The sequence below is a fragment of the Prosthecobacter fusiformis genome, from assembly GCF_004364345.1.
Lineage (GTDB): Bacteria > Verrucomicrobiota > Verrucomicrobiia > Verrucomicrobiales > Verrucomicrobiaceae > Prosthecobacter > Prosthecobacter fusiformis.
In genome coordinates, this window is record NZ_SOCA01000013.1 from 1 (window position 1) to 57671 (window position 57671).

General features: G+C 57.6%; 19 protein-coding genes (1 of these 19 running past the window's edge). 5 read left to right on the forward strand and 14 right to left on the reverse strand.

The window, feature by feature from the left end:
* From EI77_RS21230 to EI77_RS21245, 4 genes are all read right to left on the reverse strand, one after another.
* The coding region (locus tag EI77_RS21230; protein WP_133795664.1) for a transposase at positions 1-287 on the reverse strand (287 nt) is incomplete at its 3' end.
* 182 nt (positions 288-469) lie between these two features.
* Positions 470-15958, reverse strand: coding sequence for a beta strand repeat-containing protein (locus tag EI77_RS21235; RefSeq protein ID WP_133797327.1), 15489 nt, complete (start codon positions 15956-15958; stop codon positions 470-472).
* A gap of 767 nt (positions 15959-16725) precedes the next feature.
* Positions 16726-34137, reverse strand: coding sequence for an autotransporter-associated beta strand repeat-containing protein (locus EI77_RS21240; protein ID WP_133797328.1), 17412 nt, complete (start codon positions 34135-34137; stop codon positions 16726-16728).
* A gap of 652 nt (positions 34138-34789) precedes the next feature.
* Positions 34790-35620 (reverse strand): aminotransferase class IV, encoded by an 831-nt coding sequence (locus tag EI77_RS21245; protein ID WP_133797329.1) that lies wholly within the window; start codon positions 35618-35620, stop codon positions 34790-34792.
* 157 nt (positions 35621-35777) lie between these two features.
* Between EI77_RS21245 and EI77_RS21250 the strand changes: the two genes are divergently transcribed.
* The 3 genes from EI77_RS21250 to mscL are packed head-to-tail and all read left to right on the forward strand — an operon-like array spanning position 35778 to position 37717.
* Positions 35778-36365 (forward strand): GNAT family N-acetyltransferase, encoded by a 588-nt coding sequence (locus EI77_RS21250; RefSeq protein WP_133797351.1) that lies wholly within the window; start codon positions 35778-35780, stop codon positions 36363-36365.
* Positions 36366-36416: 51 nt separating this feature from the next.
* Entirely contained in the window at positions 36417-37292 is an 876-nt protein-coding gene (locus EI77_RS21255; RefSeq protein WP_133797330.1) for a nitrilase-related carbon-nitrogen hydrolase, read from the forward strand.
* 26 nt (positions 37293-37318) lie between these two features.
* A complete protein-coding gene (gene mscL / locus EI77_RS21260) occupies positions 37319-37717 on the forward strand; it encodes a large conductance mechanosensitive channel protein MscL (RefSeq protein WP_133797331.1) in 399 nt (132 codons plus the stop codon).
* 581 nt (positions 37718-38298) lie between these two features.
* Here the strand turns inward: mscL and EI77_RS21265 are convergent.
* The 8 genes from EI77_RS21265 to EI77_RS21300 form a co-directional block, all read right to left on the reverse strand.
* A complete protein-coding gene (locus EI77_RS21265; RefSeq protein ID WP_133797332.1) occupies positions 38299-39174 on the reverse strand; it encodes a hypothetical protein in 876 nt (291 codons plus the stop codon).
* Positions 39175-39714: 540 nt separating this feature from the next.
* Positions 39715-40134: a hypothetical protein gene (locus tag EI77_RS21270; protein ID WP_133797333.1), complete on the reverse strand. Its 420-nt coding sequence runs from the start codon at positions 40132-40134 to the stop codon at positions 39715-39717.
* A 228-nt stretch (positions 40135-40362) separates the two neighbouring features.
* Positions 40363-42816, reverse strand: a complete 2454-nt coding sequence (locus tag EI77_RS21275; RefSeq protein ID WP_208300438.1) for an ATP-binding protein — start codon at positions 42814-42816, stop codon at positions 40363-40365.
* 127 nt (positions 42817-42943) lie between these two features.
* The gene (locus EI77_RS21280) at positions 42944-44833 is read right to left on the reverse strand and encodes a response regulator (protein ID WP_133797335.1); all 1890 of its coding nucleotides are present in this window, start codon (positions 44831-44833) and stop codon (positions 42944-42946) included.
* Positions 44834-44840: 7 nt separating this feature from the next.
* Positions 44841-46889, reverse strand: a complete 2049-nt coding sequence (locus EI77_RS21285) for a sensor histidine kinase (RefSeq protein WP_133797336.1) — start codon at positions 46887-46889, stop codon at positions 44841-44843.
* Between the two features lie 438 nt (positions 46890-47327).
* Complete coding sequence (locus EI77_RS21290; protein WP_166647426.1) at positions 47328-50585, reverse strand: PSD1 and planctomycete cytochrome C domain-containing protein; 3258 nt, start codon at positions 50583-50585, stop codon at positions 47328-47330.
* A gap of 331 nt (positions 50586-50916) precedes the next feature.
* Positions 50917-52188: an MFS transporter gene (locus EI77_RS21295; protein ID WP_133797338.1), complete on the reverse strand. Its 1272-nt coding sequence runs from the start codon at positions 52186-52188 to the stop codon at positions 50917-50919.
* A 76-nt stretch (positions 52189-52264) separates the two neighbouring features.
* A complete protein-coding gene (locus tag EI77_RS21300; protein WP_166647427.1) occupies positions 52265-54145 on the reverse strand; it encodes an ABC transporter ATP-binding protein in 1881 nt (626 codons plus the stop codon).
* Between the two features lie 151 nt (positions 54146-54296).
* Between EI77_RS21300 and araD the strand changes: the two genes are divergently transcribed.
* Positions 54297-54995: an L-ribulose-5-phosphate 4-epimerase AraD gene (gene araD, locus EI77_RS21305; protein WP_133797340.1), complete on the forward strand. Its 699-nt coding sequence runs from the start codon at positions 54297-54299 to the stop codon at positions 54993-54995.
* Positions 54996-55002: 7 nt separating this feature from the next.
* On the opposite strand, the gene EI77_RS21310 is transcribed toward araD, so the two are convergent.
* Positions 55003-56391: a right-handed parallel beta-helix repeat-containing protein gene (locus tag EI77_RS21310; protein WP_133797341.1), complete on the reverse strand. Its 1389-nt coding sequence runs from the start codon at positions 56389-56391 to the stop codon at positions 55003-55005.
* Positions 56392-56539: 148 nt separating this feature from the next.
* Here EI77_RS21310 and EI77_RS21315 point away from each other — a divergent pair, with 148 nt between their 5' ends.
* Positions 56540-57373, forward strand: coding sequence for an LOG family protein (locus EI77_RS21315; RefSeq protein ID WP_208300439.1), 834 nt, complete (start codon positions 56540-56542; stop codon positions 57371-57373).
* A gap of 276 nt (positions 57374-57649) precedes the next feature.
* Here EI77_RS21315 and EI77_RS21320 read toward each other — a convergent pair whose 3' ends face one another.
* Positions 57650-57671, reverse strand: the 3' portion of a protein-coding gene (locus tag EI77_RS21320; RefSeq protein ID WP_133797342.1) for a polyprenyl synthetase family protein. Its footprint extends 989 nt past the window's final position; 22 of the gene's 1011 nt are visible here — the last part of the coding sequence; its start codon lies off the right edge, out of view — the gene reads right to left on this strand; its stop codon occupies positions 57650-57652.

A 57671-nucleotide genomic window follows, 5' to 3' on the forward strand; every position in this document is an offset into this window, starting at 1 on the left:
TTGAGCAGCCAGATGACTTCGAGGTTGCGGTGAGTCAGGCGTTCCAGTTCGCGGCTGGAACGCACGCGGTTGAGGTAGCCGTAGAGGTAAAGCTTGAGCAGGTCTCCCGGTGCATAGCCTGGCCGACCGGTGGCCGCCGCCTCCACAGGAAGCTTCGCCTGCCGGAAGTCCAGTTCATCAACGAAGGCGTCGATGAAGCGCACGGGGTTGTCTTCGCTGAGGTAGTCCTCAAGGCTTTGCGGCAGCATCCAGGCCTGACTGCGGTCATCTCCTTGAAGGTAGCTCATGACAACTGTTGCCCCATCAAAAATGCCCCTTCAAGGGTTTTGACACAGTCTCTGGCGCGAGCAGCCACAGGGAACCCCACTCGCTGGCGCGAGCAACCACACCGAAAAAAAAATCAGCCCGGATCTGGTGGATCCGGGCTGAGTCCCCTGCCCCATGAGGGAGCAGGCGTGAGCGATTTAAATCAACGACGACGGCGGAAGAAGAGGCCGAACAATCCGAAGAACAGGAGGAACATGCGGCTCGGCTCTGGGATGACGAAGACAATGCCGTGGGAGCTGAAGTAACTCGTATTCCAGCTCCGGCCGACGCCGAGGTCAGGCAGATTCAGGAAACCGTGCGTTCCGGCCAGGGTACCGGCGGCACCACTGTCATCAATGGAAGCCCAGTCCACCAGGTGGAAGACGGCACCATAGTCTGGCACGTAGCCATTCAGGAAATCGCCCGAGATGGTGAGGGTGGCGTTGATGGTCTGCACCCCAGTACCAGTGATGTTGATCTGGTCATGCTTGGTGGTGGAGTCGTAGCTGTCAGTCCAGTCTGAGGGAATGACAAAAGTGCCAGGATTGGCCTGATAGGCGGCGACAGCATCCGTATCGATGACCGTTGCGCCACCGATCTGGAAGAACAGCTCGGAACCGGTGTTGGCCGTGAGCGTGCCCACCGTCAGCTGGCCGATGGTGCTGACGCCCAGGGCATCCATGGAGCCTGGAGTGATGCGCCCCGTGGTGGTGACACCGCCAGAGATCCGTCCCGTGCCGCCCAGGAAGGCCCCGGCAGACACGGTGACATTGCCTGAGCCGGTGGCGGAGGCGAAGCTGCTGGGGTTATTGGCCAGGAGACCTCCTGCACTGACTGCGGTATTGCCAGTGTAGAAATTGTCCGAAGTCAAAACCAGCAACCCAGAGCCGGTTTTTGACAGACTGCCTACAGCACTTCCATTGGTGATCTGGTTGTTGATCACCACTTTCGCACCCGTGCCGACTGCAAGCCCTAGGGTGCGTACCGTGGTGGAGGCATTGGCGATGGAGAGTATATCACCATCAAAGGTGGTCACCCCGGTGTTCGTCACGGTCAGCGTGCGGCTGCCGGTGGACTGATTGAAGTTACCGGTGAAGAGCAAGTCTGCCGATCCTGTAATGGTGGCGCTGCCAGTGAATTCAAGATTGCCCAAGACTGTATCGAAGCTGCCGATGTTCAAAATGCCTCCCGCAAGGGTGAGATCCGTGCCGGATGGCAGAGCATTGGCCACACCGTAGGTCAGGGTACCGGCGGTGATGGAGGCTGGCCCAGTGAAATCCCCTGCAGCATTGAGGGTCAAAGTACCGTTGCCCAGCTTGGACAGTCCGCCAGCCCCCCCACTGCCAAAAGCATTGGCAAAGGTGACGTTGTTACCATTGGTATCAAAAACACCACCGCCAAGGCCCAGCATCATGTCACGGACTGTCGGGTCAAAGGTGGAGCCTGTGGCCCAGCGCAGACCGCCGCTGAAGAAGTTCAGCCCGCCGCTGCCCAGACGGTCCAGTGCAGAGACTTCAATGAAGCCTTGGTTGAACCAGGTGCCGCCGGTATAGGTGCTGGCATTGGAAAGTATCAGCAAGCCAGCACCCGACTTGGTCAGGGAAGCATTACTGGTGGTGAGGGAGGGCGTCACCGTCAGGCTGCTGGTGGCATTGGTGACATACATGATGTATTCATCCGTGGCAGTGCGCAGCTCGGAGAAGCCGTTCAAGGTCATGCCATTGGCAGCAGTGGTGGTGGCAGCCAGCAAGGCACCGCTGCTGAGGGTGAGCACATCCGCCGCTCCACCGGTGACGGTGACTGCAGCCGTGCTGGAATCCAGCACCAGGGAATTGATGGTCTTGCTGCCGCCAGTCAGTGCAGCCAGCGTGCTGGCGGAGAACCGGACGTTGTTCTGCGTGGAAGCGGCGAGCGCGTTATAACCGGCTTCATTTTGAATGTATTCAGTGGTCAGCAGCGGACGCAGACTGGAACTGCCCGTATCATAGGTGACAAAACTGTTCCCCAGGGCCGTGGAGCTGCTGGCATCCCCAACCATGTAGGGGTAAATGCTGCGGTCCGTGCCACCTGCACCGGTGCCGCCGATGGCACCGGAGGGAAGTGTGCCGAAGGTGACGAGACCGCGCCTGCCGGATGCGGCACCAAGGCTTAAACCGCGCACGAGCACCGTGGCCTTGTTGTTGCGGACGAGGTCTGCGGCCGTGAGGCGTGCCGCAGTATTCGCGGCCGCATTATTCGCCTCCACCATGATGACGTTATGCCCGGCCCCGAGGACGAGGCTGCCGATGGTTTCGTTACGGATTTCTCCCTCATCATTGTCATTGCGAATACGCAGCCCGTTGCTACCAGCCGTATAGTTCAGGGTCACGCTGGCAGAATTGCCGATGCGGTCGGTGTCATTGTCACCCTCCTGGTCACTGAGCACGGTGCCCGCACCATTGATGGTGAAGCTGGCGGCATTGACCAGGATGCCAGATGTGGAATCCAGGTGCAGAAGCCCCTGGTTAACGATGACGTTACCCGTAAACAAAGTGCTGTTCCCTTCCATCTCCTGGGTGTTAGCTCCATTTTTAATGAAGGTGCCTGAGCCTTCCAGAGTGCCTGTAAAGACGGGCGTGGTACCTGAGTTGTTCAGCAGCGTCAGAGTACCCGTGCCGATGTTCACCCGGCCGCCGTCCGCACCGCCGCCAGCCAAACCGGCGATGGTTTCAGAACTGTTATTGAGATCCAGCAACGCCCCTGTCCGGTTGCGCAGGGTGACGATGGAGCGGTCACCAATGGCCTTGCCGCCAGAGATGCTGAGGACACCCTCATTGATCGTCGTCTGCCCCGTGTATAAATTGTCCCCATTCAGGATCATGGTGCCCGCACCGCTCTTGGTCAGAGCCAGGTTGCCATTTACAAGAGAGGCGAGGGTGAAGCCATTGCTGCTGTGCTGGTGCACGATCAGTTCTGTCAGGATGGTGGAGTCAGTCACCGGCAGGCCACTGCTGATGACACCGCCGGAGATGCTGGCGCTGGCGGCACCTTCTGCAATGAGGATGCCCCCGCTGGTAAGGGTGAGATTGGCATCACTACCCAGGACCAGATTCGAAGCGTTGGCCGAATTGAAGACTAGGCTGTTGATGCTGCCAGTTTCGACGATTCCGGTATAACCGGAAGCATCGCTGACATTGTCTCCGGCCAGCCAGGTGCTGACGTCATCCTTCAGCACGGTGGTCGCGGCCACAATGTTACCGTTGACATCCACGGAGGCAAAAGCTCTGCGGCTGTATGAAGCCCAGCCCCCCAGGGAGGTAAAGCCGTCCGGGTTCTCGGAGGTCGTCACGAAAATGGCATTGGCCGAAGAGGCCTCAAAGCTCATCGTGGTGCCCAGCACCAGACGCGTGACCGCTCCCATGTCGAAGGTCAGCTGCTGGCTGCCAACGTTGTTGATCTGAATGGAGGCTGCCCCGGCGGTTGACCCCAGGGTGACACCATTCACCGTTTCCGTAAAGGACAGGGTCTCATGACCGTCCATGATCAGGGTGCCGCCATTGAACGTCAGCAGTCCACTGCCGATCTTCTGCGTATTGCTGTCCGTATAGTCCAGGCGCAGGAGCCCGTTGGTAAGGGTGGTGGTGCCGCTAAGGCCAGTGTTGTTGCTTTTCAGGATCACTTCACCCGCGCCGTTTTTAACGGTGTTGGCCGTGCCGGTGAGGTTGATGCCTTCGATCGTGCCGCGATACAGATTGAGGCTGGTATTCACCGTGATGGTACCGCCATTGCCGGTGATGAGGCCTTCCAGGCCGGCCCCAGTCTGGCCCAAGTCCACACGCGGGACCGTAATGTTAAACGTGTTCATGTTCAGGATGCCTGCGACACCGGCAGTTTCATAACCGATCAGCAGGCCATCGATGCCCTGCGCGGTGCTGGTGACATCATCGGTCAGGAAGTTCACCTGGCCACCGTTGCGGGCGTAGATGTAATTGCTGCTGCCGGAAGTGAATGAAAGGCTGCCCGTGGTGCCCAGATTCAGCACAGAGCCGGTGTTGGTCACACGCAGGTCATCCGCCAGTGTGCTGAGCGCACCGCTGAGGGTCCAGGTGCCGGAATTCACATCCACGTCCGCCGAGGTTCCTGTCTGGGTGATGCCGCCCGAGATGACGCCGGAGCTGGTGGCATTACCCGTGAGGTTCAGCGCAAAAGCGGCAGTGCCGTTGATCGCTCCGCTGTAGGTGATGACGGCATCATTCGTCCCGAAGCTGCTCATGCTGGAAGTACCCGTAAAGGAGATGGGACGGTTTGTGGACTGGCTGGCGGCTCCGATGAACTGGAGATTGCCCCCGCTCAAAGTGATGGTGCCCTGTCCCAGGTTGCTGGCGGCTCCGCTCACATCCGTGACAGTGCTGAACTGCAAGATGCCAGTAGTCACTCTGACATTGCTGAAAGTATTCGCCCCGGAAAGCTCCAGTATGCCGTTGCCAGTTTTTGTCAGGCTGCCATTGCTGATCACGCCGGAGATCACGGCCTTATCTGTCGTGGCGGTGGTGTTGTCCGTCACAGTGACCGTGCGGGTGCCGCCATTGAGATCAATGTTGTTCTGGAAATTCACCACGTCATTGGCCGTGAGGGAGCCAAAGATGAGCGGTGCACCGTCACTGACAAAATATTGCGTGCTGCCCCAGACCAGGGTGCTGGGCGGCAGGTCTGGCACGCCGTCCGTGTTTGTGCCGCCGATGTTGACGTACAAGGTGTCGCCCTGTGCGGCGAAACCGCCCCCAGCCGTACCTGCGGCCCACTGCACCTGATTGTTCCCTGTACCGAGGCTGCGGGTGAAATCACCAGAGCCCTCAAAGACCCCGCCATTGAGGATCAAATTACCCGTTGTGTCCAGGCCCAGGATGGCCCCGGCATTGATCTGGTAAGTGCCGTTGAAGTTGTAATTGGTCACGCCACGGATGTCGAGCGTGCCTGTGCCAGCCTTCGTGAAGAGGCCGCTGCCGATGACGGTGTCCATCTCCCAGGACATGTCCACTTCCGCCGCAGAGCTGTTGCCGATGTTGACGGTGATGCCGGAGGTGCCCAGATCCAGCGTGCCATCTCCATCAATGATCGTGGTCAGATTGCTGCCGGTGGATGAAAAGGTGATGGCGGTCGGGGCGAGGGTGACCCCATCGCCGATGCGGATCAGTGTCGAGCCGCCAGCAGGCCCCCCACCTGTCGTCAGGGTCGTCACTGCATGCCTGGACACGGTCCCTTCCAGCAGCAGGGTGCCGTTGCTGACCGTCAGCGTTCCGGCACCCAGCGTGGCAGCACCGCTGAGTTTCAGAGTGCCTCCCAGATTGGTGCTGTTGCCCAGGGAGGTGTTTCCGGTATAGAAATTACGCTGGGTCAGTTCCAGGCTGCCATTGCCGAATTTGGCCAGGGAACTCGTGGACGGAGTGCCGTTAAGGAATGACCCGTTCAGCACGACGCTGCCGCTGTCATTGACGGCGATGTTCAGCGTGCGGCCGGAAGTTGAATCCGTAATAAGCGCGTTCCCATTGATGGTGACGTTACCGCCGCCATTGACAGTCAGGGTACGGGACGCGGCGGAAGTGGAGGTCGTGAGCATGCCGTCGAAAATCACATCCCCTTCCGCATACAGGGTGGCATTGGCCGTCAGTGTGAGACCGCCCAGGGTTGCGTCAAAGCTGCCCATGTCCAGCGTGCTCAGGTTCAGCACTACATTGGAACTCGTCGGCAGGGCATTGTCCACGCCATAGCGCAGGGTGCCACCTGTGATCGTGGTGGTGCCGCCATAGCTGGCTGCGGCATTCAATGTCAGGATGCCATTGCCTGTCTTGGTGAAACTGCCGGCCCCGCCATTACCGATGCTGTTGGCCAGCGCCAGATCATGGCCGTTGGTATCAAGGGTGGCAACACCGGAGAGGAATGCGATGCTGCGGGCGGAGAGATCATCGCCAGAATACGCGGCATCCAGCAGAAGAGTACCGTTAGCAAACAGGAGATCGCCACCATTACCGCCGATGTTGTCCAGATCCGAAATCTGTAGCACACCTTCATTGATAGCAACACTGTCCAGGCCCAAGTTGCTGGCCGTCAGGATCAGAGTGCCAGGACCAGATTTGGTAAGGTTTGCCCCGGTCGTGGTGAGCGCGGAGTCAATGGAGGCGGAAGAGCCCATCACGTGGAAAACGTATTCACCCGCCGTCGGACTGACATTGATGCCTGTGAATCCGCTCAGCGTTGAGGAGCCTGTGCCGCTGAAAAGGAAACCGCCGCTCTCCACTGTGAGGGGGCCGGTGCCGTCACCCGTCAGATCCACGATGCCGGTGCCTGTTGATATAAGCAACGCACGCAGAGCCTTGTTACCGGCAGCGGCGGTGGTGCTGGCACTGACCAGCACGTTTTGAGTATTCGTCACCGCATCCCAAGTCACCGCATTCGTCACGTTGAGGTATTCGGTGCTGAGATTCAAAGGCCGCCAGGTTGCATTGGCCCCACCGGTGGTCGTGAGGAAGCTGTCTGCCGCTACCGTCCCCCCCGCAGATGAGCCGATGGCCCACGGAATGACCGGCAGGCTGGTGGTGGTGCCAGTGCCATAGCCGGTGAAGGCGGCCGCAGACTGGAACTGGCCGCGCCTGCCTGTGGTGTTTTGAGTGCCCAGACCACGCAAGACCATGGTAGCTTGGTTTTGACGCACAATGGAGGACGCACGCAGGACGGAAAGGGCGGCAGCGTCAGAGCTTGTAGCATCCACACGCACGGAACTCACACCGGAGCCAAAGGTTACCACGCCAATCTGTTCAATGTGGTCATCCGCCTGGTCATGACGGTAGAAAAGGGAATCCGTGGTGGAACCACCGCTGTTGAGGAAGAACGGCACATCATTGGCCACACGTCCAGGTGTGCCCGTATTCACCGTGATACCGTGGTGCTCAATAAAGAAGCTGCCTCCATCGCTGACGTTCACCGTTGTGCCGGATGGCACCTGGGTGAGCTGGTTGTTGTTTCCATTGATATCAATGGTCAGGCGACCACCGCTGACGTTGACCACACCCTGCGGCCCCAGGTTCAAGAAACCGTCCGTGATCACCAGCGTGCTGGCACCGATGCGGGTGAGCGTGGCCGAGCCGGAGGTGGCGTTGATATTGCCATAGAAAGTCCCGCCAGCGATCTGGTTGATGGTCAGCGTCTCGCCATTGGCTATGTTGACCTGCATGTTTTTGTAGTTGGTCGAACTGCCGCCGGAGAGGGCGCCGATGGTTTCAGAATCCACCACGTCCAGGACCACACCGGTCGTCGCCTCCATAATCACCGCTGCCCGGTCACCCAGGGCATTGCCGCCTTGCAACCGCACGGTGCCGCCGGAAAGACGCAGCGTGCCGTTAGAGGTGTTGGTGGCGCTGTCCAGCACCAGGGTGCCGGAGCCCGCCTTTGTCAGCGCCAGCGTTCCGTTCATCCGGGAGGTGAGATTAAAATCAGCCGTGCCGTCATGCGTGATGATCAGCTCGTTCGTGCCGCTGCTGATGAACCCGCCGCTGATGCCTGCCGTGCCGCTCACGTTGCTGGTGATGAGGATACCACCGCTAGCGATGTTCAGCGTTTCATCCGCTCCAACAGTGACCGTGCTGCCGGAGGCGGCATCAAAACGCAGACTGTTGATGCTGAGGCTGCTGGCCAAGGTGCCGGTAAAGCCGGTGCTTTCCGTGATATCGGCCCCGGCTGTCCACATGGCTACATCATTGATCACAGTGCTGTCAAATCCGGTGATCTTATCGTCGATGATAGTGGCAAAAACAGCACTGCCATTGCCTAACTGGTAAGTGGCCCAGCCGCCCAGGATATCCCCTGCCCCGTTCTCGGCCGTGGTGACCAGACTCCCCAAAGTGGTGGAGGGATTGAAACGTAGGGTGGCACCCAGATTCCGCGTGATGCTGCCCACCTGCAGGGTGGCCGCCGCACCGGCGGTATTGATGCGCACGACGGCAGGCGCGGGATCTGTGGAAGAACCCAGGGTGAGGTTTCCTGCATTCGTTGTCACCGCCGTGCTGGCATGGCCGTCGATCTGGAGGGTGCCACCATTCATGGTTAGGCCCGCCGCGCTGATCTTGGCACCCGTGTTGTCGGTGTAGTCCAGCACCAGGATGCCGTTATTGATTGTGGAAATGCCAGCACCGGTCACGGTGTTATCGCCGGAGAGCGTGACCGTATTGACCGAGTTCTTGGTCAGCGTGCTGCCGCTGCCAAAGGTGATGTCTCCTGAAATGCTGCCATTGTTGAGCACCAGACTGCCACCCTGGCTCAGCGAGCCGGTGATGCTGCCGCTGCCATAGTTTAAGCCGCCATTGTCTGCACTGATGGTCGCCCCCAGATTGGTCGTGCCGCTGATGGCGATATCCACTTCCACGACACCATTGCGTATGCTCATGGTCGTGGCACCAAATGACCCGCCCCCCACACTGTCAATGATGCTGCCGGAAAGATCCGGAGAGGACACATTGTTTGCAGCTGTACGGCCGATCAGGATTTCTGTCACCGTGGAGCCTGTAGTTCCATGGATGTCCAGGATACCGCCGCTGGCTGTCTCTGTGGAAATGTTAAAATCATCCACATCGGTGGTTAGCGCACCATTCACCGTCAGCGTGAGGAGGGCATCCCGGATGAAGAGATCATCGCCTGTGAAGGCATTGGCCACATTGAAGATCAGTTCACCGCTGGTGATGACCAGATTGTCCACAATGGTCGTAGCACTATCCATCCTCCAGGTGCCGGTGCCGTTCTTGTTCAGGTCTCCCGTGTTGCTGGTCTGCACGAACTCACCGGCGAAAATGCCGTAGCCTGTACCTTCCAGATTCAGACTGTTGACCCCCGGATTAAACACACCCGTGTAGGTGATGGTGGCCCCGCCCGTGCCGGAGGCATCCAGAATGCCGGTGGTTGTGAAAGTAATGCCCCGGTCCGTTTCCTGGTCCGCACCGCCGATGAACTGCAAGCGCCCACCGCTGAGAGTAATGCCATTGGTGCCCTGGCCCAAGTTGCTCGGGCCGCCGCCATTGTCACTGACGGTGCTGAATTGAAGAGTACCAGCCGAGACGGTGATGGCCCCTTCAAAGGTATTGTCCCCGGCCAGTTCCAAAGCGCCGTTGCCCGTTTTGGTAATGCCGCCGTTGCTGAGCACCCCGGAGATCACAGCTTTGTCCGCCGTGGAGGAGGTATTGTCCGCCACACTGAAGGTGCGCTCGGCACCGGCTAGATTGATGTCATTGGTGAAGGTCACCACATCGTTGGCCGTCACGGAGCCAAAGATCAAAGGGGCCCCGCTCTGAACAAAAAATTGTTCACCCCAGGTCAGGGAAAGCGGTGTCGCCACCCCGCCCAGCGTCACGGTCAAGGGACCACCCGCAGCAGCAAACCCGCCGCCCGCCGTGGTCGTGGTCCACTGCACTTGATTATCCCCGGCTCCAAGGCTGCGGGTGAAGGTGCCGCTGCTCTGATACACACCACCATTGAGCAATAGATTGTTATCCAGTGCGCCCAATCCCATGATCGCGCCCGCACTCACCGTGAAGGTGCCGTCAAAATCGTTGTTGGCGATGCCGCTGAGATCCAGGGTGCCATTGCCCGTTTTTGTAAACACACCGCTGCCGATGAGGTTATCTATGCTCCAGATCATGTCCGCATCCAAAGCCGCATTGTCAGCGACACTGACGGTGATGCCACTGGTGCCCAGATCCAGCGTGCCATCTCCCGTGATGGTGGCGGCCAGGGTGGTGGTGCCGCTGTAGGTGATGGCGGTGGCCTTCAGGGTGCGGCCTGCACCCACATCAATCAGCGCCGAGGTGCCCGCTGAGTTACCCATGGTCAGGGTAGCCACGGACTGATCCGCGCCTTCAATGAACAGGCTGCCCGCAGTCACCGTCAGGTTGCCCGTGCTCAGCTTGCCTGCGCCCGTCAGCCGCAGGGTACCATTGTTGTTGTTCAGCGTCGTTGTGCCGGTATAAGTATTGGCAGCAGTCAAAGTCAGCGTGCCGCTACCGGAATAGGCGAGTGCACTCGCACCTGAGCTCAGGCCATTGGTAACGAGACCTGAAATGAGCACATCCCCTGTGCCGTTGAGGGTCAGCGTGCGGGCCGTCGTAGTCGTACTTTCAGAAAGGCGCACTTCCCCAGCCAGCACCACTCCCTCCCCGGTGGTATTCACCGTCAGCGTGCGGCTGGCTGCGCTGTTCAGCCACATGCCGTTGAAGGTGATCTTGTCATCCCCGGCGATGATGAAAGTGCCGCCATGGGTCACGTTATTGGCGATGGTGCGGTCGGTGCCGTTGGAAAACAGAGTGCCTGTGGTCAGCAATGCAGTGCCCGTTCCAAAGGCGCTGTCCGTCCCCAGGATCACCTTGGCAGCGGCATTGCTGATGGTGGTATTGCCTGAGTGCGTATTTACGCCGTTGAGCGTCAACGTGCCTGTGCCTGTATAGCTGAAGGCGCTGTTGCCGGTTCCGGTGCCGTTGGAAATAACGCCTGAAATGAGCACATCCCCCGTTCCGTTGAGCGTCAGCGTGCGCGCCGTCGTCCCCGTACTTTCAGAAAGACGCACCTCGCCAGCCAGCTCCACGCCGCCAGTGGTATTTACCGTGAGGGTGCGGTTGCCGCCACTGTTCAGCCACATGCCATTGAAGGTGAACTTATCCTCCCCGTCGATGGCGAAAGTGCCACCGTGGGTCACGTTATTGGCGATGGTGCGGTCGGTACCGTTGGAAAACAGAGTGCCTGTGGTCAGTATGGCATTTCCCGTCCCAAATGCGCTATCCGTACCCAGGATCACCTTCGCCGCTGCATTGCTGATGGTCGTGGGGCCGGAGTGGCTGTTGTTACCATTCAGTTCCAACGTGCCAGTCCCAGAATAAGTGATGTTGGAGGCGCGGACCGTGGAGCTGGGATTGTCCGTGATGTTGGCATTGACGATAGTATAACCGGAACCGTTGAAGGTCATCGTGCGGGCGGACCCACTGTCATTGTTGCGCATGACTGGAGCGTCAAGCGTCAGCTTTTCACCCTCAATCAGGTTGTTGGTAATGGTGGAACTGCCGCTGCTGCTGCCAAAAAGGATGGACGTTGTCGCATCAATACTGATGGAATGCTCACCGATAAAGGATGCCACCGTATTCCCGGCCACGGTGAAGATGGCAGTGTTTGTCAGCATCCGGTCACCGCCTTGGGCGAAAAGATAACTGTTGGAAACCGTCAGGTTTCCAGAGCCCATCGCATTGTCATGGCCGATCCCCAAAGCACCTGCGCTGACGCTGACCGTGCCGGTCATTCCGATGTTGTTCCCAGACAGGATCCAGGTCCCGCCGCCTGTCTTGGTGACGGCTAAAGGACCGTCGAAATTGGCCAGGTTGCTACTAATCTCATTGGCATCCGTGTTCTGGCCCTGCAACGTCAGCGTCTTGGTGCGTGCGGCGATGTAGTTGCCCGAGTTCACCACATTACGGAGGATGAGTGCCCCCGTACCACTGGACTCGATGGTGGTCCCACCAGGACTGGTCGTGCTGGAGGCCGTGCCAGCCATGTTAATCAACCGGTCCGAAGTCTCTCCGCTGCCGACATAAATGAGTGTGCCTGCGGTAGTGCCACTGCCAATGCTCAGCGCCCCAGTGCCTGCCCCCAGGCTGCTGGAGGCCATCCCACTACCACCGACAGAGGTGACGACCAGGGCACCTGCGCTGATGGAGGTATTGCCCTCATAGGTATTCGCCCCCAGCAATTGCAGGCGCCCGTTGCCGGACTTGGTGATGCCGCTGGTCCCAGTGCCACTGATGTCGCCAGACAGGGTGGCGAAGTCAAAGGCGGTGCTGGTGTTGTCGCTGACGGAGATCGTTCGAACGGCACCATTGAGATTGATGTTATTCACCATTTCAACATCGAAAAGAGCGGTGGTGGAGCTAAGGACCAAGCTGCCGGAGGTCATGAAACCGCCGCTGCCCCAGGTCAAGTCCGTCGGGCTGGCTGTGCCGCCAATGGCCACCAAGAGCCGGTCCGTGGAGGCAGCAAATCCGCCCCCTGCACTCCAATGCACACTCCCAGCGGTGGCTGAAGAAGCCAGCGCGCGGTCAAAAGTACCGTGAGTCTCCAGCACGCCCCCGCCTAAAACAAGGGCGCTAGTGGTTGGCAGGCTGCCCCCATCAATAGCGCGCAACGCACCACCGCTGATGGTCGTGGAGCCGCTGTAACTGTTGGACTGGTTACCCAAAATCCAAAGGCCCGCATCCGCCTTGGTCACACTGGTAGCTGCACCACCGTTAGTATTATTGATGATCCGTAGATCAAACTGGTTATCACCAATGGATGCCCCGCCCAGAGTCAGGAGCTGAGCGGCCGTGATGCCTGTGCCAAAGGTCAGGGCCGAGGTGCTGTTCCAGATCAGGGTGGCATTATTTTGGCCGTTGGATTGAATGCGCGCACCGGTACCTCCCAGGGTGAATTCACGGTCGATGCTGATAGATTCCAGTCCCGTGTAGCTAAGCCCGCCCGTGGAGCCAGTAAAGATCAGGCTCTGCGCGTTGTTATCGGCATCACCCATGCCGATACCACTGGCCTCTCCAATATCCGCCAAGTATGCCACGGAGACTACCCCGGTGGAGGCGATGGTGGTGCTGCCGGTATAAGTATTCAGCCCGCTCCACGTCTGAGATCCAGACCCCGTTTTGAATACGGAAATTTTGCCCGCGCCGTCCTCAATCAAGCCCGTAAAATTACCAATGCCATTGCCATTCCCTACTGTCAGGATCGCCGTGGTGGTGGCAGCGGAGTTCGTGACCGTACCCGCCCCGTTAAAGATGCCGATGGCTGTACCGGAATTGACTCCATTGAGATCCAGGGTTGCTCCCTGGCGGATATTCAATGCCGCACTGGCTCCGCTAATGCGGCTGCTGCTGCCCGAAAGCTGGAGAGTCCCTTCATTGATGTGTGTGTCACCTGTCTGGGCATTGACTGCGCTCAGGACCAGAGTACCCAGGCCGTTTTTCGTCAGGCCACCGCTCGTACCACTGGTCAGGATGGAAGCGATGGTCAATTTGTCCACTTCCCCATCCACCCGCACCACCAGGGCACCTGCACCACCGGTGGTGATGCCTGTGCCACCCGTGATGGTGGAGTTGCCGCCCGTGGCCAGGATGCCCCCGGCTGTGTTTGCTCCGCCAACATTTATCGTGAGGGTCTGGGAGGCATTCAAAGTCAGCGTGTGGGCTCCATTGATACGCAGCGTGCTGATCGTAACGGCATCCGCATTGAAGCTGCCGGTGATCTCGTTGTTCACGCCTGTGGTCAGAGCGGTGGCGGATGTCACAAAGTTTGCATCCGTCCCATAAACTGGCGCACGCAGCACGCCGCCATCCGAATACGCGAAGTGGGAGCTATCGAAGTAAACGTTAGGACTCACCAGCCCGGTAGCCACGCCCGTCAATGTCACTTTATTCGAAGCATCTGAACCGACAATATTCAGTCCATAGCCGGCGCCGTTAGTGGCCCCGGCATAGGAGGAGAAGACCAGGGAAGCCGTGCCGCCAGCACCCGGCGTCAGCAGGATCGTACCAGCTCCGGCAGTCGGCGTCAGCGCGCCCAGGGTCTCGATGTTGTTCTGAGCATCCCGGCCCACAAACTCCAGCGTGCCGCCAGCGGCCTGGGTCAGCGTATCCACATTGAAAAGAATGGCGGAGGCATCCTGAATGATGGTGGATGATGCCGCATTTGCCCGCACCTTCAGCACACCATCGGTGATCGTCGTCGTACCCGTATAGGTATTCGTTCCAGACAAATTCCAGGTACCCACGCCCGACTTTTGGAGGGAAGTGGTAAAACCGGTGGAATTCGGGATAGCCCCACGGATTTCGTTATCCAGCTTATTGGTCCCGCCCAAAGTCAGGATCTTGTTGCCCAAACCGGTAGCGGTGAAATTTGAAGTGAAGATGAGTGCCGAAGGTGCGGTGCCCGCCTGGTCGGCATTGAGGGTGACAGCGGCCGAGGTGCCATTTAAGTTGATGGTGCGTGTGGTCGTCTCCCCTGCTCCGGTGCCAGGTTGGCCCAGGTAGGTCAGGATCCCAGCCGTGGTGGTGGTGCTGCCTATATTTACCGCTGCGGTGCTAGAGCCAGGATTTGCCCCCAGGGAGCCAAAGCCGGAGATGAGCAAGGCACCGCCACTGGTGTTGGTGGCACCCGTATAGTTTGAATTCCCCAGGATGGTCAGCGTGCCAGTGCCGCCCTTGGTCAAGACATGCGCCCCACCCGTAGCGAGGATCCCCCCGGTGACGATGGTATTCCCCGTTCCGGTGAGCGTCAGCACGCGGGCGGTGCTGTCACTGTTCTTCCAAAGGTTCGCATCCAGCGTAGCCAAACGGGCATTATTGGTCAGTGTGGTCTGATTCCCACCACCTCCGCCCATCTCACCATCCAGACCCGTTAAATGCACGGTATAACCGTTGCGCCCGCCTAGGGTCAGGTTGCGGTTGCTGCCGCCAAAGGAAAAATTACCCATGTCCACTTCCACATTCAGGCCGCTGCCATTGATAGCCCGGTCCACAAACACAGTGCTGCTACTGCCTGCAAGCTGGATGTTTTTATTCTGAAAATCAGGAGCATCGGAACGGATTTCAAAGATGCCTCCGTTGAGGCCGATGGAGGCGACCGCCGTGCTGGTGCCAATGACGGCTGAGGATGAAACGCGCAGGGAACCAGTATCCACCCGGACCGTGCCGGTGAAGTCGTTATTTACATTCGTCAGCGTCATCCCGCCGATACCCGTTTTGGTGATACCCCCTATTCCTGTCACCAATCCGTCCACCATGATGTTACCCGCCCCCTGAGTGGTCAAACTGCGTGTGGTCCCCTGGCTGATGGTGAGGGTGCCGGAGATCTGAAGATTGCCAAAATTGGAGGCAATACGCGTATCCTGCCCCCCTGAAGCACTCGTCTGGATATCACCCGTCAGGTGTACATTGCCTACCGTCGTCAAAGCCGAACCAAAATTGTTTGAGCCGCCGCCGCTGATGTTCAGATCCCGCTCAAATTCGAGGGTGGAATCCCACCCGCTGAGCAGCAGAAGATTTCCCCCCCCATTGCCCACGGACGTATTGCCTGTGATGATTACGGCATCCGTAGAGGCTCCCAACTGGGCCTCGTCGCTGATGATCAGGGTGCCATTGCTGACGGTGGTCACTCCTGTATAGTTATTGCTGGCATTCGTCAGCCAAAGGGTCCCCCGTCCTGCTTTATTGAACCCTGCCGTCCCGGTGAGTAAACTGTCCACAGACACCGTATCCAGGAAATTCACATCCATGAGCCCACTGCCCAGCTCCACACTGCCCCCCGAGAGCAGGTAGCTGTCATTGAAGGTGATCTGGTTGGCCAGGCTGCCGTTCGCCAGCACAATAATCTCCGGATTAAGCAGCGGAGCTGTATTTGGAATCGGTGAAACAAAGAACACATCATCCACCAAAGTGGGTGCCACCAGCGTGTCCCAATTGCTGCCATCAGCCCAGTTGTTGTTATCATCGCTTCCCGCCGTCCAGGTCGTCGGTGCCGCAAACGGATGCGTCAGGGCGAGGAGGTGAAAACACATCATGCTCGCGGTCACTGTGACTCGAAACAGGGGACGTTTAAGGTGGCTCATGGGTGGGGGTTGGGGGTCGGGGAAGACACCGAATCCTCCAATTCGTAGGTGAATCGGAATTTTCGTGAATTTCCCCGGCTTTTAACGAGATCCTGGAGCGAGGTTCGAGATTAAATTTCGTTCCAAAAAAAGAGCGGTTTCAGCATGCTAAACCTTATTCTTATGCAGATACAAAGTATTGACACCTCCCCGCGACGCCTGCCCCAAAGGCTCTGTGCCGAATGCCCAGCCCCTGCTTTCCGAGACCTAAAGAACCGACCTTTTGCCAATTCCTGCCCAGGTGATTCTAGCCCCGCAAGGCAATACACAATCACTTGAACCCCATGCCTAAAGCTCCCCTTCCCGCATCGTCTTGAAGATTCCACAGACCTCCAGGCATGTTACAGGATCTTTCAAAAAATCTGCTTCCCTCACCTCAAAACAAAGAAACACCTTATTTATGATATGCCTCAACTTTATCCATTTCAGGCCGGAAAGCAGCCTCAAGCCACCATCATTTACCTAAAATAAGCATGCGCAAAACCATCATTTAAAGATTTATTCCCCCATTTCCAAAGGCATGCTTTGCAGGGCAAAAAGAAACGGCCACCCCAAGAAAGCCATCACCCTAGACCCAGAAAAGGGAATCTACAGTCCCCCTTTTCCCCTGCCCCATAGCAGCTCAAGCCCCGGACCTATCGCCCGTCATCCCGGTGCCATACCCCGCCTAAAAAAAGGGGGAGCCGTGAAGCTCCCCCTTTTGAATGCAGAACCAGCGCCGGATACGATTAACGACGGCGGCGGCGGAAGAACAGACCCATGAGACCGAAGAACAGCAGCATCATGCGGCTTGGCTCAGGCGTCACAAAGAGAATACCGTGCGTGGCGAAGTAGTTGGTGTTCCAGCTCAGCCCGGCAGCCAGTGCAGGGAGATTGAAAAACTCAGTTCCCACCAGGTTGTCGGAAGGATTGCTCTCATTCAGAGAAGCCCAGTCCACCAGGTGGAAGACTTCACCATCCTGCGGGCTGTAGCCGCCCGTGAAGCTGACCGTAACCGTCCCACGCACCGTCTCCACACTGGTATTTTCGATGACCAACTGGTCATGCGTACCAGCAGCCCAGGCCGTTTCAGTCCATGTCGTAGGAACCGCGAAGCCACCAGGATTCGACTGGTAAGCCTTGGTGGAGGAGAGGTCCAACACCGTATTGCCACCGATCTGGAAGAACAGAGTGGAATCCGTATTCGCCGTGAGCGTACCCACCGTCAACCGACCGATTTCGCTGACGCCCGCAGTCATCGTGCCGGGGGAAAGGATACCGCTATCAGCCACAGTCACCGCACCGCTGATGCGGCCCGTGCCACCCAGGGTGGAAAGGGAGGTCACAAAGACATCCCCCGTGCCCGTGCCGGAGCCAGTGATGTTATTCACCAGCATCGTGCCCGCCATGATCCGGGTTTCCCCAGCGTAGGTATTGGCGACCATCTGGATGAAGGTGCCCGCGCCCGTCTTCCGGACACTGCCCGTGCCAGAGATGACATTGGAGGAAGTCCAAGTCGTCGCCGCCGTGGTATCGATTTCCAGCTTGGAATTGTTCTCGATGCTGCTGGCGAAGGCCGTCGTATCCGTCAGGCGCAGCGTACCACCCGTGACCGTCGTCTGGCCAGTATAAGTAATACGGCTGCCCACCAGCGTCTGCGTTCCCGTGCCCTGCTTCTCGAACTCGAGACGCGTGGTATTGCTGCCGCCTGAACCCTTGTTGCGCATGTAGCCTCTGTAGCTGTAATCCTGGCTGCTATTGACGATGAGCTTGCCATTGGTAAGGACACCGGTCTCGGCGCTTTCCAAGTTTTCGATCACCCCTTCATTGGTCGTGCCAATGATACCTGCTAGCGTTTCCGTGAAGCCCATGAGCTTGAAGTAGGAGTTCTCACCGCTGGCACCGCGCATGGTAAGCGTGGCGGTGTTCACGATCTGCTCACTCTTGCCTAGTGCCATCACCACATCAAAATCGTTGGGGTTATTGGTCACATCACCGATCTCCAGATTGCCGTTGATAACGGCATTGGTATCACCATTTAGAACAACAGAATTTGTGCCACCACCGTTGACGCCTCCGTGGTTGAACAAATAGGTGCCCGTGAATGTGCTGCTGCCCTGGATGGTCAGCAGGCCAGTCGAAGAGGAAGACCGAGTCTCAAAGATCAGCACGTCATTGGAGCCAGCAGTGAAATCATCGACCCCGTTGGCCAGCGTCGTGCCCGTGGTCACCTGGGAGACATCAACCACACCGCCACCCGTGCCGATGTTCCAGGTCTTGGAAGAAAGGTCACCTGTAAAGCCTCCAGTAACACGGATACCACCGCCATGGAAGTAGAGCGTCCCTGTTCCGAGCTTGTTGAGGTTATCCACCGACACCAGGCCCTGGTTCAGGTAAACATCGGTGAACGCATTGGATGCACTCCCCAGAGTGAGGATTCCGGCGCCAGACTTCACCAGAGGCACTACAGAGAGCAGCGGCGAATTGATGGTGAGGTTGTGCGCAGCAGCACCCGTGACATAAATATTGTAGTCACGTCCGCCGCCAGTGGTAATACCACCGGTGGCGAATGCCGACAGTGTGTGGCCAGCGGGCGTTGTCCCAGTGGTCGTGGACAAGATGGCTCCCGAGGTAATCTCGATGCTGTTTGTCGGACCCGTGATAGCAGCGGCACTATTGCTGCTGCCAGCATCAATGACCAGGGAATTGATGGCTGAGGCCGTGCCGGTCAAAGCAACAGTAGCCGTCAAACGGACGTTGTTCGTCGAAGGTGTGGCTGCTGTGAGAGCATCAAATTCGGTGGCCGTGTTATACTCCGTGGAAAGCAGAGGGCGAAGGTTTTTAGTGGCCGCATCATAGGTCACAAAAGAATTGCCCCATGTAGTGCTGTTGGCCATAGTACCAATAATCCACGGCACGATGGCGATGTTGACCTGACCAGCAGTGCCTGTCCCGCCAACAGTAGCGATGGCAGCATCGGAACGAATCAGACCTTTGCGGATCGTCGTGGTGTTACCAAGGTTCAAACCACGCACCAGCAAGGTGCTGCGATTGCTGCCCTGGCTGATGCTGGCTGCCACTAATTCCGCCGAAATGGCAGAATTGTCAGTTGTCGGAGTGGCGGTGATGACGTTGGCACCATAGCCCAGGGTGATAGCACCCACGCTTTCCGAACGGGGTCCATAGCTAGAAGAGGTAGTGTGACTGTTGTCCACGATAAGCCCACTCGTGCCGCCGGTGTTATTCATCGTGATGGTACTCGTATTGCGAATACGGTCCACGTTGCTCGCCTGATCCTGGGCGCTATGCAACTCACCACCATTGAGGATATAGGCTGTGACATCATTAATCGATCCGGCAGAGCCGCTCATCGTGATGCGGCCTCCGTTGATGGTGAGCGTCCCTGAGAGGGAATTGTCACCATTGATGGTCAGTGTGGCCGTACCATTTTTCACAAGATTACTGCCAGTGCCGCTCATGACGCCCGCGAAGGTTCCTGCTGCGGTTTGATTTAGAGTCAACGTGGCAGCAGCTGCGATGACAACCGTGCTGGAGGTGCCACCACTCAGGGAACCAATGGTTTCCGAATTGGTCAGTTCAAGGCGTGCACCAGAAATGTTACGGATATTGACCGCAGAGGTATCGCTAATGGCATTGCCGCCACTGACGCGGAGGATGCCTTCGTCAATGTTGATGGTGCCTGTGACATTGGTACCGGAGAGAAGCATGGTGCCAGTGCCATTTTTGGTGAGGTTGGATCCGCCGATCAAATTGGAGGCCACGGTGAGAAGACCGGTGGAGTTTTGATGGAAGAAGAAGCCATCAGCCCCAGCCTGCAAGTTGCCACCCGTGATGGTGGTGGCATTTCCCGCAACCGTGGAGGTTAGTAATACCCCGCCAGAAGCAATGGTGAGTGTGTCAGCCACAGTCACCGTGGAGACGGCCGCCGCATTAAAGCGAAGGCTGTTGATGGTGTGGCGGATTGTATCCGTGGTCCCGGTCATCGCGGCACTGCTAGTGATGTTGCCGTTGACGCCCCACGCATTGGCTGAGTTTTCCGTCGTGTAAGTAGCTGCCACGATCTGAGTGCCAGAGAGCTTCGCAAAGTCATTGGTATTAACGTTCATCCAGGCCGCGAGCATACCGTTCACATTAGTCGCAGACCCTGTATATTTGATCTGGGTCTGGGCGCTCGGCAGGTTGAAGTTCACCGTGCCGTTGGTGCGGCTGAGAGCACCGGTGATGTGCAGCACAGTGTCCTGACCACCGTTGGAGATAAGCTGGATCTCAGAAGGACCGCCAGCGCTGACCAGGTCCGTCACAGTCTGAGTGGAAGGACCCGTGGCGTTGCCGGTGAGGCGAAGGATGGCACTCGTTTCGCCACTGCTGAGGATGCCCATCGTCAGAACACCATTACCGATCTTGCTGTCCGCAAGATTATTTGTGGTGAAGTCCAGGTTCAGGATGCCTTCGCGGACAGTCGTGCTGCCAGTGCCCAGGGTGTTATTCCCGCTCACGTTCATCGTGGTGGTGTGATCCTTGATGACATTTCCGGCAGCACTGCTGAGAGCGGCCGAGATCGTACCTGTATTGAGGTTAAGGGTGGCCAAGCCGCTGAGCGTTCCGCTGCCTGTGATAAAACCAGCTTCAGTGGTGTTATCAAATCCGACCGTCAGCGTGCCGTTAGTCATGGAATTGTTAAAATTCATCACTAAGTTGCCGATTCCATTGCTGTTATCGCCCAGAATCAACTGCTCGATGGAAGCACCAATGGCATTTTCGGCATTGATCAGGATCGTAGATCCATCACGAATGAAGATGCGGTTGGTGCCGGTGCTGCCCACAATGGCATCAGCCGTCTTAAGATCAAGCGTGGGTGCTGCCGTTGTATCCACTAACAAATCTTGCGAAGTGGAGCCTGCTGCAGCCCAGGTCAGGCGACCACCGGTTTCGATAGTGAGCGTACCTGCATTGATGAGGTGATCATCAACGACGGTGACAACACTGTTGATTGTCCAGGAACCACTCCCGTTCTTCGTGAGGTCAGCTGTGCCTCCATCTGTAGTTCCAGCGACCAAGGTGATCCCGCCGCTGATGAGACCGCTGCCCGTGCCATCTAGCGTGATGCCAACTCCATTGGCACCCACTGCCCCAACAGTCGTGCTGATAGCCCCGGAAACCGTGAGGCCCGTGGTGGCGCTTGTAGACGCATTGGCCGTGAAAGTGCGTGCAGCAGCCCCCAGATTTACCGCAGCGGAAAGGGTAGCACCAAGAGGATTGTTAATCCCGTCATAAAGAACGTTACCGCCCAGGGTGATTGTGCCGGTGTTGGCACTGTCAATGACCTGGGAGGTGGAGGTGGCATCAGCTCCACTAAAAGTAATGCCATTCAAAGTAAGCGCCCGGCCATTGATATCTAAAATGGCCGTTTTCCCTGCGCTGGCATTGACGAGAACCTCCGTGCTGATGCTACCCGCAGCCCCCATCTGAAGGGTGCCCGCGTTTACGGTGGTGAGGCCGGTATAGGTATTGACGCCATTCAGGATCAGCGTCCCGTCTCCCTGCTTGGTAAAGGCCACATTGTTCTGGTTCGTTCCGGCACCGCCGATGACGCCTTGGAAAGTATCCGTGGTTGCCTGCACCACTGTCAGAGTGGAGACAGCCGCATTGCCACCAATGATCGCGTTTCCAGCCGTGGTGCTAGAAGAAAGGTTACCGATGGTGTTGTTGGAGGCACCGCTGGAGTCTCCCAGTTGCAGAGTGGCCGCAGTCGTGCCATCGCCCAGGGCGAGTGCAGTCGTTGAGGACATATGGTCATCATCCCCGCCTGCAAGGATGATTTTCCCAGCCACCAGATGAATGCCACCGCTTAGCGTAGCACGGCCATTCGGGCCGGAAAGGATGAGAGTTCCTGAGGATGTGCCGTTGCCATTAATGGTTAGCAGGCCCGTGCCGCCGAGGTTGCCGGAAATGGTCAGGATGGAGTCCATGTCCGTCAGGTTCCAAGTCTGGCTCTTTGCCAAGGAAACATTAGCGCTAATACTCACATCCGGTGCTCCGGTTAAGAGAGTCAAGCCGGAGGCTTGCGTAGCATTCCCCAGTGTCAGCGTATTCGTTCCACCGGATGAGCCGATGGAAATGTTAGTTCCACCTGAGTGGAAGATGAGTTCCCGGATGGTCAGATTAGCCCCCAGTGTCGTGGCGAAATTAGCCGCACCCGTGGCACTGAAATGGACGATGGATCCGCTGTCTGGTGGCACCAGGGCATCCGTTCCGCCTGCCTGTGTGGTAGCCCAGTTGGTAGGAAAGCCATCGCCAGATGTAAGGGAAGCGGACCAAACCCCTGTGGCGATGCCGGTGAGATCACCCTTCCACCACACGTCCGCAGCCGCTGCCTGGGCTGTCGGCGTCAGCACCCATTGCTCCCCAGGCTCCCCGAGACCAGTGAACTTTTGGGTGAGTGCATAAGTGAAGCTACCGCCGTTGAACACCACCGGGTTGATGCTGAAGCTGCCCGAGCCAAAAATGGAGTCGTCGTCCGCTCCGTTGATCAGCACATACTCCAGCCCGGCTGTAGGAGCATTGTTCACATAAATGGCTGTCGTCAGGGTGCCGGTGACCTGCATGCTCTGTCCTGTAGCCAGATTGAGCTGTGTGTTAAAACCGCCGTCCAGGGCAAAGCCGAGGGTCGCACCGTTGCCGACGGTGATGACATTTCCGGTCCCGGAGAAATCATAAATCACATTGGCGAATGAGCTGGTTCCGCGCATGGAAAATTCCGTATTGTCCGCCAGTGTGAGGCTGGTCATCGTATTCGACAAAGGCTGGACACCATCAATGAAGAGCTTGCCGCCGCTCACTGTGGTGGACCCGGTGTAGCTGCGGGCACCGTTGATCACCAGTTCACCACTGCCGCTCTTGACCAAGTTCAGGTTATTCTGATTCGTGCCGGAGCCGCCCAGGCTGCCATTGAAAGTGGTGTTGACGGATTGGTTGACCGTCAGTGTGGAGTTTGCAGCATTGCCGCCATAGATGGCATTGCCCGTACCCGTGCCGGAGGAACTGAGGGAGGTCAGCGTCTGGCTGGATGCGCCCGCAGACGTACCCAGTTGCAGGGTGGCGGATGCCGTTCCAGAACCCATAGTCAGACCCGTAGCAGCCAGCCGGTTGTTCGCGCCACCAGCGGCGATGACGGTTCCTTCCTGGAGTTCCGTATTGCCAGTGTAGGTGTTCGTGCCGTCAAAGGTCAGCGTTCCTGTCGTGGTCTTGACGAGGTTATCGCCACCATTGAATTCCGCCACGTTCTTGAGGGTACCGCCTTCGATGACAATGCTGGTCAGCTTAGCCGTCCCGCTGCCACCCAGGGTATTGTTCCCCATATCCAGCACGGTATTATTGCCGGTCAAAAGGAAATTAGCCGTGCTTGTGCCACTACCGCCCACCCTGACGATATTGCCACTGAGGGTCACGTTGCCGCCAGTGATATTCAAGTTGGCGATGGCGACAGATGTCGCCGTTGTGGTTGCGGCCATCGAGATCAGGCCACTGAGCACTGTGCCACCACCGATGTTGAAGTTACTGGTGACCGTGCCGGTGGCTCCCTTGGAGGAAAGCGTCAGGCTGCTCATATCCAGCGTCCCTTCATCAAAGCTGAAAAGATTAATTTGCGTGCCTGTGCGCGCATTCTGCGTGCCAATGGTCACTGCGCCGAACTTTAAGTCTGCATTGTGCCCAGAGACATCGAAAGTATTGTAGGAACCGACAGCAGTGGATGCGCTCCCGGTGCCCATGTTGAAGACAGCAGCTCCAGTGCCTGCCGCATTTCTGATGATAATGCTGCCATCTGTGCTGACCGAATTGAAGGCGATGGAGCCGGAGTCACGGCCTCCCGTCCCGATATTGATCGTATTGACATTGAAGGTATTCACCCCACTGCCGAGCACCACCTTGTTGACCTGCTCATTAGGAATGTTCGTGCTGCTGTTGTTAGTCGCTGAATCGCCTACAGCCAGTGTCGCCACAGTCACCGTCGTAGTGCCGTCTCCAGCAGTCGGCAGGATCAGGGTTCCAGTCTTGCCAGATACAGCCGAATTGGTGGTCGGGTTCACCCGCAGCACGCCGTTGGTCGTGTTCAGTGAAATGTTTAAAGAACTCAGACCACTCATGTCAACCAACGTCGCATTGGTGGCAGAACTGCCTACGATAAAAGAGCTGGCTGCAGCGGTATTCGTCACAACCATTTTACCACCTCCGGTAAAGTTGACTGCGGTATCGGATCCAGCCGCCGAGGAACCCAGGGCAACGTTGTTATTGATCGTCAGCGTCTTCGTAGCACCGATTTTGACCTCGCTCGCTGTTGTCGAATTCGTCAGCATGGTGAACGCACCGCCGAACGTGGCGTTAGCAGCGGTCAGGTCCAATACGCCTGGTGTCGTCACCGTATTTGCTGACCCCATGCGCAGACCGCCTAACAAATTTTGGTCCGCCCCAAAGGCAACCGTTCCGTTTTCAATGGTTGTGAAGCTTGAATAGGTATTGGTGCTGTTCAACGTGAGCGTGCCGGTACCGCTGTAGGTCAGGCCACTGGCGGCCGCACCACCATCAGTGACGACTCCGTTGACCGTGACATTGCCACTGCCATTGAGAGTCAGAGTGGCTGTCGTAGCCGCATCGGAAAGCAGAAGGTAATCACCGTCAAAGGTGACACCACCCGTGTTATTCACGGTAAGGGTGCGACTTCCACCGGCATTCACAACATCACCTTCGAAAGTCAGGGATCCGGTGCCTGTGATAACCGGATTGGCACCATTCAGAGTAAGTCCCTTCAGCGTCGTTGTATAAGAGCCAATATCCAGTGTGGCTGCGCCGAGAGTCAGGTTCGTCGCAGTAGGTAGAGCGGCAGAAACGCCATAAGCCAGGGTGCCAGCACTGATCGTCGTATCACCCAGATAATTGGCAGCCACGTTGAGAGTCAGTTTGCCTAAACCCGCTTTGGTAAAGCCGCCTTCACCACCACCACCGATGGCCTGGGTCAAAATGACATCGTTGCCATTGGTATCGAAGGTCGCTCCACCCACCCCGAAGATCGTAGTCCGGGTGGAGGCATCAAAGCTGGTGCCTGTGGCCCAGCGCAAGGCCCCTCCATAGAAATTCAGCGAGCCAGTGCCCAGGCTGCCCAGTGCCGATACCTCGATCGTGCCCTGGTTAAACCAAGTGCCGCCGCCATAAGTATTCGTCAGGTGCGTCAGCGCCAGCGTGCCTGCGCCAGATTTCACCAAGGCTGCCCCAGTGCTGCTCAGGCGGCTTTCAAGTGTCAGAACATTTGCAGCGTTCGTGCTGTAAATGATGTATTCACTCGTGGAGGTCAGCAGGTTTGCGAATCCGTTGATGCGGGTTGCATTAGCACCGGCAGAAAGCAAGGCACCGCTGCTCAGGGTCAGGTTATTGCCAGTGACACCCGTCAGTGTCAGGCTGCCAGCCGTGGAATCCATCACAAGAGAATTGATCACCTTTCCAGCCAGGGTCGTGCTCACACCTGGATCAGTGACAAAACGAACATTGCTCGTGGTGAGCCCACCCAAAGCCGCATAGCCCGCAGCATCTGTCACATACTCCGAGTTGGCTAATACGCGCAATCCAACTGCAGTATTGGTGACGAAGCTATTGCCAAGGCCTACAGAACCCGCAGTGCCATCACCAATGATGTATGGAACAATGCTCAGGGTCGTAGCCGTAGCACCGGTACCGCCCACGGAACCCGCAGGTGCTGTGCTGAACAACACCTGCCCACGGATGCCGCTGGTTGCCCCCAGTTCAGTACCGCGCACCAGCAATGTAGATTTGTTATTGCGGGTCAGCGAGGTGGATGTCAGACGGGCCGTTGTCCCCGCCGTTGAATTTTGAGGTTCTGCCGTGATGACGTTGTGACCACCACCAAGGGTGACAACACCCACTGTTTCATTGCGGGTTGCTCCAAGATCATTGGAGTTTCGCACATAAAGTCCATTTCCACCCGCCGTGTTGTTCAAAGTAATGGGCGCAGAGTTACCAATACGATTGACATCTGAATCCTGATCCTGGTCAGAATAAAGGCTGGAGCCAGGCCCATTGACCGTGAAACTCGTGGCATTGATCAAAGCACCCACAGTGCTGTCGAGGTGCAGCGTACCACCATTGACAATCACCCGTCCAGTGAACCCCGTGCTGGCACCTTCCAATTCCTGAATTCCAGTGCCTGTTTTAATAAGCGTGCCACTGCCAGTCAGCAATCCAAGGTAAGTCGGAGTCGAGGTCGTTTGGTTGAGAGTCAGAGCATGAGTACCGATGCTAACGGTGGCCAGTGCATTGTAACCTGCAGTCGCACTCCCACCAGCGAGACCGCCGATGGTTTCATTACCCTGGAGTTCCAGGAGCGTGGTGTGGTCATCCGCTAGTGTGACCAGGGAAAGGTCCCCTATTGCATTGCCGCCTGACACTCGCAGGGTGCCATTCTGTAGGTTGGTGGCTGCTGAGAAGAAATTCGCTCCATTGAGATGCAATGTGCCTGCCCCGCTCTTGGTGATGGACTGGGTCCCTGAAATGCTAGACCCCACCTGCAGGGAATGGGTCAGACTATCCGTAATGAAAACCAGTTCACTCGTTCCAGAGATAAGCCTGCCACTGGTGATGGACGTAGGACCCGCGACATTAGAGGTCTGTAGGATACCGCCGCTGGCGATATTCAGGATTCCAGTGTCTGCCACAAGTAGGCCAGATCCACCGGCAGCATTGAAGCGCAGGCTGTTGATCACCGAATTGCCCGTGACCGTGCCGGTAAAGCCCGTCGTTTCATCCGTAATATGGGCACCGGTTGTCCAGTTACTCACATCATTACCCCCGGAGAGCATGGCGACAGCGACAATGTTGCTGTCACCGTCGATCTGGGCAAAACTTGTCACCCCGCCTTTAGTCACCGTCGCAAAGGCAGTGCCTGTGCCGATCAGACCCGTGCTACCATTCGCCGAGCCTGACTTGATGAAGCCGCTGTCTGGTGCTTCAAACCGGATGGTGCCTGTGCGTGCTGAGCGGGATATGGTCCCGACATTCACCGTGGCAGACCGGGTAAAACCGTTGGTGACTGAAATCATGTTTGCACCACCTGCCAGTGCCAGTGATGGAAAAGTATGTGTAGTCGCTCCTGCGGCACTGCCGGTAAAGGTCAGGTTACCTCCGCTCATGCTCAAGGCGGATCCGGCGGAAATTTTCAGCGTATTGCTGTTAGTGTAGTCCAGGATCAGCGTGCCTGCATTTACCTGGGTGGTCACGGTGCCGTTCAGCCCGCTGTTATCACCGCTCAGCGTCACCGTGCCCATGCCGGTTTTCACAATCGTGCCTGCACCCGCCAGCTTGGCCGATACGGAGCCCGCGTACAGCTGGATACTGCTTGCGGCAGTGGTAGTCGTTACATTGATGGTCCCTGTCCCGGTTATATGACCCACCAGATTGGCACCGGGCTGACCAATGTCAATACGCGGAACGGTGACGCTGAAGCCATTCATGTTCAGAGTAGCATCTGCACCGGCAGTTTCATACCCCACATACACCCCCTCAATACCATAGCTCGTGCCAAAGGCATTGTTGTCACCCACATTCACCGTGCCACCATTGCCAACGAAAATGTTGTTACTCGTGCCGGCGAAATAACCCAAGACACCGGTAGCATTAAGATTTGCGACAGTGCCCACGCCATTGACCTTTAACTCATCCCCCACCACCATCGATGTCCCGGAAAACGTCCAGTTGCCCGAGGCAACGACCAAATCCGGAGCGGCGCTGGTATGGGTAAAGCCACCCGTCACAAATCCCTGGCCTGTGCCGGAAAGCGTCACGCTCACAGCATTCGCATTGATGCCGCCTGCATACGTCATCGTCGCATCGTTGGTGCCCGAAGCGCCCAAGCCTGCGGTTGCTGTGACGTTTACCACCCGGTTCAGGGTTTGGCTGTTACCTGCCCCGTCAGCGATAAAGCTCAGTACACCACCGCTGACTGTTATCGCGGTTGAGCTATTGCCCAAGTTGCTGCCTGCACTTGTATTGCTGACAGTCTTGAACTGCAACGTGCCTGTCGAAAGCGTGATGCCAGTCAGCGTATTCGTCCCGCTAAGCTCCAGGATACCATTGCCCGTTTTATTCAGCGTACCATTGGTGAGATTTCCGGCGATCACAGCCTTGTCTGTAGTCACTGATGGATTGTCCACCACGCTCACAACTCGGGTGCCAGCATTAAGGTTGATGTTATTATTAAAAGTCACCACCCCAGTACTCGTCAGGGCAGAACCGAAAATAAGCGGCGCGCCATCCGGCACAAAGTTAGCCGTGCCACCCGTGCCCCACACCAGAGGATCCGCCGCACTGGACAGAGTCACCGAAAGGTTCCCGCCGACCGCTGCAAAACCACCACCGCCCGACAGCCATTGCACTTGGCCCGAGCCAGTACCGATGCTACGCGTGAATGTGCCGTTGCCAGAAAACACCCCGCCGTTAAGGACGAGATTACTGGTAGCATTGAGGCCAATAATGTCTCCAGCAGTGATCTGATAGGTGCCCGAGAAGTTATTATTGGTGATGCCGGAGATGTCCAAAGTACCCGCACCTGCTTTGACCAGCGAACCACTTCCCGTCAGGGTATTGATGGTCCACACCATATCAGAAGCCAGGCCCGTATTGTCAGCCACCGTGACCGTCACATTGCCTGATCCCAGAGCCAGCGTGCCTGCACCGGAAATAGTCGCAGCCGTCAAAGTCGTACCTGTGGCAGTGATGGCCGTCGGGGTCAGCGTCAATGTGCTGGCGATGTCCAGAAGCGCACTGGCCCCCATGCTCACCGTGCCAACAGAATGGTTCACGCTGGCATTGCTTTCAAAATAAACATTACCCGCAGTGATGGTCAGGTTACCCGTCCCCAACTTGCCTGCCCCCTTTACTCTCAGGATGCCGTTGGCATTGTTGACGGTAGTACTACCCCCGGTGCTATTAATACCCCCGATATTCAGCGTGCCATTGCCTGTATAGCTAAGGTTGACTCCAAATGCCTTATCGGTGCTTATTGCACTGTTGAGATTCGTCGTTCCACTGCCGTTAAAAGCCAACGAAACAGCGGAGGTAAGTGAGTTGAAGGGCATCGCACCGTTGAGTGTCAACGACTTACCCGTTGATATCGAGTTAGCGAAAGTTTGTGTAGCCGATTGGTTGTTGTAGGTCCATGCGCCATTGGCTATGATACTGTAATCACCAAAGAAAGTGGTGGTGCCTGATGTCGTTGTGCTGTTGATAAACCATGTGTTGGCCAGTGTTCTATCTTCGCCATAGGCAAACATCGAGCCATTGCGTAGGTTAATCGTGCTCGCACCGAAAGCGTTCACATGGCCAATCCCAACCGCACCGGATGTAATCGTTGTCTGGCCAGTATAAGTGCTGTTACCAGCAAGGATCCAAGTGGCATTTCCATCGATGGTTAGTGCAAGTGCATCAGCACCGCTGTTATAGTTCGTCAGCGGACTGGTGATCATGTTACCCATCGTGTTAGAGCCACGGAGATAAAGAATCTTGGCTCCAGCCACCATGTCATTGACAATATTGGTCAGAACGAGCGCCCCTGAACCATCCGCATGAATTTGAGTATTGCCCGTAGAAGTGTTCAGCCGGATCATCCGGTCACTGGTTTCTCCCGCACCGACATACTGCAGAATCCCTGCACCCGTGCCACCGTTACCCATAGTGAGGGCATTGGATGCCAGATTCGCATTGACATTCGTACCCAGGCTTGATCCAGACACTGCATCGGTGCTTCTCCCCAATGAGTTCACGGTCAGGGTGCCTTGATATAGGTTGGTTTCACCACTGTATGTATTTTTACCCATCAGTTGAAGCGTACCCGATCCCACTTTACGCAAACCTGTACCCGCATTGCCTGAAATGATGCCCGAGATGGTGGCATAGTCAGCAGCCGTATTGGTATTATCATCCACACGAATGGTGCGCATGGCGAGTGCGCCAACGGCCCCTGTTCCCGTCGCTCCTCCTGAGGATGCCGTATTTGCGCTGATCGTCACCTGAGTTGCACTGTTAATGCTGACAATATAGGCGCCAGCGGGGATATTTATGCCGCTGATGCTTTGACCCACGACCAAACCTGTGGTGTCCACAGTCACGTTTGCGCTGCTGTTGGTCGTCGTCATCGCCAGAGAAGCCTGAGCAGCCCCGCCCGTAGCAGAGCCCAGAGAAAAGTTTCCAGCGATGTCAACTTCCGAAAGCGCCATGGCAGTTGTGGCACCCTGCGCACGAGCCTGGGATCCATTCAAGATCAAACCGTTTCTATTATCCAGGAAACCAGTCGTGCTACCCCAAACGGGCGTTCCGGTCCAGCTTACAGTCAGTTTACTGTCACCACCGATGAATCCACCTGAGAACTGAGCGGTCGTTGATGAGGAAGGTGTAAAGCGCATCTGCCCGGCACCCGTCCCAATGTTTCTGCTCAGGGTTCCTTGTGAATACAAGGCCCCACCGTCAAAGACGAGATTGGAGGCAGTGGGTAAACCCTGGCCGCTAGTCGCTACCAAAATACCCTGGCTAATCGTAGTAGTGCCAGTGTATGCGTTGGTTGAACCTGCAAGGTTCCAAACTCCGGTGCCTGTTTTGATGACGCTTGTGATGTTGGCCCCAGTGCCACTGTCTGTAAGACGCGGGTAAAAGGTGTTATCGCCGGTGGATGTGCCGCCAAAGGTGAGAGTCTGCGGCCCGGTGATTCCATGAACAATGTTTCCTGTATTTCTCCAAATGATCGCATTGTTGTTGGTCACCGTGCTGGATAGTGTGGCACCGGTGCCAGCGAGCGTAAACAGGCGGTTAGTAGATGTAGAGACCGTGCCTGCTGTAAGTGCACCATTCAAGATCGCACCTGCATAAACAAGGCCGCCCGTGCTGCCATTGAAGATCAGGTTTGCTGCATTTTGTGCATCATTCGCCGCGCTACCAGAGCCTGCACCGATACCGCTGGTCTGGCCTAGATCTGTCATGGAATTAACGGTGACCAAACCAGTAGATCCAATAGTCGTCGTCCCCGTATAAGTGCTCAGGCCCAACAGGCTCTGGGCCCCGGTTCCTCTCTTGATCACATTCAAGACACCCGTCCCATCTTTAAGGATGCCCGTAAAAGTACCTGCTGCGGTAGAGCTGGTGCTGCCAATTGAAAGAGTCGCTGCCGAGGTTCCCGAAACACCACCGCTGTTGGTGATGGTACCCGCGCCAGTCAAAGCACCGATGGTCACTGTCTGTGAAGCCCCGGCGGCATTGATATCCAAAATGGTGCCTTGCCTCAATGTGGTCAAGTTTGCTGCCGTCGAAATAACCCCCAGTGTAGCCGTCGCTCCAGAAAGCTGCACCATACCTTCGTTGATGATCGTGTTACCCGTATAAGTATTCGCTCCGCCAATCACCAGCGTTCCCGTTCCGGACTTAGTCAATGATCCCGTTCCAGATCCAATCAATGAGTTGATGGTCAGTGCTGGAATAGGCAGCGGAGTCGGCGGGTTGGTAGAGTTGTCGAACTGACGGACTCCATTGGTAATAATCACGGTCTCCACAGAAGCAGCACCAATCTGGCTGCCTGTGATTGTTGCACCGCCCAAAGTGTAATCAAAAAGCAGGCCTTTGGCTGTCAGAGTCAGAGTGCCGCCAAGAGTCAGAGTAGGATTGCTTGTTCCGCCCACGATCTTCAGGGTGTTGATGGAGGCCGTTCCAGAGGTTGATCCATTGACGGTCTGCACGTAGTTCACTCCCGAATTTGTTGTCCCTGAGAAAGCAGTGGTGGGGAGAGCCGTATAAGCTGTGTAGGCGCTGACCTTGCCAGCCGTCTGGGTTGCCCAATCAACGCCGTTGAATGTGTGAAATGCTACCGTGGAAGAGGCTGGCGCAATGATGCCATTGGTAACCGTTGGAGCCGAAGTAAAAACGATGGACTCGTTAGCCCCCACATAGTTTACTGTGGCACCAGCCGTGCGGGTGCCTAGTGATGCGAATGTCAGCGTGGCCTTATCACCGACGCCTGCGCTAGGCGTTGTTTTGACAGTGCCAGCACCTGCGGTCAGGGTCAAAGCCCCCACCGACTCAGCACTGTTGCTGTTCGCACCCACGTATTCAAAAGTGCCACCCGCTTCCTGAGTCACAGACTGAGCATTAAAGATGACGCTTGCTCCATCATTAATAACATTCCGTGAAACGCTCGAATCTTTAATTTTCAAAAGACCATTGGTCAGCGTCACATTGGTAGTGAATTCATTTGCGCCTGAGAGAACCCAAGTACCTGGGCCATTTTTGTTCACCCCTCCGGTTCCGGCTTGTGGAATCGCCGAGGTGATGATGTTATCGGCCATGTTCGTTCCACCGAGCGTGATTCCGCCCGAGCTCGTAACAGCAGCCCTTGTAATAGTACCATTAAGCACCACTGGATCCGCCCCGCCTTGATTCGCATATATTGCACTGGAAGCCGAGGTAGTATTAAAAATCAGAGCCTTGCTTGTAATCAGGCCAGCTGCCGTTGTGTTTTCCGTTGCGCCGATAATAAGATTTCCCGCTGTGGAACTGGCGTTACCAAGCGAAATACTGCTGGTGTTATTATTTAAAGAGTTAAAATCAGTAATGGCCAGTATGCCCGCAGTGACACTTACATTTCCGCTAAACGTAGATTGCGTGCCTGTAAGCGTCAGAATCCCTGCACCGCTTTTGGTAAAGTTATGGTCAGCACCCGTTGCCATGATGCTTCCATCAATAAGTGTATTGCCAGTGCTGGTGATGGTCATCGTGCGCGCTGTGGTACTAGTGGTGTTCCAAAACGGACCCGTGAAGGTCAACAGCCCCCCCATATTGGTGGTAATTGCTGCATCCCCCGCAGTGGTTCCAACGGTCGCACCACCAGTAAAAGTAGCTCCATAGCCATTACGTGAATTAAAAGTCGTCGTTTCCCCGGCATCGAAGGTCAGAGTACCAAATGACGCCGTTCCATTAATGGCACTTTCAATGTCAGTGCTTCCAATCGCATGATCCACAAATACAGTGGAACTGGCGGCTGCACGCTGATAGATATTATGGGAACTGACAAAATTGTCTGATCGCACTTCCAGAACCACACTGTCCGTGCTGAGGTCAACAACAGATGAGGAACCTGTGCCAACATTGCTTCCCAAATCAGCGCCTGAACTGACACGTACAGAGCCGCCCACAATCTTTATCACTCCAGTGTAGCCAGTGGCATCGACAGGATTCAGAGTCAGTGTGCCCACACCCGCTTTACTAATGCCCCCGGTTCCCGTAAGCGTCCCATTAATGGCGTAGTTGCCAATACCGACACTGTTTGTTAACCCGAGGGTAAGCAGAGTCGTGCCAGTCACATTGACGTCAGTCATGCTCAATGTACCGCCTGAGGAACTGACAAAAGTATTGATCAAACCTGTCCCATTGGACAGAAGTCCGCTGATTGTATTATTACCCACACTGATAAGAGCAGCCCCGGAGGCAGGAACAGAACCCGCGCCTTGCAGAGCCAGATTACGGGTCAAATTCACACCAGAATTATGAGTACCCGCCAACACGAGTGCCCCGCTGGCTAAGCCACGTGTCAAAGATCCATTCACCGTAACTGTTGAAGTATCGTTGCCCAGCGCATCATTGTGATCAATGACCAGCAGACCGTTATTGATTGTCGTACTGCCTGTATAAGTATTCACGCCACCCAGATACAAGGCACCGCCGCCAGTTTTCACGAGTCCGTCCGTGCCATTTAGCACGCTGTCAATCGTCGCCACCTTGCCCATGTCCACACGGATGCCGCCTGTCCCCACAGCCAGCGCTCCTCCGGTCAGTGTATAGGCATCCTTGAAGCTGAGACTGTTGGCTAGGCTGCCTACATTCAGAGTGATTTCCTGCGGTGTGCCGACGTTGAAGGTCACATTATCAGTGGCAGTGGGCGCTGCTGCCGGGGTCCAGTTACCCGCTTCATCCCACTGGAGATTCGTGGCTCCTGTCCAGGTCACGTCGAGAGCCATAAGCGGCTGGCCGATCTGCCAGAGGCACATCAGTACCGTCAGGAAGATGTTTATAATGAGGCGATGGCGGCGCAGGGTGGTCATAAAATGGGGTGTAAACAGGGGGCAGGAAACTCACTTAAACTCGGCGATAGCGATTCAGGACAGCCCATGGGAGGCCATGGAGTGTCCGGGATAATCTAGTGCTGAGGGGTTGGGGCGGGGACTCAAGTGAGTGCTTATTAACGACATCATTTCATAGAAAATGCGCGGATTAGTAAAGATTTTTTTGTTTTCACACAAAAAAACTAAACCGCATTTTGTCCGATGGGCTTACACGCATGGTGAAATCTGCCGTACCGCGATGTTTCATTCCTTCACATCGCATTTCGCAATGCGGAAACCGGGCTAATTCCTTGTTAATGAGGCTATTTAACGCTCCTAACGCCGATAAAAGGGTGTGACGAAGATGCCATTCACAACCTCTCTGCCGATGCTTGCAGGGTTTGATTGCCGGGTTTTCCGGAATCTAAAACAGCTCTTTAGTGCCGTTCGAGGGCCACTAGGATGACACACAAACAAAGAAACTTCTTATGGCATGCGCAGCTCTCCCTTATTTCGTAAAATTCAGGGCGCGGGACGCGTTTACTTGGGTCCAGGGGCCTGTATGCGGTCTCTGGGGACAGCAGGGGTGGTCCCGGTTATTCGGGTCAGGAATAGGCAATTCCTGGGGTGAATGGTTGGAGGCCCTGGGGGATCAACCATACATCTCTGCAAAGGCCTGCTGCACACGCTGTGTCACCGGGCCAGGAGCCTGGAGGGTGCGACCGCTGAGGGTGGCGATGGGGTGCACATCCCGTGTGGAGGAGGTGAGGAAAGCTTCTTCGCATTCCTCCAGGACTGCGCTGGGCATGTCCACCACTTGATAGACGATGCCAGCCTTTTCGCAGGCTCTTAAAACAAGCTGACGGGTGATGCCGGCCAGGCAGCCGGAGGCTAGGGGCGGTGTCTTGAGCTGACCCTGCACCACGACAAAGACGTTGGAGCCGGTGCCTTCGCAGAGCTGGTCCTGCTCATTGGCCAGCAGGGCCTCTCCACAGCCGCGCTCCTTCGCATACAAAAGGGCACGCACATTTTCCCCATAGGAGACGCTTTTCACCCCGGCCAGGGCGCTGCGCGTGTTGCGTGTCCAGGGGGCCAGATAGACGTTCTCTGTCGGCGGCCAGGGTTTCAATGGCGTGGCCACCACCAGTACGGTCCCCTGCCCTGCCCCACGATCGGACCCCAGCGGCCCGTCTCCACTGGTGAGGGTGATCCTCACGCGTGCATCCTGGAGGCCATTGGCCTGCGTGACGGCGCGGATGCTTTCATAAAAAACAGCCTCGGTAATGCAGACCAGCCCGGTGGCCTGGCAGGAGCGCGCCAGCCGCTCGTAATGCTCCGCCCCGGCAAAGGGCTGTCCGGCCCGCACGACGAGGGTTTCAAAGACGCCATCCCCCACCAGCAGGCCGTGATCCAGGGGTGAAAGACGCGCCTCATGCGCAGCTTGCAGGCTGCCATTCAGCCAGAGGATGGAGGGGGGATTCATCGGTCGGGATGATCATTCGAATCCCATCCTCATTCAAGCCTTGAAAAAGCCCCGAATTCCCCACAGGGAGGCAGATGCGCGCATCCGGGCATTTCCTGCACTCAAATTGTCTCACTCACGCGTAAAACCTTACACCCATCACACGTTTACCCCTGTCATGCTGCGCCTCGTCAATGTCCATGGAAAGGAAATCGAACCCTACCTGGATGCTCTGGGTGCGCTGCGCATCACCGTTTTCCGGGACTATCCCTACCTGTATGATGGCAGCCTGGAGTATGAGCGGGATTATTTAAAGGTCTATGTGGACTGCCCACAGAGCCTGGTCGTGCTGGCCATCCATGGGGATGCCGTCGTGGGAGCCACCACCTGCATCCCGCTGAAGGATGAGGCCGCAGCCTTTCAGGAGCCCTTCATCAAAACGGGGGAGGACATCTCCCGCGTCTGCTACCTGGGGGAATCCATCCTGCTTTCCCAATATCGCGGGCGTGGCCTGGGCAAGCAGTTCTTTAAACATCGCGAAAGCCATGCCCGCACCCTGGGGCTGACACTGGCCGCTTTTTGCGCCGTGGACCGTCCGGAGGACCATCCGCTCAGGCCAGCCCTCTACCGTCCGCTGGATGAATTTTGGCTGGCGCAGGGGTATGCCCGGCAGCCGCAGATGCAGGCCGTGCTGGAGTGGAAGGAAGTGACGGAAGAGACACCTTCCGCAAAAACACTCAGTTTTTGGACCAAGGAACTGAGGTAACCTTGACGGGTGTAAACCGTTCCTGTTGTTTTGGATCTGCATCCATGACTCATGATACTTGATCTCCTCACCTTTGATCCAGGCTATCCCTGTGAAAGCCCCCAGGCCTATGCCGATGAAGTCGTGCGCTTGGTGCGAAAATCCTGGGAGGACGGTGCAGATCTGGTCTTGCTACCGGAATTCACCTGGATGGGCCTGGAAGCCCGGGTCCAAAAAAGCCCGGACGATGCCAGTATCTACCACACCGTTTCCTGCACCTTTTGGGGCACCCTCATGCCCGGCCTGCGCACACAGCTCAGCCAGCCGGGCAAGGCCGTCATTTTAGGCAGCGTGCCCTTTGCAGATCCGCATACCCATCGTGTGTTTAACCGTGCGCCCATCCTCAATGGCGGACAGCTGAGCCATCAGGATAAGCTGCACCTCACCCCCTGGGAAAAGGACTTCAGCCCCGGCGGCATCCTTTATTTGTGGGAGTTTCAGGGCTTCCGCATCGCCGTCGTCATCTGCCTGGACATCGAGATTCCGGAAATCTCCGCCCGCCTGCGCAGTGACGGCGTGGACCTCATCCTCTGCCCCAGCGCCACGGAGACCATCCTGGGCGTGGAGCGTGTGGACCGCTGCGCCTCCGCCCGCGCCGTGGAGCTGGGCTGCCATGTCGCCGTGGCTCACCTCACCGGAGAAGCGCAGTCAGAACTCATCGATAAAAACATCGGCCGCCTGGCCCATTACGCCCCCTCCCAGGCCTCCTTCCGCCATCACCCGCGCTGGACGGAGACGGAGGTCTGGACCGCAGGTCAGCACTCCCTACGGGTGACTTTAGAAAAGCAGGCCCTCATCCTCATGCGGCGCATGCACATGGAGACAAATCCCTCCCACTTTGGCAAAGAAATGGCTGGTCATTTCACCATTCATCAGGTCGAGTCCTGACCCACAAACCCAATCCACCCTCCATCATGAGTATCGTTAAAGAGTTTAAAGAATTCGTCATGCGCGGCAGCATCATCGACCTCGCCGTGGGCGTCGTCATCGGCGGTGCCTTCAGCAAGCTCGTAGATGGAGTGGTGAAAGGCGTCATCGGCCCTGTGGTCAATGTCATCAAAGGAGAGGACGGCTGGCCCTCCCTGGTCCAGGGCATCTGGGATCTGGGCAATGGCGTCTTAAATTTCGTCCTCCTGGCCGCTGTCGTGTTCTTCATCTTTGTGAAGCCCATCAACAAACTCCGCACCCTCCGCGCCAAACCCCCCGAGCCCGTCATCCCCTCAGGCCCACCGGAAGACGTCAAACTCCTCACCGAGATCCGCGACCTGCTAAAGGCCAAGGCCAGCGAGAGCCCAAGTGCTCCAGCGATTTAACTCGTAACGCCCGCATTCAAAACGACGCCCCCGTTTATTCGCCTTGGGGATGGGTGAATCGCTGTCGCAGCGTATGGGAGCAGGATGTGAGGCTTTCCTGGCCTCAGCATGGGGGCGGGACGCCCCACTCCTTGTTTTCAGCTTCGCCCTCACCCCTTGCGCATGCTCGCAACGCGCAACCCAAGGAGTTGGGGCGTCCCGCCCCGACTGGGGTGCACCCCGCTTGCTGTATGGATCTATTCCTTTCCGCTGATCAAGGCAGGATGTGAGGCCTTCCTGGCCTCAGCATGGGGGCGGGACGCCCCCACTCCTTGTTTTCAGCTTCGCCCTCCGCACCCTAAGAGGTTGCAACGCGCAACCCAAGGAGTTGGGGCGTCCCGCCCCGACTGGGGTGCACCCCGCTTGCTGCATGGATCTATTCCTTTCCGCTGATCAAGGCAGGATGTGAGGCCTTCCTGGCCTCAGCATGGGGGCGGGACGCCCCACTCCTTGGTTTCAGCTTCGCCCTCCGCACCCTAAGAGGTCGCATCTGGTGAGGGAGTTTTGGCCAGCTAAAGCTTCAGGAGTACTTTTGCGGTCGCTCACTCTGAGGGCTCGCGCATCAGGTTCAGCAGTTCTTTACGGTCCACCTGGGGTGCGGGTTTGCTCACGGGCTTGGCGGGGGGCGTTGCGGCCGGTTTTGAGACGGGTTTGCTCACTGCGACGACGGGTGCGGAACGGACGACGGGGGGCTTAGCTACAGGCGTTGGTGCAGGCGTAGCCGCTGGGGCAGGCTTGGTTTTCTCTGGGGTCACCGCCACAGGTTTCGATTGAGGCTTCGACTTACTTTTTGCCTCGGGCTTGGACACACTCTTCACTTCAGGAGCAGCGGCCACGGCTTTCACCACCGGCTTGGGTTCGATTTTTACTTCAGGCTGCGCAGGCGGGGTCTGCGGGGCGGGTTTCTCCACGGGCGGCTGGACCGCGCCGATGAGTATGGTTTTGCCGGTGGTCAAATTGCGGATGCTATGAGGCCCCTCAATGTTCACCTGGGTCCCGTCGATCACGATCTCCGTGCTGTCCGCTCCGCCTGTGATTAGGCGACCCTCATGCTTCACCATCGCCTGACGACCTTTCAAGATCGCGGCATCCGGGGTGACCAGGATCTCCGGGGCCTGGGCCAGGATGGGTGGGTCCACCTTCTTCACCAGCAGGGCACCACCTGTGGCCAAGTATTCCTTTTCATCCGCCGCGCCTTTGAACGCCCGCGTTTTCATCCGGGCACCGGACAGCTCCACCACGCCTACATTTTGCACCTGGGGAAAGCGTGCCTTTCGCTCAGCCAGCGGCAGGTCGAATAGGGCCGCATCTGCCTCAGTCACTTTCTGAGGTCCTGCGCAGGAAACAACACTAGCCACAACGGCAGCACACAACACAGCCCTGGAAAGAGCCACAACATCAGCAGAAATGAAAATCATGGGGGGAATACAGCTAGTTAGCGGTTTGGCAGCCCGCTTTCTAGCAATAAACATCACCTCATGCACACTTGTTCTTATCGATCCGGCGTGAGGCAAGACTTTCCCCATCCCTGGATCTCAGCATTCTTTATAGCCCATCACGGATAGAATTCCGAATCTAAAAGGCTGGGAGCAGACAACAAGACTCGTATCTGGGAGTGCGCCTTGTCGAGGCGGGACGCTCCTACACTTTGGGTTTGGCTGCTGGCCTTTGCAAGGAGTGGGGGCGTCTCGCCCCCATGCTGAGGCCAGGATGGCCTCACTCCTTGTCACAGCGATGCGTCATGCATCCCCACACTCAGAATGCAAAGCTGACGAGGCCGGGCGTCGCATCTGCTGCGGGGGTTTTGGCGAGCTAAAGCTCTGGAGTACTTTGGCAGGCTTCACTCAGTGCTTCTCTCACCAACAAAAAAGCCCGCACACTGGAAGTATGCGGGCTGGGATGAGATAAGCGGGGGCGAGGTTCCCACAGAGTGGGGCTAGCCGTACTTAAATCAGGGATTAGTTCTGTGCGCCGGCGTTGGCTTTAGCGGCCTCGTTGGCAGCGTCAGCAGCAGCTTTGTCAGCTTCGGCCTGGGCCTTGGCGGACTCATCAGCAGCTTCTTTAGCGGCTTCAGCGGCGGCCTTGTCAGAGTCCACCTTGGCTTTGGCGGCTTCAGCAGCAGCGTCCACTTTGGCTTTGTCCGCATCGGCCTGGGCCTGAGCGGCTTCTTTGGCGGCTTCGATGTTGTTTTTGTCCATGTCGGCTTTCACTTCAGCCTGCTTTTTGGCATCAGAGGCAGCGTCTTCCACAGCATCTTTGCGGTCATCAATCGCTTCTTTGGCGGCATCTTTGCGGTCTTCGATTGCTGCCTTTTCCTTGTTGCAGGCGACCGTGAAAACGGCGGAGAGGGCGAGGAGGGCCAGAATGGTTGGTTTCATAATTTGGGATAGGTTGAGATAATTCTGACCGGAAACCGTGATGGTCACTGTTTCCGTTCATAATCAATTCGAACGTAAGGTGCACAATGGTCGTGTCAATAAGTGGCTGGCTTATTACAGTTCGTGTATTTTTCGACACCTGCAGATGGATAGGGCCGATTTGTACCGATCAAACGATTGATACGCACGGTTCCCGGCTCAACTTCCCGTTAGGGTCTTTTGCCGTCTTTAAGCCCAGGCTTTGCGCAATTCCCCGCCAGTGCGTTCATGCGGCAGCCAGAGGATGCCGATGGCGGTCGGCTGGATCTTGGTTTTCACGGGGGTGAGCTTGACGGTTTCCAGGACCAAGGCGGTGGGATCATACTGGTCCCGGATCTTTTGGGTGTCATCGGCCAGCTCCTTTTCCAGTTCCTGGATGTCCGTCTGGATGCGGCCCAGTTCGGCCTCCGCAGCGGCCACTTCCTGGGATTCGCGCATGACCCGGGCGGCACTGGTGACGGTGCTGGCCTTGGCCACGGAAGCGAGACCCCCTTTGCGGCCAAAAAACGCACCTAACAAACTGCTGCCAATGGAGACGGCGGTGGAGAGCTTGGCACTGGTGGCCTGGCCTTTTTGGGTATCCACCTTTGTCTGTGCGCGGATGGCTTTTTCCTCCAGGGCTTTGAGCGCCTTGGCGGTTTTTTCACGCAGGGTTTCTACGGCCTGGTCACGCAGCTCACGGGCAGTCTGGGTGATGCGGGCTTTGAACTCATCCACCTTTTCGCCGGGGTTGGAATACACCTCCAGCAGCGGGCTAAAGCTCACATGCATGGTGTGATTGGAATATACCCAGTCCACATAGTCTTTCTTGATGCTCGTATAGGTACTGGACTTCATGGCCGCACCGGGCAGGTCCGTGTATTCGGCACCATCGGTAGCGTCCGCATCCCAGCCGCCCAGGTCCACATCACGAGGGATGTCCACAAACTTATCCCAAAGCACGCGCTGGTTTTCCACATCGATCAGATTGATGAGTGTGACCGTACTGCGGCCGCTGATCTTCCGGCGGGTGTCGTCAAAGTTCACTTCCGCACTGCGCAGGATGGCCGGCACATAACAAAGAGTATCGCAAGAAATATCCGACGATAAAAAGTATTCCGCCGTGCCTTCGGGCAGCTTGGGTTTGATGGTGTTGCGGTCAGCCGCAGGGGCTGCGGTGGCACCGGGGGGCAGGAAGCCATCATCCTCACCGGCAGGCGCAGCACTGCCTGCGGCAGGGCGCAGCGGGTCCATGAGACGCTTCACCTGCTCGCGCGCCAGGGGGCCGCTGAGGTAGCTCATGATCCAGCGCACGTGGAAGATGGCGGGGCCATCCTCATGCACGTTGTTCATCAGGAAGACACGGTTGCCCAGACCAGAGATGGAGGTCTCCAGGGTCTTGCGGTCGAATTTTCCGCCACTGCTGCTGATGGCTCCTTCCAGGCCATCTAAGAGGCGGGCTTTGTCGCGCTCCGTCTGCAGGCGGCCGATCCACCAGGTGCCGATGTTCGCCAGCGCTTTGTAATCCAGGTCCACGGGGTTTTGCGTGGCCAGCAGCAGGCCCAGGCCAAAGGCACGCGCCTGCTTAAGCAGGATCATCATCGGCTTCTTCGATGGGGGCATGGCCGTGGGCGGCAGGTAGCCATAGATCTCATCCATGTAAAACATGGCACGCAGGGAGGTGGTGCCCTGCTGGCTGCGCATCCAGCCTAACAATTGATTCAACAACAAGGAGACAAAGAACATGCGCTCGCTATCCCCCAGGTGGGCGATGTTAAAGATGGTGATGCGCGGCTTCCCCTCCGGGGTGTAATACATGCGCTGGATGTCCAGCGGCTCCCCCTCCAGCCAGGTGGCAAAGCCGGGCGAGGCGATGAGGTTGTTCAGCTTCATGGCCAGAGCGGTGCGTTTAGCCTCTGGGAAAAAGGTCTCGATATCCACCACGCCGATCTTCCGCAGCGGTGGCTGCTGGATGTGGCGCACCAGGTTTTCCAGAGACACGTTCTGCCCTTTTTTCCAGGCCTGGGCGATGATGTTGGAAAGCAGGATGTGCTCTGGCGACTGCACCGGATCCGCCTCGATACCCATGAGGCCGAGCAGGGATGAGACGGTGCTTTCGATACGGTCCGCCAGTGTCTCCGCATCCTCCATCACCGCGACTGGCGGGCAGTCCAGTGAGCTGAGGATGGATACGGGCAGGCCTGCATTGCTGCCGGGGGTATAGATGGCCATGTCCACCGTCTCACGTAGCTTGCGGATGCGGTCACCGCTTTGCCCCCAGTCAGCCAGCCCCTTGGTCCAAAGCTGCGCCTGCTGCGCGGCAAAGTCATCCACACTGATGCCCTTGCGGCGCGCATCATCCGCATTCACCCAGGGCTTGAATTCCTCAGCACTCAGGTTGGGGAAAGTCAGCAGTGCATTGCCGATGTCTCCTTTGGGATCAATGGCGATGAGCGGGATGCCATCCATGGCGGCCTCCTCCAGCAGGGCCAGGCACAGGCCCGTCTTGCCGGATCCAGTCATCCCCAGCACCACCCCATGGGTGACCAGGTCCTTGGAATCATACATCACCAGGTCATCCTGGAGTTGCTTGGCTTCGAGGTCGTATCCACGACCGAGGTAAAAGGCACCGAGCTTCTCGTATTGATCCGGAGAGATGGTCATGGGCATAGGGGTATGCCGCCACCATAGAGAGTGGCTTTTGAAGACAACAGAAAAAACTGTTTCTCCACGGCCATCAAAGCAGGTCATTCACAGCCTGCGGTCCCCTGACCGCAGGCCCGCTCTGCCCTCACACTTTTTGCGGGGGCAGTTCCAGCTTAGCCGTCTGTTTCTTGGGCACGGGAAGTCCCCGTGAGATGCCCGTGGTCAGCGCCTGTCCCACTGCATTCAGCAGGTCCAGCACATCGAAGGGTTTTGGCAGATAATTGATGCCCAGTTGCAGAGAGGTCGTCTGGCCCAGGATGTCCGGGCAGTAGCCGCTGGTAAAGATGATCGGCAGGGTGGCATCATCCCCCAGGATGGCCCGGCCCAGGTCAAAGCCGCTGGCATCGCCCGGCAGATTAATGTCGGAAATGACCAGGCTGATGCCATGCCGGTGGGCACGCCACATCTGCCACGCCTCATGCGCATCCTTGGCGGCCAGCACGGTGTGGCCCTGGTTTTCCAGCACATAGTTCATCACATGCCGCACGCTGGCGTCATCATCCACAATGAGAAGCGTACAGGGTGACACATCATGCAGCAGGCCATCGAAATCATGATTGAAGAGAGGCGGTGTACCGGTCTCCAGCCCGTCCCCAGCGATGGGCAGGTAAATGTGGAAGTCCGTGCCCACGCCCACCACGCTGTTCACCGTCACCCAGCCGCCCATGTGGCGTGCCAGTCCCCGCACCATGGCCAGGCCCATGCCCGTGCCGCGGCCCGGCTCCTTCGTGGTGAAAAAGGGATCAAAAATCTGCTTCACCACTTCCGGGGGCATCCCTGTGCCGTTATCGCTCACACTCAGCAGGGCGAAGTGGCCGATGCGTGCATCCGCATGCACGTCGCGTGCTGCTTCTTCATCCGCCAGGTGCACATGGCGGCTGCTGATGCTCAGCTTTCCACCCTTGGGCATGGCATCCCTGGCGTTCACGGCCAGGTTGACCACGATTTGTCCTAGCGACCCTGGGTCTGCCATCACCTCCGGCAGGTCTTGGGCATGGGTAACTTCCAGCTCCACCTGGCTGCCCAGCGTGCGCTGGAGCAGTTCCACTTCGGATTCGATCTCATCGGCCAAGACCATGGGCCGTGCGGCCTTGTAATCCCGGCTGGTAAAGTTCAGCAGTTGCTTGGTCAGGTCCGCAGCACGCCGCGCGGCCAGCAGCACCTCACCCATGGAATCAGAGATGCCCGGTGGCTGGTCCCCGGTCATCAGGTTCATGCTCAGGTGTCCCTGGATGACGGTCAGCACGTTGTTGAAATCATGGGCGATGCCTGCCGCCAGTCCGCCCAGGGCATCCATCTTCTGCATTTTGCGGATGTCCTGCTCCAGGCGCACCCGGTCATCGTGCTCCTGGCGCAGCCTTGCATACACGTCCTCCGCCCGTTTAGTGCTGTCCCACAGCTTCGTCTGCAGACCTAGCTGGCGCAGGGCAGATTCCCGCTCAAACGCCCATTTGGAAGTCAGCGCATTGGCGATCTGCATGACCTCGATCGGGTCAAACGGCTTCTTTAAAATCATCAACCGGTGCGATAGCCCCAGATGGTCCACCATATCGTCCCAGGAATAGTCCGCATAGGCCGTGCAGATGGCCACTTGGAGATCCGGCTGGATGCGCCAAAGACTCTTGATGGTAGCGATGCCGTCCATCCCCGGTGGCATGCGTACATCCACCAGTGCCAGGGCGAAGGGACGCCCCTGCTGGATGCCCATTTCTACCAGTTTCACCGCGCCATCTCCCTGGGCGGCAAAGGCCAGCTCGAAGTCTGGCATGGACTTGGATGCCTGCGCATCACCAAACACGGCTGACTCCACCATGTTTAGGTCAGTTTCGCCAAAATCCGTCGGCGAAAGAATCTTGCGAAAATCCTCATGGATGGTCGTGTTATCATCCACGATCAGGATGCGATGGTTCACATGCAGGGGATCCTGTGAAACCAGATCATCAGCAGAATCGGAGGGGGGACGAGGCGGGTTCATGCGGGGGTCACGGTGAGAGAGTTGAAGCAGGAGACGAGGCAGACTGGACGGGAGAACTTGAGCCTGACTGGGGTGAGGAAATGGAATCTTTGCGGTAAGGCACCTCCAGGGTGAAGCGTGCGCCTTTACCCAGACCGTCACTCTCCGCACGCAGTACACCGCCCAGATCTTGCGCCAGCAGGCAGGCGTGATGCAGGCCGAAGCCGTGGCCGTCCGTCTTGGTCGTAAAGCCTTGGGTAAAGATGTTTGTCAGGTTCCGGGGGTGGATGCCGCAGCCGGTGTCCTCCACCGTGATGTTGATCTTCTCATTCCCCACCGGGACGATGCGCAGCGTCAGCTTCCGCTCAGCGACGGGCCTGTCCCCCATGGCCTGGCAGGCATTGGCCAGCAGGTTGACCAAAATTTGCAGCAGCAGCCCACGGGCAGAATAGATGGGCGGCAGGTCCGCGAAGTGGCGCTCCACCTGGATCTGCTGATGGGCGATGTGGACATCCGTCTCCAGCCGCAGCGCATCCTCAATCACCGTCACCAGATCCAGCGGCTCCCAGAGGGTACGCACGGTGCTGTGGGACTGCTGGAGCATGATCATATCCCGGATGTGCTCGATGCGCTCGATCATGTCACTCACGGTGGCATCCAGCCGGTTCTGCTCATCCCGCAGGTAGGCGGAGAGGTCCACCAGATACCCTGGCAGCACCTGGCCGCGCTTGTCATTCGTGAAGAAATCCGGGTTATCCGGCAGGTTGTCTTTCACCAGTTGGGTGGCCTGGCATAGCTTGTCCATGCGGGATTTTTTCAGCCGCTCAGCCAGCAGCTTGGCCCCCACATTCAGGCTATTGAGCACATTGCCCACATTGTGCAGCACCCCGGTGGCGATTTCCGCCATCCCCGCCTGGCGGGAGGCCTCCACCATCATCTTATGCAGATCCTGCGTGCTGGCCTCATGCTCCCGCTGGGCAGTGATGTCTAAAATGATACCGCGCAGCACCTTGCCATCCAGCATCAGCTTCGCCGCCTGGCCGTATTCGTTGACGAAAGCCGTCGTTCCATCGGGTCTTACGACGCGGTATTCTACATGGTATTTGATCAGGTCTTTGATCGCCTGCTTCCAGCAGTCCATCACCCGCTGCCGGTCTTCCGAATGAATGATCTTTTCCAGAAATCCGGTTTCAGAGCCCCAGCGGTCCAGATCAAAACCCAGGTATCCATCTGCATTCTGGCTCAGATAGGTGAAGCCAGCGCTGCCCGCAGGCCGCTCCCACACCACCCCCTGGACCGAATTGACCATGCCATCCAGGCTCTCGATGTCTTTCATCAAGGGCAGCACCGCTTTTTCCAGCTCCCGCTGGCGGCGCGCCTCAGAGGTCACCACCAGGAAACCGCCCAGGCATAGGCAGATCACCAGCAGCCCGCCAAACTCGCCGACCACCCGCCACTGCTCACGCTCACGCGCGACATTCCAGCGGGTGGGAAAAAATTCCAGCATCAGCACGCCCTGCACCGTGTCCACATCGTCGCGGAGCGGCACCAGTGAGATCAGCCCTAAAGCCACCCCCGCTTTTCCACGTGTGTCACACCAGTATTCAGCCCCCTGGAAGGCTCTTGTGATCTTGTCCTCATAGGCCTTTTTGATCACTGGCCGGTCGGCCTCCTTCTGCACCCCCATCATGTGCTTCACCATCTGCCCATCCGCATTTTTCACCACCAAAGTCGCCGTGCGGACATCCATCCCCTCAAAACCCAGTCGCTGCCTGGCCCGCTGCACCACGGGCCGCAGGGAATCCTCATTCATCGCCGGGATGTTTTCCGTGGATCGCTCCACCGCGTGCGCATACACCCGGGAGATGCCCATCCAGGACTGCATCAGCCTATCTTCCACGATGCGCGTGCATTTGTTGATCTGCATCGTCGCCAAGTAGCCGATGGCACTGACCAAAACAAAAATCAGCAGGTGATGATGGGTGTTATGATAGCGCCGCTTCAAGAAGCCAAGGCAAGCCCCACCGACAGCCAGTGTCGTTGCCAAGAAGACCAAAGCAGGTGTGCCCCATTCCATATATTCCAACAATTATAGTTGTTATGAAAGCAAAGGCAAAGAAATCATCCAGGAACACCAAACTTTTCCGCTCAAAAGCACTCAGATTTGCTGAAAAATCATTAAAAAGTGCAAAATGTCAGCTTTAACCCCTTTTAATTATTGATCTAAAATCCTGCTTTTAGCCATGGTTTATCCATTTTTATGTCAAATTCGTCACCATTCGCCCATGAAATCGAATTTCCGAATAATCCCGAAGGGTGAAGTATTCGCTGGCAGCGACAAAAGTACTCCAGAGCTTTAGCTCGCCAAAACCCCCACTGGTGAAACAACGCCTAGTTTCGACGAGACTAGGAACTGGCATCTCAGGCCCCCCTCAGCCCCAAGGACCGAGGGGGTCCCGCCCCCTTGCTGAGGCCAGGATGGCCTCACTCCTTGTGTGCCCTCCTTCACCCCACCTCAATGGAGGTAAAAGAACTCATTGGCATTCAGCAGCACGTGGCAAAGATCTGTCACGGCTTCCTGACCAGGATCCATGCGGCCTTTTGTTGAAACGGGTGCCGCTGCACTTTCCCAACGCCACGCTGTTTTAGGGTCGCCCTTCAGCATCTCGGTGACCATATCGGCATTCACATCCACCACGCAGCTTGCATCGGTGGCCCCCACCCAGGCCATCAGCTTGCCGCCGTCCAGGCTGCCCTGGCGCATGGCAAACCGGGCGATGGCTCCGTGCCAGAGGTTGTTCTTGTCCTTGTCACGACCCCCCACATACAGACCGCGCTCAGCATTCGTATAGCCGCCGCAGACCTGGTGTGAGACGGTCACGCTCTGCATCTCAGCCTTGGGATCGCTCAGGTCCCGGGCATAAAAGGTGATGGTGCCGCCGAATTTCTGGCCTTCAGCAGGTTCGTTGTTGATGGCAGCCGCCACATAATACGGCTTGCCCTCTGGAATACGCAGACCGGAAGCCACCACTTCATACATCAGCGTGCCCTGGAAATCATCACCGGAGAGCTGGACGATGAGGTTGTTCGGCTTATAGGCGGATTTTAAACCTGTGACACCCAAGGCCCAACCCCGGTCAGATTTGCTGTTGTCCCACCGGGAGGCGATGGTGCGGACGCTGGCGCTGGGATAAACCTGATTAAGGTTCACCACGGCTTCCAGGGCGAATTCATTTCCTTCGATGCGGCCTGTCTCATGCACACGCAGCTTTTCATGGCTGGTGCCCGGAGTATGGACCAGTGTCTTCGCCGTGCGGGAGGCCCCGGCGGTGCCGAAGAAATTGCTGGCAGAAGCCAGTGCAGGCGGCTCGGCAGGTTTCGTCGGCAGTTCGCTCTTGAGCTGGGTGCGCTGCGCGGTCAGGAAGCTGAGCGCATCCTTTTTCTCCGTGGCTGTCGGCTTGCGGGAAAAGGCCATGCTGTAGGCCCGGTCCACCAGTTCCGCATCAGTGCCATATTGGGATTTGAGCAATTGGACGGCCATGGCACGGGCACGCTCCAGCGGCCAGTCACCATTGATCATGAGCAGGCTCTGGGTGGCCGTGGTGGTGGAATCACGTGTGGGCAGGCTGCTGAATCCGGGAGGGGCATCCAGGCTGGCCAGGAACTCATCCTGGGTATTGCGAATCTTGCGGGTATAAATGCTGCGGCGCGGCTGGGTGGCTGGCACGCTGACACCGCCCATGTCCATATTCAGCTCACCACTGGCCAGCAGGGCGGCATCGCGTGCCTGCTCCGCATCCAGACGGCGTGGCAGGAAGCGCCACAGAAGATTGTTTTCAGGGTCCGTCGTCAGTTCCTTCGTCGTCGGGGCACGCTGGGCGGTCTGCCGGTAGGTGGCGGACATGAGGATCATTTTGTGCAGCGGCTTGAACTTCCAACCGCCTTCCACAAACTCCGAGGTCAGCCAGTCGAGTAGCTCAGGATGCGTCGGTTTTTCGCCCAGGCGGCCAAAGTCGCTCGGGGTAGCTACCAGACCGCGGCCAAAGTGATACTGCCACACCCGGTTCACGATGACACGGGTGGTCAGCGGATTGTCTGCGCGGGTCATCCAATTCGCCAGCACGGTGCGGCGTCCGGTTGTGGCAGAGCCAGGGGAGATTTCCGGCAGGGCGGCATCCGAAGGGTCCAAAATGGAAAGGAACCCTGGATTCACCACGGTATCCCCCACACGACGCGCCTTGAACTTCGTGATGCCAGGAGGGCCACCGGTTTCACCGATGATGAAAGCCGTCAGCAGGGACTTCGGTTTCAGGGAATCAAACTGAGCCAGTTGCTCCTGGGCGGCTTTCAACTGTGATTGCTCAGGATCTTTGATCTTGTCAGACTTGAAGCGGTAACGCTCAAACTCTGCCTGCCTCCAGGCCAGCCGGACGACTTGCTCCTCATACGCACTGCGCTCAGCGACAGGCTTTTTCCACATGGCCACCACTTCAGCGGGGAATTTCTCCATGGCCCGTCTCTGGGCATCGGCAATGCGAGGCTCGATGATGCGGTCGATGACTGCCAGAGGCTCCTTGGCCGCTTCTTTCCAGGCGGCAAGCTGCTCCTCATAGGCCTTGATCTCAGCAGGAGTGGCGAGGGGCTTGTCTTCCGGCCAGACGATGTTTGAAAAGAAGGCCTGGAGGCGGAAGTAGTCCTTGTGCAGGATGGGGTCGAATTTGTGATCATGGCACTGCGCGCACTGCACACTCATGCCCATGAAGACATCCGCCGTCACACCCGTGACCTCATTCATGATATTCTGCCACTGCGTCTCCGCATCCCGCTGGTTGTATTCGTAAATACTATGGCGCAGGAAGGCCGTGCCGATGGATACCTTCGGGTTGGCCGGGTCCACTTCATCCCCGGCGATCTGCTCCCGCATGAACTGGTCGTAAGGCTTGTCAGTGTTGAAGGATTCGATCACGTAATCGCGATAAGGCCACACGTTCGGCCTGTAGGCATCCTGGCGGTAACCTTCGGATTCCGCATAGCGGGCTAGGTCCAGCCAATGCTGTCCCCAGCGCTCACCGTAGCGGGGGCTGGCTAGCAACTTGTCCACCAGCCGCTCATAAGCCGTGGCGGATTTAGCCTTCTTCGGGGCCGCTTTTTCCGCCTTCACTTCGGCGACAAAGGTGGCCACATCTTCCGGGGTCGGCGGCAGACCATGAAGGTCAAAATAAACGCGCCGCACTAGTTCCTCCGGCGTGGCTTCTTTCGCAGCCTCCAGGCCATTTTCTGCCAGCTTCACCTGTACAAAGGCATCAATGGGGGAGTTGCTGCCCGCAGCCTTCGCCGCTGGCACCGCCGGTTTTTTCACCGGCTGGAAGGCCCACCATTCCTTGTCTTCCTGGGTGAATTCACCCGGCTTGCGCGCAGGCTTCACTGAGGCCACTTCCGCCTCCGGCCAGGGCGCACCCATGGCGATCCACTGCTTCAGCGCGGCGATCTGGTCCTCCGGCAGCTTGCCATCCGGCGGCATCTCCAGGTCACTATCGCCATAATTCACCGCCTTCATCAGCAGAGACTCATCCGGCTGATGCGCGATCAGCGCCGGGCCGGAATCTCCCCCGTGGTTCAGGTAGGCCAAGTTATCCACCCGCAACCCCCCCTTCTGCTTTTCTTCCCCATGGCAGCTAAAGCAGGACTCCGCCAAAATCGGGCGGATTTTGTTTTCGAAAAACTTCAGCGACTCCGGCTCAATGGCCGAAACCTGAGCACTGAGTGCGAGCATGAAAACCAAGGAAACTGGACGCGACGAAGGCATGATATGTGTATAAGGCACCCACCTGGGCTTTTTTGACACGAATTTACATAAATCTTTACGCTTGTCCCATCACAGGGGTGTTTTTGAGTATGTTTCAGCGTCCTCGCGTTGCATCTGAGACCCGGATGGCCTCACGCCGGGTCATTGATGTGCGGGAAGGAAAAAAGCCGCGCAGCCAGCAAGGCGTCCCCAGTCGGGGCGGGACGCCCCAACTCCTTGGGTTGCGCTGCGGGCAGGTGCAAGGAGTGGGGGCGTCTCGCCCCCATAAACTGAGGGCGGGACGCCCTCACACCTCCCCTCACACCCCCTCCTTCTCCTCCGGCAGCAGCAGCGCGACCGCAGAGGCGGGGATGAACAGAAGACCCGCATAAAACAGGGCCATGCGGTAGTCCCCCACCGGAGCATACAGTTTAAACAGGACCGTACCTGCTGCAGCGACGATGCGGCCGATGTTATAACAAAAGCCGGAACCCGTCGTGCGCAGCAGCGTGGGGAAAAGCGGCGGCAGACACATGGTGAACAGGCCAAACACCCCCTGGCACACGCCGATGACCGCATACCACCACAGGAGCTGGCTGTGCGTCCATTCTTGGGAAAAGGCCGCCAGCATGCAGATGGCGTAGGTCAGCAGCATCAGTGTGATGGCGCGGCGATACCCCATCAGCTTGGCCAGGGCACCGGCCAGATAATTGCCACAGATGGAGCCGATCATGATGTACATCAGCGCCACCACCACCGCATTGGTCTGGTCCGGCCCCGAGAGGTTTTTGACCTCCGGGAGGGAGCGGATGAGGCTCTGCTGCCAAAACATGAAAGCCCAATGCGCGGTCAATGAGACGGCGCAAATCACCAGCACACGCCAGGTGACCCCGGCCACTTGGGGGCCAAAGAGCTCGCGAATCCGTGGTGGCTTGCTCGTGCGTCGGGCTTCTTCCCACTCCTCCGTTTCCGGCACCGCCTTGCGGATCCATAGGGTCAGCAGGGCCGGGATAATGCCCACCAGGAAAATGCTGCGATGGCTTTCATCATGTTTCAGCAGCTCCCCCGCCAGACATGCCAGTAGGATGCCCACATTCACCGCTGTCTGCAAGGTGGCGGCGATCCATGGACGCCACTTCTTGGGCCAAGTTTCAGAGAGCAACGAAGCGCCCACGGCCCATTCCCCGCCGATACCCAGGGCGGAAAGAAAACGGCAGATCAGCAGGTGCCACCATTCCGTGCAGAAATAGGACAGCCCGGTAAAGCCCGCATAAAACAAGATCGTCAGCACCAACGTACGGCTGCGCCCCAGGCGGTCGCCAATCCAGCCGAATACCCCGCCGCCCAATGCCCAGCCCACTAGGAACGCCGCCTGGATGATGGAGGCCTTCGTATCCACCTCCCCGGGTGAAGCTGCCAGCCCATCCTTCATCAGTAGCAGCGCCACAAAGGGCGTCGCCACCAGGGTATAGATGTGCATGTCCAGCCCATCGAACAGCCAGCCTAACCAGGCGGCCAGCCCTGACTTTTTCTGGTGCGTGGTCAGGTCCCGCAGGCGGGTGATCTCAGGTTTCGAGGCGGTGGGAGTCATGAAGGGCGCGAGCTTTTAACATTTGCACGGATCTGGCAAGCCCGGACCCAGACTTTCCCACGCCTCCCCTGCCCGCTTATTCGTGGAACTGGAGGGAATACAGTTTCTGATAAAGCTCGCTTTTCTTCAGCAGTTCATCGTGGGAGCCGATGTCCGCCACCCCACCATCTCTCATCACGATGATCTGGTCCGCCTGCATGATGGTGGAAAGACGGTGGGCAATGGCGATGACGGTTTTCCCCTCGGACAGCACATGGATGGCTTCCTGGATGATCTTTTCCGTCTCCGTATCCAGGGCGCTGGTGGCCTCATCCAAAAGCAGGATGGGCGCATTGCGCAAAATGGCACGGGCGATGGACAGGCGCTGCTTCTGCCCGCCAGAAAGGTTGCAGCCGGAGTCGCCCACGATGGCATTGTACCCGCCCTGCTGGGCCTGGATGAAATCATGCGCATGCGCCTTCTTCGCCGCCGCAATGATCTCCTCCTCCGTCGCATTCAGGCGGCCATAGCGGATGTTTTCGCGGATGGTATCGTGGAAGAGGAAGGTATCCTGGCTAACCAGGCCGATGTTTCCACGCACACTGTCCTGCGTCACGGTGCGGATGTCTGTACCATCCATGAGTACCCGCCCGGAGTCTGGATCATAAAAGCGCAGCAGCAGGGAAAAGAGCGTGCTCTTGCCTGCACCGCTCGGCCCCACCAGCGCATAGAATTTCCCCGGACTCAGCTCCATGCTGACGTTCGTGACCGCAGCCTTGTCCAGCTTGCTGCCGTCGATCTTGCTATACGCAAAGGAGACGTTTTCAAAGGTGACTCCGCCTTTGATGCGCGGCAGTTCAGGCGCACCCGGCAGATCCTTGATGTCCGCCTCGCGTTCCAGCAGGTGCACCACCTTGTTCACCGCATACACCGTCTTCTGCATGAGCAGATTCACCTTGCTCAGTTCCTTGGCCGGCGGGTAGATTTTCGTCAGCGCCATCACCAGCACGATCAGCTCGCTGGCACTGCGTTCCTGCACCCAAAAATACACCAGCCCTGCAGCGATGCCGATGGAGGCCACGGATTCCACAATGGGGCCGATGAGCTCCATCGCCCGCGTCCAACGTAGCATGTTGCGGCACATCTCCGCGTTCGCTTTGTCGAACCGTTTCACCTCATACTCCTCCCGCGCATAACCTTTCACCAAGCGGATACCCGTGAAGGATTCATGCATCGTCGTCATCATGGTGCCTACCTCTTTTTCCTCACGCGAGCCAGACTTCCGCACCTTGCGACCGATGGCGATGATCGGTGCCAGGCACAGAGGGAAAATAACCAGGGACATCAGGGTGAAAAACCAGTCCTGGGAAAACAGCACAAACAGGATGGTGACGATGGTCAGCGGCCGGTTGGTGATCAACTGCACCAGTTGCACCGCGTTCGACTGTGCCACACGCGACTGGTTGAAAACCGTCTGCATCAGCTCCCCGGCCTTGGTATGGCTGAAGAAGGCGGGCGACTGCCGCAACACACTGCGGAAGACATCGCTGCGGATGTGGAAAAGCATCTTCGTCCCCACCCAGGCCAGACAATACTTGTTCAAGTATTCTAGGAACCCGTTGAGAAACATCAGCACCGGGATGCACGCGCAGGCGATGATGACCCCGCCCAGGCCCACGGGCGTATCATTGGCCATGCCCAGTACCTGAGCCAGATTCACCTCTCCAAAGACCGGCAATTGCACCGGTGTACCCAGCGTCTTGGCCCCGCCATCCAGCACGAGCTGGAAAATGAGCGAGACGCCCACGATGAGCACGCCATTGAAAGCTGCGGCCACGATGCCAATGAACACCCCGAGGATAAAACGCCCCATCCAGGGCTTCAAATACTCCAGAATCCGCGCATACGGCATCTTCAACTGGGCGATCTCAGCATCGGTCATCTGAGAGGGATTCTTCGAGAAAGGAGCTACGGCCATGGAGGTGGGAAAACAATCCCGCACAGAGGCTGCGGGGTCCGATGCGTAGCACGGGAGATGCAAAGCGTCGAGATGAAGTTCACCCCCTCGGAGCAAAGCGGAATCCTCGTTCTTGATATACCCGCCCACCCGCCGGATCATCCTGATCACCATGACCCTGTCAGATCTCAAAAACCAAGTTTGCGAAGCCAACCGCGCCCTGGAGCCCAGCGGCCTCGTGCGCCTCACCTGGGGAAACGTCTCCGGCATCGACCGCGCCTCCGGCCTCTGGGGCATCAAGCCCAGCGGTGTTGACTATGCCAGCCTCACCCCGGAGGACATCGTCATCCTGGACCTGGAGGGAAACCTCGTGGAAGGAAAACTGCGCCCCTCCTCCGATACCAAAACCCACCTGCATCTCTACCGCGAATTTCCCCAGATCGGCGGCATCACCCACACCCACAGCCTGCATGCCACCATGTTTTCCCAGGCCGGGCGTGAGCTCCCCTGCTACGGCACCACCCACGCGGATCACTTCTACGGCAGCGTCCCCATCGTCCGCGCCCTGACCCCGGAAGAAGTGGAAACCGATTACGAGCACTACACCGGTGTCGCCATCGTCCAGCGCCTGCGCGAGCTCGGCCTCCACCCCCTGGAGATGCCCGCCGTGCTGCAACGCCACCACGCCCCCTTCACCTTTGGTAAGACCGCCATGGACTCCCTGCAAAACAGCATCGCCCTGGAAATGTGCGCCCAAATGGCCCTCGGCACCCTCACCCTAAACCCCGACCAAGCCCCCATCCCCACCCACATCCTCGACAAGCACCACCTCCGCAAACACGGCCCCGGCGCCTACTACGGCCAGAAGTAAAGCGCACTCACCTCACCTGCTTCCCATTCCCCAGCAGGTTCGCGCCGACTTGGTTATCGTTCCCGCCGAGGATGAGCAGGGAGGGTTCTTTGGAACGCACGTCTTCGACGCGGTCATCGCGAATGAGGTTATCGCTGATCAGGCTCTGCTCCACCTGCTCCAGCAGCAGGCCTGCGCCATCGCTATCCAGGATGCTGTTACCCGTAATCATCAGGCGGCGACCGCCCACGATCTCCACCGCAGCACGTTTCCGCATCACTCCGGCGACGATGTTGCCTGAGAAGGAACTATCGGTACAGGTTTTGAAAACGATGCCGTTGTTTTCCGCCTCCTTGAAACCGTTCACCAGATAACGCGGATTGCGGTCAAAATTGTTGCTGCTCACGATCAGATGCTCGCAATTTTCCGCCAGCAGATCGTGCTCAAAGCCTTCCCAAAAAGTGTTGCCGGTAATGACCACTCCACGGGCGTCCTTCACCTCAATGTTCACCTTCACATCGCTAAACACATTGGCGCTGATGGTCACATTCCCCTCGCGGGTGTGTGCGCGGCCCACGCGGCGCTCCAGGCTGGCATCGGTCCCGGCTCCCAGGATGCGGATGTTGGCAGATCCCGCCGCCTTGCTGGTATGCTGAAGCGTGCAGCCTGTAATGGCCACCTCGCCAATCGAGCCTCCGGTAGAATCCAGCTCCACATTGGCGGAGGGTGGCGAATCCGCGTAATGATTGCTCTCGATGTCACAGGTGCCGATGTGCAGGTTGCGCACATTGCCACCGCGCGAGACGACCCCGCCGCCGCGATTGTAGCTGATGTGGCTGCCCACGATGTTGATCTGATGCAGGTTCACGTTATCCAAAAACACACCGATGCCCGTGTTGTCATACAAATGGCAGTCGCTGATCATCACGTTGCGATTGCGAGTCGTCAGGTGAATGGCGTGGCGGCACTTGCTCACCACCAGCCGGTGCAGCGTCACCTGCATCGCCCCGCCCACCTCCACGCCATCCGCTTCGGGATGCGCGCCATAAATTTCAAAACCGCTCAGCATCGGCGTACGTTCCTGCTCCCAGATTTCAGGCTTCATCTGGGTCGGTGCCGCCGATCCCTCATGATGACCGATGAGCCTAAACGCCGGTCCCGCCCCGGTCATCAGGAAACGCGCTGTGCCATCCCCGGATAGGCCCACCAACCCTGTTTTGGACAGGTCCACCGTGATGGTTTGCGTCAGCTTATACGTGCCTTTGGGGAAAAGCAGGCTGCCGTATTCATCCACCGCTTTCTGAAGGGCCACCGTATCATCCGTCTGGCCATCCCCCTTCACACCCACCGTCTGGACATTCGTCTGGGCCGCAGCTAGGACAGCGGAAAAAGCGATCAGCAATAGAACTCGTAGCATCTCACTTGAACGCGCATCAGCCTCCTAAAATCACATACCGACATGCTGCCAAGAAATGGTTTTGTGTGCAGGCTGCATGAATATCGCACGTCACCCTCCACGTATTTTAAATGAATTGGGGGGATAAGGCGTCAAAGAAAGTACAACCATGCCAACTCCCACCATGCACGATAAAGAGGGGCGACCTGGTGCCGCCGCCCCCAGCCCGCAACCCCCACCCCAAGCGCCGAGTGAAAAGCAAATCCAGCAGGCCTTTTGCCACCGGTTGGTTGACCGCGCCCTTCTCCAGGGCCCCAATCACCGCCTGACGGAACTGCGCATCCTTTTCAGTGTCATCGGAGATTTCCTGCGCGGATTTCGCGGTCTGCACTTCGTCGGCCCCTGCATCACCGTCTTCGGCTCCGCCCGTTTTCAGGAAGACCACCCGCATTATCAAAAGGCACGCGAGATCGGCGCGGCCATCGTGAAGGCAGGTTTCACCGTCATGACCGGCGGTGGCCCCGGCATCATGGAGGCAGCCAATCGCGGGGCAAAAGATGTGGGCGGCCGCAGTGTCGGCTGCAACATTGAACTGCCCTTTGAGCAGAGCCACAATCCCTACCTGGACCGCTGGGTGACGATGAAATACTTCTTTGTTCGCAAAGTGCTGCTCATGAAATACAGCTACGGATTCGTCATCATGCCCGGCGGCTTCGGCACCCTGGACGAGGCCTTTGAAGCGCTGACGCTCATCCAGACCAAGAAAGTCCGAAACTTCCCCGTCGTCATCATGGGTACCGAGTTTTGGGGAGACCTTCGCGCCCTGGTGGACAGCATGGTCACCAACGGCACCATCAGCCCGGAGGACCTAAACCTCATCTGCTGGACGGACAGTGTGGAGGAAGCCATCGCCCACCTGGAAGAACGGGCCGTCAAACAATTCGGCCTGACCTGCGAGGTGCCGCCCCGCTCTAGCTCCTGGCTGTGGGAAAAAGGCCTGTAACCGGCTTGTCTAAAGCGCCCTTTCGAGGGCGCTTTCTAGATGGTAAATCCCGACAGCAATTTTCACAAAGAAGTAAAAACGCAGGTGATTAGCAAAGGGCACTTGAGGCCGTCTTGCGCAAAAACATCTCCGTCCCCAAGCCCAACGGGCTTACGTAATTGAGCCCAGGATTGGCACAATCCTGGGGACAGGACCCGCAGGCGCCTTCAATCCGCGAACCCCAACGGGGTTCAGTCCTGAAACGACAGCGAAATCATCATGGCAGGATGACGCCGCTCACACCGACTCCCGGCAATTG

Bases quoted from the DNA above. Each gene is read 5' to 3' on its own strand.
- EI77_RS21275 (WP_208300438.1), bottom strand. From the start codon at position 42,816: ATGACCATCTCTCCGGATCAATACGAGAAGCTCGGTGCCTTTTACCTC.
- EI77_RS21290 (WP_166647426.1), bottom strand. From the start codon at position 50,585: ATGCTCGCACTCAGTGCTCAGGTTTCGGCCATTGAGCCGGAGTCGCTG.
- EI77_RS21270 (WP_133797333.1), bottom strand. From the start codon at position 40,134: ATGAAACCAACCATTCTGGCCCTCCTCGCCCTCTCCGCCGTTTTCACG.
- EI77_RS21315 (WP_208300439.1), top strand. From the start codon at position 56,540: ATGCCAACTCCCACCATGCACGATAAAGAGGGGCGACCTGGTGCCGCC.
- EI77_RS21280 (WP_133797335.1), bottom strand. From the start codon at position 44,833: ATGAACCCGCCTCGTCCCCCCTCCGATTCTGCTGATGATCTGGTTTCA.
- EI77_RS21255 (WP_133797330.1), top strand. From the start codon at position 36,417: ATGATACTTGATCTCCTCACCTTTGATCCAGGCTATCCCTGTGAAAGC.
- EI77_RS21295 (WP_133797338.1), bottom strand. From the start codon at position 52,188: ATGACTCCCACCGCCTCGAAACCTGAGATCACCCGCCTGCGGGACCTG.
- EI77_RS21240 (WP_133797328.1), bottom strand. From the start codon at position 34,137: ATGACCACCCTGCGCCGCCATCGCCTCATTATAAACATCTTCCTGACG.
- EI77_RS21245 (WP_133797329.1), bottom strand. From the start codon at position 35,620: ATGAATCCCCCCTCCATCCTCTGGCTGAATGGCAGCCTGCAAGCTGCG.
- EI77_RS21265 (WP_133797332.1), bottom strand. From the start codon at position 39,174: ATGATTTTCATTTCTGCTGATGTTGTGGCTCTTTCCAGGGCTGTGTTG.
- EI77_RS21310 (WP_133797341.1), bottom strand. From the start codon at position 56,391: ATGCTACGAGTTCTATTGCTGATCGCTTTTTCCGCTGTCCTAGCTGCG.
- mscL (WP_133797331.1), top strand. From the start codon at position 37,319: ATGAGTATCGTTAAAGAGTTTAAAGAATTCGTCATGCGCGGCAGCATC.
- EI77_RS21285 (WP_133797336.1), bottom strand. From the start codon at position 46,889: ATGGAATGGGGCACACCTGCTTTGGTCTTCTTGGCAACGACACTGGCT.
- araD (WP_133797340.1), top strand. From the start codon at position 54,297: ATGACCCTGTCAGATCTCAAAAACCAAGTTTGCGAAGCCAACCGCGCC.
- EI77_RS21235 (WP_133797327.1), bottom strand. From the start codon at position 15,958: ATGAGCCACCTTAAACGTCCCCTGTTTCGAGTCACAGTGACCGCGAGC.
- EI77_RS21250 (WP_133797351.1), top strand. From the start codon at position 35,778: ATGCTGCGCCTCGTCAATGTCCATGGAAAGGAAATCGAACCCTACCTG.
- EI77_RS21300 (WP_166647427.1), bottom strand. From the start codon at position 54,145: ATGGCCGTAGCTCCTTTCTCGAAGAATCCCTCTCAGATGACCGATGCT.